The following is a 56,879-nucleotide window of genomic DNA, read 5'->3' as shown; positions in this document are numbered from 1 at the left end:
GTGGTTAAAAGGTCAAGTCATTAAAGATCACATCACTAATCCCAATATCATCGTTGGCGATTACAGCTATTACTCGGGCTTCTATCATCAAAAAAGCTTCGAAGAGCAAGCGGTACGCTACTTGTTGGGTGACCCCGTCACACTTCAAGAATGGCAAAGTAGAGAACCCGATAGCATCGACAAATTAATCGTTGGCAAGTTTTGTTCCATCGCTTCTGGAGCCACCTTCATGATGGCAGGAAACCAAGGTCATCGCATTGACTGGATTTCGACCTTCCCCTTCTCTCCTGAAGAATTTGGAGAAGGCGTACAAGACGGTTTCGAGCGTGCCGGAGACACAGTGGTGGGAAATGATGTTTGGATTGGCGGTGAGGCGATGATCATGCCCGGAGTAAACATCGGCGATGGAGCCGTCATCGGAGCACGCGCCGTAGTGACGAAAGACGTGCAACCTTATTCTGTGGTGGTTGGAAACAACCAAGTCGTACGTCAACGATTCAGCGATAAAGAGATTGAAACTCTACTCAATATCCAATGGTGGAACTGGCCAATAGAACACATTAAACAAGCAATGAAAGTAATGTGTAGCAGCCAAGTGGGTGCGCTTGCGGACTACTATCAAGAGCACATTGTCGATTTATAGATAAAAAAAGCCCACACATATTGTTGCGACGTGTGGGCTCAGTGAGTAAGAAAGCTTAAACCGCAGCGACGTCCTCTTCTTCCAAGTTCGCCGAGACTTTAATTTCGTATTGATTGAAACGGAACGAACAACCGCCATGAGTGCGCTTTGTCGTTACTTGTTCGTCGCCAAACTGCACCGTCACGCGAGTGAAGACACGCTCTTTGGCTTCGACAATATTTTCTTCTAACGCGACTTCAAAGTCATGTTCCGTTTGTTCTAGCTTTTGCTTTATCGCTTCAAGCTGCTCGTTGTTTTGTGTTTTCATCACGTCAATCTGAGCTTGTTCTTCGTCGGTACGTTCGGCTTTAGGACGTTTCTTAAATTCGAGCTCTTTACGAATCACATCCATCGTGCCTTCTTGAGCGCGTTTGTATTGATCTTTGAGCTCTGCTAATCGCTCCTTAAATGCAGAATAGCGCGCGAACGCTTCTACCTTAGTGGCGGTGTCGCCTTCTACGCCCAATTGTAAGCACACCACTTTGTCACCGACTTTTGCATCTCCGCCGCTGAGCGTACCGTTCCTACCGTTCGCATCCAGCACCGTCAGATTGCGCCCACAAACAATATCGTTATTCATGCTGTGCACCGCCAACTCAATATCTTCGCCAGCTTGCAAATCACAATATTGGGCGTAGCTGGCACGAATCGAACCTTTGGCTTTGACGTGACAACTCTTTGGCTGGCCATCACTCACGGTGTGGCCAATGATCCCTTTACCAACTTGAATGTCGTCTTGCGCTTGTACTTCAGCCGATTCAATGAAGCCGCCTACAGTAATAGAGCCCGTCGCTTTAACAATCATTCCGGATTCGATGTTGCCACCGATAATCACATTCCCTTTGAATTTCACGTGGCCTGTATTCACGCCAACGCTATTGAGGCAGAGTGCGTTATCAACTTCGATGGTTTTGTCTTTAATCAGAGGCGTACCGGATACCGATGCAATCAATAGGTTTGGGTCTTGCTTGCTTATCTCAGTGCCTTTGCCCGGCTTCATTGGGCTGTCTTTTCCGGCTTGCGGAGGAATCACTCGCCCTTGAACAGTAAAGCCAGGCGTGCCTTTGGTCGCAGGCGTGCGGCGCATCACCTCATCGCCTACGTCAACCGCGATAGTTTCACCGAGGTTACGTAAATCAATTTTGTCGCTAGCAGATTGGCCGTCTTTGGGTTTGAGGATGCGTTTGGTGATGTCTTTAACAAGAGGAGTAAAAAGAGCGTCTTTGCCTTTGATAGGTTGCTTACCAACCGCTACAGGTTGAGAAAAAGTTTCGCCGGGTTTGAGCTGAGTGCTGACAACCAACACTTTCTTCAAAGCCAGTTTGTTGATGCCTTTCGAAACTCGCGCTTGAGCAAGGGCTTGAACAATCTCGGGGCCACGTAAACCTCGGCCTCCGTACGCGCCGACAACGTTCATGCTGGCGAGCATGTCATTATTCGATAATTCGACCTCAACTTGCGCGTTGCGTTTTTCCGCAATGACGATGCCTTCGTAAGCTTCGGCTTTACGTTCTTTGGCGCAGTTAATGAACCTAACGACTTCCCCCTCAACAACAAACATCCTTTCAGCGTTCATTGCGACGAGCTGCTCGTTTAATTCATTTTGATTTAGCTCACCACCGAGGTCCACTTCTCCCGGAAGACGGGCTATCACCTTGGTCTTATCTTCAGATAACTCAAGACACAGCTTCCACATACCCTTACCACTTTGCTTCCCATCAACACTTTCAGTCTAACCAAATCCGTTTTCTGAACAAACCTCGCATTTCTTATTATAGGGCTCACGTCACTAAAGAAAGTAATCCATCAATAACGGTTAAACAGCATATTAAGAGAAAACTCGATTTAACCTAAAGCTCAATCAAAATACACGCTGAAACAAAAAGGAGCTGGATTTACAGTGTAAAATCAGCTCCCAATAATTTCATTTACAGTGTAAATTTCCCTTTATTGTTTACAGTGTAAATCGCTCCAAATGTGTCTTACTTCGTCCCTTAACTGCTGCTCAACTTGCCTTCTTCCAGGTAAACCAAATTGCTGAGCACATTCAGTCCAACTACGGTTAAGAAAAAGCTTACTAATCATCAAGTCGGAAACAGAGTTCAAACCTAAATTAAGTAACCACTGTTGAAGCCACACAGACACAGACTCATAACTGTTACCACCATCAGCATAACATTCAATTAGTAATAACTTAGCGGGATGAAGTGGACTCATTCCCAAAGGTTGCGGCAATAGAGCTCGAAAAATAGGGGCTTCTAATTTTGGATAGACGTCAGCCACATTGTTAGACAACATTTCTTCAAATAGCGCCTGAGATTGGTCGACCCAAGCCGTCTGTTGGGAATCACAAGGTTTGACCATCAAGACTGAATAACAACCGCTAGCAGCATCGCGCATTGACCCTAAGCGAATTGTACGGAAGTTCGATTGTCGCCAGAAATAGAGCAACTCTTCCGTCGCACCAAAACTCGTGGATAAGTAGGCAATGTGTTTAGCAGCCATTTGCTCAAGTTGCTGCAGAATTTTTTGACCAATGCCTTTGCCTTGCAATGCTGGATGAACCGCAATTCTCATGACTCGCAGCGTCGATAGATTCGCGACATTCGGGAATCCTAGGTGGTTTGCAATCGTAATTGGGGCTAAGTGTCCTTTAGGACGACGCTTACCAAGCTGGATTTCTTCAATCAATTCATCGTCAAGGCCCCCCTCTTCGACCGCTAATATCACCCCCACAACCGCATTATCTTGCTTAGCAAAATAGAGCTGACTGTTGTCGTCTTGCAAAAGGTGAATCAAATCATTCGGCGAGGTCTGATAATGAGCATTCACCAAAAGAGCGAAGCACTCACGCAGCAAACTAGGCTGCGATATCAAATTGTTCTTATCGGCTTTAGAAAGGGAAATTGAGTCGACCTGTTTAAGTTGATGGTGCGTTAACTCCGCATCCAACAAAAACGCGTCATAGAGCCATGATTCAAGCGCATCATTCATGCTCCAGCGGATGGGCTGTGTCATGTGCCATGTTTTCATTCCCGAACGCTGTTTCTGAAGCCAATCAACAAATTTAATCGTAAAGCCCCGGCCACAACCTTCATAACCATGAACAGTCGTAGAAAAAACGAGTCGATGATAATGTTCGGTAATGCTTTTGAGCATAGGAACTGGAATTGCAGCCGCTTCATCGACAAGTAACAAATCACATTCAGGTCTGCTCGATAGAAGTTCGTCAGGAGCAATGAATTGAATGGCTCCCTGCCCTGATTCTAATCTGTCCTTCTTAATGCGCTGTGCGTTAGGGAGTAAACGTAAAGCATGTTGGTAAACAGGCTCAACGGCTTTTATAGATGGTGCCGTAATTAAGATTCTAAGTGGCTTCTGCTGTAATAAGTTCGCACACGCAATGCCGAGGGCACTTGTTTTTCCGCGCCCACGATCAGCGGTCAAAATTAACGGTCGCTTTCGATGTCCTGTCACCACCTTTTCAATTAGAGAAATGGCATGTTCTTGTTCCGTGTAGTGGCTTTCTTTTTCTGCTTGCTTGATGTCTGGAGCCGTTGGCAATGGTTTGTCTTGCTCAATAACAACGAGCTTCTCCCACTGTTTGTGCATCCATTGCTGAGCAAAATTCGCATTTTGTCGCAGCTCAGTAATGACAATAAGAAAACCGCCGCCAACCAATGAGCCAAGCGCGGCGGTAAAACTATTGGCGTCAAAGCCATTTCGAGCATCAAACAATAGAACGTCACACTCTCTGCCTAGCAACATGTGTCCTTGTTTAGACGAAACACTGGATACGTTTTTCAAACCAAAATCACCAACAGAAAACCAACGTTGATGGCGCTGCGTTTTATGGAACTCTGACATCAACGCATTTTGCCAAGAAGCCTCGCCTTGAATGACAACACCAATCCTTTGGAAAGATTGGTGAGCTTGATGTTGAAGTGATGAAAGGAAATCAGATTGTGTCTGCATTTTGTCTATCCAACGTTGAACTGACGTAATGGTATCACATCTTTAATTTGACGCTTCTCAGATATAAAAAAACCGCCCGGAGGCGGTTGATTCAATCATCATTTGTTATTGCAGTTTGGTTTGTACAAACGCAAGAATCTCTTCCATTAAGCTGTCGTCAACTTTCTTCAAGTTCAACGCCAGGCTGCTACCTTTTCGGCTATAGCTTGCTCGACCTTTAACTAAGTCGACTTTTTCCGTCTTCTTACCAGGTTTTGCTGGTGCAAGTTCAGTAATCCAATTTTCGATGCTTTCCGTGACTTCTTTTGTCAGACGAGCAACGCCTTGAGCTGTGCTTCGCTGCCATAAAAACCCTTCGCTAGAGCGACATTTATCTAACAGCTCTTGCTGCTGCTCTGGCGTTAGCGTTGAAAACTGTTTGTGCAGTTTCACGATTGTTGGGCGACCGAGATCGCCAACATTCGGATACGCTTGAAGCAGTTCTAACGGTAATGCTGCGGCTTTTAAAGCGCCACTTACCAACGCTTCACTGCACTGGAACATTTTTGCCAATGCTTTCTGATCCTCAGCTTCACCACTATCAAGCTTAGCCTGCATCTCTTTACCTTTTTCGTATAAAGAGAGCGGTTTGTGAGCATTTGCCACATCAGACAAAAACTTAGCATGGTCAGTATTGATGTTGTCAGCAACATAAACCAAAAAATCTTGTTCAGCGAGGATACAAGACATGCGACGACGGCTACCATCTAAAACTTCAATCTTGCCATCTTCAGTTCTACGACCCACCGCTGGATATTGTTGGCCACGCTCTTTGAGTGTGACTAAAACATCAGATAAAGCATGTTCGTTTAAGAACGATTGCTCACGAGCGTTATCAACAAATACTGTTGTTTCTGTCGCAACTTTATTTGCAGGAATACGCACAAGTTCAAACTGAACAATATTTTCACCTGCAACTGCTAGTTCAATCGTTTGAGCTTTCTCTTTTGCCGCAGTTTGCGCCTCTTGCGGAGTCACAACACGACGCTTATTCGTTTTGCCAAATAATTTCGCGTTTAATTCAGACGTTTTCAAAGCCATTTACTTATTACCCCTGATTCAATGACGGCCAATTAGAGTGCAGCACACGCTCTAATTCCAGTGCGCTTTTATGAACAGCGTCTTGCGCGGTAGCTAGTGTCTTCTTACCGCCTTCAAAATCGCTTACTGTCAGATCAAATACTGTGCTGTAGGTATCGGCACAGGTTTCAAACGCACGGCTACGAGGAATAGTAGCCATCATAACTTGGTCACCTAGAAGATAGTTCATTTCAGTTAAAACAGAAACTTGCTTCTTATTGTCGTCCTCAAACATGGTTGGCATCAAGCGAACAAACTCAAGACCATTCCAGTCCTCCGGGAACATTTCATATACCGTAGGCAAATGCTGGAAGAAGTTTACTGTTGAAGCCCAGTCCAGACGCTTAGCCGCACAAGGAATGAGCAAGGCATTTGATGCATACATCGCATTCCATACTAATGGGTCAACGTGTGGACCGGTATCAATCATAATGATATCGAAGTCATCAGCAATTTTATCAATCAGTTGCTCTTTCAGCAGACGGACGATATCGAGTGATGGGTCTTCAGATAGCGTTTGCCATGCTTCCGCATTAAACATCGCGTCTTCTGGAAACGCTGAAATCGACTTTAAGTTCGGATATTGCGTTGGCAGCAATACGTTTTTACGTAAAAATTCACTGTCAATTTCCACACCATCAGGCACGTTACCCAACATAATGTCTACCGCAGAATAGATATTATCATGCTCTGCCATGCTGATTTGCGGGTTGAGGAATAAACGTAGCGAGCCTTGTGGGTCTAAGTCGATTAAACAAATACGGTATCGTTTATCCAAATTTAGCGCTAAACATGCCGCTAAATGAACCGCGGTCATTGATTTACCTGTACCGCCCTTTTGGTTCTGCACATTAATAATCCAAGGTTTGTTACCTGAATTCTTTTTACGCTCATGAAATTTAGGCACTTCAGCCGCATCCATGAGCATGTGTGCTTCTTCTAACGTAATTGAATAATGATTCGCGTTGTTTTTAGTAAATTGATGCCCAGCGGCTTCCATTTTACCAATCGCGTCGTCGAGCTTACGGCGAGTTAGACCAGAACGGGTTTCCATCATCGCTTTCGACATTGGTGGGAAGTAGTTATCGCTTCGCTCTTCTAAAACAATTTCAATACGGTCAGCTTGAACCTGCTGAGTCAGCTCCGCTAACTCAAGAAGGTTTTCAATCGTTTTTTCTCTTTTCATGCCAAATTCCGTTGGAAGGATTTATAACTGCAATTGTACAGCAGTAAAGACCAAAAACAACAAAAAGGTGCACGAACATTTTGAATTACCATCACATAAAAAAACACCCAAATCGACGCTTTTATGATTTATGGTCAAAAAGATAACTATTTTTAATCAAATAATCTTCTCATAAGTGGACACCTAAACTTAAAAATAAAAAGTGTTACAGCGTCACTCATTTACAATGTAAATCAATTTTCTACCGGAACGATTATAATCTTAAGCTAAATTACGGATTATGTTAGACCAACCTAATTTAAACGAAAAATAGTAAGTAATATCGGAACAATAAAGACCTGAACACCTTGATCATGTCTCCGAGCAAAATAGGGCAGTTCCAGCGAAACATCTATGGAAGTATGATCAAGGTATACTTATGATCATGCTTCCGTGTTAATAAACAAATCCGAAAGCATGATCATGGAAAAATTGAGCAGAGTACGGTGTAAACACGCAAATAAAATAAGATCCATTAGTCGGAAATATGATCAAGCCTTAAAATCTCTCGGAAGCATGAGTTTTCTTCTCTGATTTACGGTTGAGTGCAGACAGAATGGGGGATTGAGCAGAAATTGACGGTATAGAAGCCGGAACAATGAAATTGCTCAAGTTGCTATGATAAATCACACTCTCATGATCATGCTTCCTGTAAATAAGCAGAGACTAGGATTTACTTCTAAATATGAGCGACTTGAATGTATTTTAATCAGATGAGTCATATCTCATCAATATGGACGCCAGAACGATAGATATATTGGCTCTTGATCATCGATCCGAGTATAAATAACATCACCAATGCACAATATAATCATCGTGAAGATCATTATTAAATACTGCATCTGTGGATAACCTGTAAAAACATCATGATCATCGTTTCAAGACTCTTTTGATCATCTTTTCATAACCTTAATGATCATGCTTACGAATAAATATGATCATGCTTTCAGGTTATTGTTGATCATACTTTCAGACTTCTTATGATCATAGTTCCGAAATAAATGGAAATAATAGTCTTATAGAACAAAAGCTTAGCGAAAAATTTCAAGCCAGATCATTAGATCATATAATCAATTAAGATCAGATTAATCAAAAAGATCAGTTATTTAAAAAACAATCTTTTTTCTTTATTTATGATCTGTTTTTCTTTATTCTTCGGAACCATAGCACAACTACGGCTAGTGTGATCTGGATCTAAAATGACGGCTGATGAAAAAATTCTGATTAAAGCACCGAGAAGCCACAAAGATGGCCATCTTTTTGAGGTACATGAATCCTCTGCGGATTGGGTAGAGCAGTACCAACATTTCAAAGGGGTGACCAAAAGCATCTTAGAGTTGCTTAATCTGATCTCATTACGAGGCTTCAGCAGCAAGGATGGTTTGGTTTCAACCACAGAGATTGTGGAAGCAACAGATGGGCAACTCACACGTGCAGCCTTGCAACAACGTTTGCGCGCGGCAGTAAATATTGGTTTATTTACTCAAACTCCAGTGCGTTTTGAAGAGGGACTTGCTGGTAAAACGATGCTACATAAATTTGTGAATCCCAATCAGCTTATATCTGTGTTGGGAGCAACAAGTCTTGTTACCGACAAAGTTCGCCAGAACGAAAAACAAAAACGTTCGAAAGCATTGGCTCAGACTCAAGTAAACAAACGTTTGTTGAATGAGCACGGGTTAAACACACCTCCCACGATGAAAGATGAAGCCGATCAATTTGTTGTATCTCCAACAAATTGGGCTGGGATCATTGACCAAGCACTTGCGCCACCAAGAACTCGAAAAAGTTATCAGAAATCCATGGTGTCGATCTCTGGCACAAAAGCCGTTATTGAGACGCGATCATCCAAAAATATCATGACTGTGGATGATCTCATGACCCTGTTCGCTCTCTTCACGTTAACGGTTCAGTATCATGATCATCACAAAGATCAGTATCAGCTTGATGCTGCTCACGTACCAAACAAAACGCCGCTATACATCACTGATATTTTGTCGCTCAGAGGCAAAAAAGACAGTGGCCCAGCTCGTGATTCCATTCGCGATAGCATTGATCGCATTGAATTCACTGATTTTCAGCTCCATGAACTTACTGGACGTTGGCTAAGTGAAAACATGCCAGAGGGCTTCAAAAGTGATCGTTTTCGTTTTCTTGCTCGAACCATCACAGCCTCTGAAGAGGCACCAGTGGAGGGAAGCGATGGTGAAATTCGTATCAAGCCAAACTTATATATTTTAGTTTGGGAACCTTCGTTTTATGAAGAGCTGTTAACGCGCGATTATTTCTTCTTGTTCCCACCAGAAATCCTGAAACAGCATACGTTGGTGTTCCAGCTGTATTCGTTTTTCCGTAGCCGTATGGTGCGCCGACACACAGATTGCATGCTGTTGAGCGAGTTAAATCAGAAGCTTGCACGTAACATTGAATGGCGTCGGTTCTCAATGGATCTGATCCGTGAGCTGAAACGCTTGTCAGACGGCAAAGGGACAGACGATCTTTTTGTGGTGAACTTATGGGGCTATCACTTAACGATCGAAACTATGATCGAGAATGATAAAGTGATGGATTACCAGATCGACATCAAATGTGACGTCGAAGAGGTGCTGCGTTACTCACGTGCTCGTACAACCAACGCAGGCAAGCGCAACATGGCGCCTACGCTGCCAAACCCGCTTCGTAATGAGATGGTAACCCGACAGCAGCTTGAGGAGCTCTCAGGCATCATAGACGGCGAATTTGAGCCCATTCAACGCAAAGCACCGTCTCCAAGAGGAAATTTAGGGCGACGCGTGAAGCAAAGAAAACATTTGGTAGAGATCAATGCTGATGAGATCACCATTACTCTATCTAAATATACCTCACCAGAGGCTCTAGAACGCAGTATAACGGCTTTATCTGCGATGACAGGGCACTCGTATGCCTCAATCAAAGAAGAGTGCTCAGATTACATAGAGAAGCTCGATTGGCTAAGGGTAGGGGATGAGCCGATTCCTTATGAGACATTAAGTAAAACCGTCGAGCTGTTTAACACCCAGAACGATGTCAAGCATCTTACCATCGAGCGCTTGATTGCGGGGTTAGCGGTGCGTCGGAAAGTTTGTCGTCAAATCTTCGATGGTCACATGGATGAAATGGTATTTCGTGCCTTGGATGAAATGGCGATTTAAAAATGTCGCTTGATGTGTATCAAGCTATAGGTGTGATGTATCGGTTTGAAATGTAACAATGTCTTTCGATGATAAAAAACAGACTTAACTCTTACAAACCACTGACATTAGAAGCCAAGCCTAATACTACTATTTATCCCGAATAGACAACCTTTTGTCCTTTCTGATGATTAATAGATTGGCTCATATTGTTACATTCATTCTGAATAGACTTCGCGAGTTTCTCCTCAGGAAACTCGCTTTTTTTTACCTAAAATTCCGCTAATTAAGCCTTGATCATTTTTCCGGACTAATGAGGCAAACCTTGATCATGCTTCTTAGGTTCATTCCAATGTAATGAACGCATCAACGCAACATGTGATTCGATTAAGCTATGGGCTTGTTCCTGCCACTTGTTTTGATCACACTGCTGATTACAAAACTCTAACGCCACAACGGTGAGATGCTGAAGTCGTCTCAAACACCAATCTTTGATCAGAATATCAGTCGAGACTTGGCATGCTGCTTGTTCAAGCTTTGCACTCGTATAAAGCAAAGTTTGATATGCTTTCTGAGGGTCTTGGTACCTTGCATGTTGAAACACGCGTAAACATCCATCCAACCAGCAAGCAATCGCTTTACTTTGAAGATCACTCAATTCGGGTCCAAACACGTCATCAGGCACCTGATATAAGATCGTTTCCAATTTTTCTACTTGATCATGTTTCCGCTGTTCGTACCACATGGCGATTTGATCTTGCCAAGTACTCAAATCCATTACGCTGCCTCAGTCCATTGTTTTACATAGTGATTTGGTCCTATTTGATCAAATTCGTCGACAATTATGCTGCTACGTTGACGAATTTCATCGGCATCTATCGAATAGTTTGGTTCATTTTTCACTAAGTTACCAAAAGGTAAGTCAGGATCAGGAACGGCAGAAATCAACAGCTTAGTATAAGGATGCTGCGGATTCTTAAGTATTGAATGCGTGTCGCCCCATTCAACGATTTGCCCTTTGTACATTACTGCGGTTTCTTCCGCGATGTAGTGCGCAGTCGCCAGATCATGAGTGATGTATAAAAAACCAATTCCCAGTTCTTGCTTCATTCGTTGCATTAAATTCAACACTCCCAAGCGAATAGAAACATCCAGCATAGACGTAGGCTCATCCGCAAGAATGATTTGCGAACCTACCGCTAAAGCCCTTGCTAAGTTTACTCGCTGACGTTGCCCACCACTGAGTTCGTGAGGGAACTTATTCAATGTCTCTTCAGGTAGTTCCACCAGCTTTAGGAGCTCTTCCAAGCGGGCTGGGATGTCGCGCTCGTTTTTGACTTGTTTATGAATTTTTAAAGGACGTGTTAGGTGATGGCGAATGGTATGAGTTGGATTGAGAGAGCCAAACGGATCTTGAAACACCATTTGTACTTTACTGCGATATTCTTGTAGAGCCGATCGTGACGTGATCTCATTTATGTCAGTGCCATTGAAAAGGATCTCGCCTTCCGTTGCAGGATAGACTTTGGTTATTAAGCGAGCGCAAGTACTCTTACCGCAGCCTGACTCTCCAACCAAAGCCAAGGTTTTTCCTGCGTACAGATCAAAAGTCACTCCTTGAAGCGCACGAAAGGTTTCCTCTTTCGCTAAACCACCGCCCACTTTGAATTCTTTAATCACATTTTTCATTTGGATGATAGGTTGACTCATGGTTACGCTCCTTGTAACTCTGGTTGTTTGTGGACGTCATGGATGTTTGGGAAAGAAGCCCATAGCTTTTGCGTGTAAGGGTGTTGAGGATGATTGCGTATATCGTATGCTCGATTGACTTCGACGATTTCTCCGTGACGCATGATTGCAATTCGATCACATAGTTGGCTCATGAGTGCCAGGTCATGAGTGATAAAGAGGACTGAAAAACCGAACTCATCTCTAAGCTGATAAATTTGCTGTAAAATTTCTCGCTGTACCACTACATCTAATGCTGTTGTGGGTTCATCCATAATGATCAGTTTTGGATTTAGAGACAAAGCAATGGCTATCACCAACCGCTGACGCATTCCTCCTGAAAATTGGTGAGGATATTCTGCTAAGCGTTCTCGAGGAATATTGACCAAGTCCAACAACTTTTCTGCTCTATCTTTTGCTTGAGCGTTAGTGAGGCCTTGATGGTGTCGTAACACATCTGCAAATTGCTCTTGTATCGTTAAGACAGGGTTGAGTGAGTTCATCGCGCTCTGGAACACCATGGCGATTTCACTCCACCTTAGAGCGGTCAGTTCAGAGTCTGAGATACTAAGGATATCTTTGCCATCAAACCATATTTTACCGCCAGAAATGAACGCTGGCGGCTTATGAAGACGATTTATTGAGAATGCAATTGTGCTTTTACCACATCCAGATTCACCGGCAAGACCAAATACTTCGCCTTTGCCGATATCAAAGCTGACGGACTTTACCGCATTAAAATCACCATTATCAGTGATGTAATCGACGCACAAATCTCGGATCTGGATGACCGGGTCATTGTGGTATGCATGACTTAAGTTAATACCATCCATATAAACACCTTACCAATCTAAAAGATAATTATTATCATTATCAGGTGTGGCGGTTTTTAGAAAGTATCAAACTATGAATCAGTGAAGTGACTCGAAAGTTAGGTGAAACAGGAAGTGGTGTAATGCGTCGTTGATAAAACTAAAGAAGAGCAGAATTGAGAGCTAGATCAGCACACTTTTCGTAGGGGGAATTACTCAAATTTAATCGTAAATTTGTCCCTTGGCAAAACTTAAATGATGAATCTATTAAGGAGTTAACGAAAGGGCGGGAGGGGTCACATTTCCCTACAGTTTTTCTTACCACCTTGTTCCGGTTTTGCTATAGATTACGCATCGAAAACATGGTGTGTTCGGAGGAAATATGTCCATTAATTCTATCGACCATGACGAGATGACCAACATCGCTCACAAATGGGAATTACCTGATGAGGAAACCGTTGTGAAGCCAGAGAAAACAGTGAAATCAGCAGAAGCCAGAAGACGCATTGAAGCGTTACGTGAGATCCGTGAAAGTGGGTTGACCATTGAAGAAGCAAGGGAGCTTGGCTTGATACACTGATCGCCTCAGGTTGGTTTAGCAACCCATAGGGTAGTCGACGGACTGCCCTTTTTATTTTTTCACTCTATTACTCTCTTATTCAAACTCTCCATTTATCTGTCTTGCGCCTCAAAAGCACGAGTTTCACACTCACGTCCCGTCCCGAAGAAGTTTGACAATCTGACCTTGTGTTACTAGATATATCAGTAGCGATATGCTTTTTGTTGATTATCGCAACCACAAAGCAAGGAGCGCAAGTATGGTTGATCAAATCCTTTTTTATGAGCCCGATGAGCCCCACGGTTTTCTCTCAAATTTTTGCCATGCCCCAGTCAATATCTCCTCCCAAACTTGGCCCACCAGCGAACATTATTACCAAGCCCAAAAGTTTCTCGATGCTCAGTTGCAAAGTAAAATTCAGCACGCAAGCACCCCTGATGAAGCGTTTGCTTTAAGCCGTAAATACGAACACTTTGTCAGAAGCGATTGGGACGATATAAAGTTGGCTGTTATGGCTTTCATCGTTAGGGAAAAGTTTCTACAAAATCCACCATTAGCGCAGCAATTAATGAGAACGGGTAACGCTTGCCTAACAGAGCATTCTCATAAAGATGCCTTTTGGGGAGACGGGGGAGATGGTAAAGGAGAAAATCATCTAGGAGAGATTCTGATGAATGTTCGAGCAGAGCTGAGACATGTTGAGCCTTACAATCTCGTGAAGTTTATCGATAAAGCCAAATTGCCCACCCAGTGGGGCACATTTATGATGTACGGCTTTATTGAAGCCGCGACAAATAAAGAGCATCTTGCTCTGGTCTATGGCGAGCCAACAAAAAGTGCAGCACCACTTATTCGGTTGCATTCGGAGTGTCTTACCGGAGATGCTCTATTTAGCACGCGTTGTGACTGTGGTTTTCAGCTTAATAGAGCGCTACAAAACATCGTCAAAGAGGGATGTGGCGTGCTGCTTTATTTACGTCAAGAAGGGCGTGGAATCGGCTTGATTAATAAAATTCGTGCCTATCACTTACAAGATGATGGCGCAGATACCGTGGAAGCAAATGAGCGTTTAGGTTTTGCCGCTGATATGCGTGATTACGCGTTCTGTAAAGGAATGCTAGAGCATTTGGGGATTGACGCTGTGCGTCTAATGACGAATAACCCACGCAAGCTCGCCGCCTTAAAAGCGGTTGATATTAACGTCATTGAACGAGTGCCATTACAAGAAGGGAATAACCCAAGTAATCAACATTACCTGCAAACCAAGGCGAGTAAATTGGGGCACATGTTTGATCCTAAGTTTGTTAACCACACTAAGTAAGTTCTACAGATTTCTCAGAAACAAAAACGCCAACGTATCATCGTTGGCGTTTTTGTTAATGAGTTGATTCATTGATACTTTTGAATGATTTCATCAATTTCCCCTGAGGTTTTTAATTCAACGAGTCGTGTATTGATGTAATTTTGAGTTTCTGGTTGCATTTGAGGTGAAAAAGCCAGGTAGATTGAGTAGTCAGGAATAACCGAGCTGAAAGGCTGTATCTGAAAATTCTCTAACGGCAAATTGAGTCGCTTTAAGTTGTAAAGGACTCGGGATTCCATCTCGACAAAAGCTGTATCTCCAGGGGTTCGGCTTATCACTCGGTATGCGGCGTTGTAGTCTTTCACACGCATTTCATTGACACTGCCATTTTCAAAGAACGGTGTTAAATTTGGATAATCAAACCCTAGCAGTAATACAATAGAACGACCATGCATGGTATCCATGTTTTTGAATTCTAAAGGCTTCTCGCTACTCGACACCAGTACATGTTTTACAGTGTAAATGGGCTCCTCAGATAAATTTTCCGACTGCACCTTGCCCCAGTTCGGGCTGCCATAAGTTAACCAGTTTGGCTCAGCGCCTTCTTCCAATATGGAAATCATACGTTTAAATGGATAAGTATGATAATTCACTTGGTAATCCGACTCCGCGAAGATAGCGCTGACGATATCGGTCACAATTCCGGAGTGCATTTGTCCCTGTTGTTCAATTTGAAATGGTCGAGCTTGTTCAGCAATGACGTAATAGTTCACTTGATTTGCGGTCACATGAGAACTTACAACAATTAAGCTAAAAGCCAATCTAAGTAGAAGTCTTTTCATCGTATCCTCGATTATTATTTGTGCGTAGCTATATTTAGAGTAGCGCAAGTTTATCGGAGCGGTTTCATATGGATGAAAAAGAGCGATCTCAACGTCGTTTTAGTATCGGCAACCAACTTATGTTGGCGGTATTAACGTTGAGTTTAATCTTTACGGTCATCATTTCTACAGTGAGCTTATATCGAGTTTTTCACGAAGATTTAGCCCATTTAGATGTTGAATTAAAGCAGGTTGAGTCTAGCTATTTATCGAGCTTTTCTGCGAGTTTGTGGGTAGAGGATAGGGAGCTGTTGTTGACACAAGCTCAAGGTGCAATGCGTATGCCCTCGGTGGACTACTTACGTATTGCTAGTGAAGACGAAGTTATCATTGAATTAGGTTCGGCGCTTTCTGAGGATGTTGTCGAGAGAAGCTGGCCGATGCAGTATCGGGTCGGCGATAAAACGTATGATCTCGCGATATTAACGGTTCAATCGGATCTTAGCGCGATATATGAAGATCTTTGGCAGCAGTTCTTTTTTCTACTTACGACAGAAGCGATCAAAATTCTTGTCCTCATCATTGGTGTTCTTTGGGTGGCGTTTCGCTTGTTGGTCAATCCGTTACAATTGCTGTCTGGTGCGGTGAGCGATTTTCGTGGCGGTACAGTGCCGAGTAAAGTGACTCTCCCTAAACGATGGTGCTTTGATGAAGTGAGTGTTTTGGCAGAGAAATACAACCGAAGTGTTGAGAAAGTGAAAGAGCACCAGACTGAGTTAGAGGCTGAACGCGATAGGGCAGAAGTCGCTAATCGTAAAAAAAGTGAGTTTCTCGCCACTATGAGTCATGAGATCCGCACACCGATGAATGGCATTATTGGTGTGTCGTCGTTGCTCAATGACACCGACCTCGATCCCCAGCAAAAAGAGTTTGTAGAGATCATTGACAGTTCTTCTCACTCACTAATGACGATCATCGACGACATTTTGGACTTCTCTAAAGTTGAAGCTGGCAAAGTAGAGCTAGAATACACGAGCTATGATCTTCGCGAGCTACTTGACGATGTCATCAGTTTACATAGTGTCAAAGCCAAGCAGAAAAACTTACAGCTGCTCAGCGATATTGATCCTCACTTGCCAACGGAAGTGCAAGGTGATGCCACACGATTGAAACAAGTTCTGAACAATTTGTTGAGCAACGCGATTAAATTTACCGAGCGCGGCCATGTGAAGCTTCTTGTAGCGTTATCTCGACTTGATGGAGAGACCGCTCTTATCCGGTTTCGAGTTGTGGATTCTGGGATTGGTATTGCGAAAGAGCACCAACAAGCAATCTTCGAACGCTTCCAACAAGCTGATGGTAGTACCACCAGAAAGTATGGTGGGACAGGGCTTGGTTTGGCGATAGCTGCACAGTTGGTTAACTTGATGGGAGGGGAAATACAACTAACAAGTGAGCTTGGGCTGGGAAGCTGTTTTGAATTTTCGATTCCTGTTGCTGTAATAAATGCGCAATCGACCTATACCGACCAACTTAATGTATTAGATTTCCCGAAAGCGGAAGACAACGAAATCAGCCCTCAAGATAACGATAAACCTTGGGTATTGGTTGTTGAAGATACCATCGTCAATCAGAAGGTAGTTCGCATCATGTTAGAAAAACTGGGTGTGCGAGTGAGTGTCGCCAACCATGGCGAAGAAGCATTGCAGCTGTGTGATCAGCAGCCTTTCGATTTGATTTTTATGGACTGCCAAATGCCTGTGATGGATGGGTTTATTGCTACGGAGCGAATTCGAAAAATGGGAGAGTGGGGGAAACACGTTCCAATTATTGCGCTAAGTGCCAATGTCATTAAAGAGGATCAGCGACATTGCTTCGATGTTGGGATGAACGAGTTCGTGGCTAAACCCGTTACCAAGAATCGATTACAACAAATATTCGAACAGCATTTACCAAAAGCACTGAAAATCAGCGCGGTGCCAAAATAGTTAACTTGAAATCGATCAAGTTAAGTGCGTTTCTATTCTGTAATTGTAACTCTGTGTGATATAGTGCCCGGCTAGTATTTAAAGTACCTTGAGGCTGTGAATGTCGTTTAATCTATCCCTATTGCCGCCTGACGAAAAAAACAAAATCGAACTGGATAAGCAGGCGTCGTTTTTGGTTTGGAAGCTCAGAGAGGCCAAATCTGGTCCTGAAGCAATAGAAGAACAGTTGTCCAAGATTAACGATGCTGATGAAAAGGCGTTTTTCCAGCAATCGGTCGAAAAGTACAAACGAGTAATGGGTGTCGCTTAACGCGAACCGTGGCAATGGTTCAATCCAATGCGACGAATGAGGTAACCTCCCTATTCCTTTGCTAAGCGAAATTGAAAAGGTTTCGCTTTTTGCTAAAATCCTTCGCATTAAATTTGAATTTAGAGAGACATCCCGATGGGAAGAAGTTTTGAAGTGCGCAAAGCCTCTATGGCGAAAACTGCAGGCGCGAAAATTAAAGTTTATTCCAAATACGGTAAAGAAATTTACATGTGCGCGAAAAACGGTGGTGGTGATCCAGACATGAACTTGTCTTTGAAACACCTGATCGCAAAAGCGAAAAAAGACCAAGTTCCTGCGCACGTTATCGATAAAGCGATCGACAAAGCGAACGGTGGCGGTGGTGAAGACTACACTCCAGCACGTTACGAAGGCTTCGGCCCTGGCGGTACTAGCGTTATCGTTGACTGTCTAACAGACAACGGCAACCGTACTTTCCAAGATGTACGCCAATGCTTTGTGAAAGTCGGTGCGAAAATTGGTGTTGAGGGCTCGGTTTCTCACATGTTCGATCACCAAGCGGTATTCCAGTTCAAAGGCGACGATGATGAAATCATCCTAGAAACGCTAATGATGGAAGACGTAGACGTTACTGACGTTGAGCTAGAAGACGGTGTTATCACTGTATTCGCACCTCACACAGAATTCTTCAAAACAAAAACTGCGCTTAACGGTGCATTCCCAGATCTAACGATCGATGTTGAAGAAATCACATTCGTTCCGCAAACTCATACGCCTGTATCGGGTGAAGATGCTGAGAAATTCCAGAAATTCCTAGATCTTCTAGATGACTGTGATGATGTTCAGCAGGTTTACCACAACGCAGAGCTGTAATTAATTCGCTCATATCGTTGTAAAAAGGCTTCCTTAGGGAAGCCTTTTTTGATCGCTTTTTCTCAAGCAACGCTATGCGTTACGATATTTGGAATAACACAGCGACATGATTACACCAAAACAGATACCTTGAGTTAGCATCGCCGTGCCGCCATAGCTAAAGAAGGGAAGTGGGCTACCCATTACTGGCAACAAGCCACTCACCATGCCCGTATTGATAAAAGCATACAGAAAAAAGCTCATCGCTAATGCGCCACTTACCAGCCGACTAAAAAAGTGGTCAGACTGACATGCAAGCAACATAACGCGTGCAGTAATAAACAAGTACAATGCGAGTAAGACTAAACTGCCAACAAAGCCCCATTCTTCCGCATAGGTCGAAAAAATAAAGTCCGTATGACTTTCTGGAATAAAGCCAAGTGTTCCCTGCGTTGCATTCATCCAACCTTTGCCTTTCATACCGCCTGAGCCAATCGCAATCAAAGATTGGATGATTTGGTAGCCCGAACCCAGTGGATCGGACTCAGGGTGCAAGAACTGTGTTACACGGCTCTTTTGATAGGTTTCCATAACGAAGAACCATAAAATAGGTGCTAACGTTAAAATGCTCGCAATAAACCCGCATATTATTTTCCAGCTCATGCCAGCCAAAAACAAAACGAACAATGCATAAATGACGGTAAAAACTGCACCGTCTAAATCCGGTTGTAGCGCGATTAACCCGGCAGGAATCATTGTAATAAGTAAGCAAAACGCAATTTTCCGACTGTCTGGTCGACCTCCTTCAATATGCAGCATCCAGGCGATCATGATTGGAATGGAAAGTTTGATTAGCTCAGACGGTTGAAAGCGGAAGAAGCCGATATCGAGCCAACGTTGAGAGCCATTGGTGCTATCACCAAATAAAGCGACAGCAAGTAGCAGAGCAACCGCAATAATGTAGAGATATGGAGCTGAGCGCTGATAGCTGGACGCTGGAATCGAGGACATGACCAAGATACAAACTAATGTCAGTCCGCAGCGCGCCAAATGTTTGAAGAGCATCGCCTCATTAAAGCTACTGGCACTCCAGAGAGTGAGCGAACTTAACAGCATGATCGGAATGATCGCCATTAGCAGTGGCAAATCAACTCTTGGGAAATAACGCTTATTCATTTTCAACGACCTAATAACGCACCTATTTTGAGTGCGAAAACAACTAAAACTCGAAGAGTTCAAACTATTCCGATGCTAAGAATCTCGATTTCGAAACAACAGACACCATGCAAAGGTGTGTAAGAAAGGAGAGTGCGACACTGTCTGTTATGGGTAGCTGTGGGATGGATAAATACACTAGCCTCAGATTTTAAGCCAGTGCTTTTATTGTGACTGCCGTAAAAATGTAGAGTTACGAATGAGCGGAATTGTATTTTCTGTTTAAGTGAATGTCATTCATCCTCTCTCAATACCATTCACTCTGCATAACTGCCATTGGTCGCATGCAAAAGCAGCGTGCGATCTTCTCCCTTAATCTGAAACCATCAAATCACGTTCAACTAAGGACAGTACATGATGGTTTCTCAATCTCGCTCAATCAAAGCTCTTAAACTGGCAAGTACGTTTATCGCCGCATTTGCACTTAGCAGCAATCTGGCTCTGGCTAACCCAAGCGAGCGCACACTCAGTCAATTCAACCAAGCAGCACAGGGTGACTCTGGCTTAGTTGATACTGTTTATGGCGAACTATCCAAACAACTCGAAGAGCAGGGCGCAACGCCGGTGACCTTGGTTTACTTGGGCAGTGCGGAGACGTTGCAAGGTCGTGAGGCGTTTATGCCTTGGAACAAGATGAAGTTCACCGAGCGCGGTCTTGCCACAATCCAAAAAGGCTTGGATTTAATGGCGAATCAGCCAGTACCACTGCAAGAGCAACAACGCTTACAAGGCTTGCCGGAATACCAGCTAGCTACCGCCATGGCAGCTACTACGTTTACCTCTCTGCCTGACATGTTCAATCACTTTGAGCGTGGCTACGAGCTGTACCTTTCTCTGCTCGATGAACCGAGTTTTAGCCAACAACCTTTCGCGGCAACGTCTTGGATTTATCGCTACGCCATTGAAGCTGCATTGCGTGCTGAAGATGTTCAACAAGCCAAAATATGGTTAGCGCAAATGGAGCAGTTAGGTGATAGCAATCTAGAAACGCAAACCGCGAAAGCGTTGCTAGCCAAGTATTAGGGAGGCGTCATGATCGTTTTTAATCAACTTAGCCGCGATTACGCCCTTGGTAGCCAAACCGTGCGTGCATTGCGAGACGTGTCTGGTGAAGTGTTTGCCGGCGAAATGGTGGCATTATGCGGGCCGTCTGGCTCAGGCAAAAGCACCTTACTTAATGTGCTTGGCATGCTGGATACTCAATACCAAGGTCAGGTGACATTTGCAGGCAGCCCATACCCAACCGGACAAATGCAGGCGGCGAAAATGCGCCGTGAAAAGCTTGGCTTTGTGTTCCAAAAATTCAATCTTGTGCCTGTGATGACAGCGTTGGAGAACGTGGCGTATCCGCTGCATCTCAACGGTTTTTCAAAAGCGGAACAAACCGAGCTCGCCACACAAATGCTAGAGCACGTTGGCTTGGGCGAGTTTATTCATCATATGCCCGATAACTTGTCGGGCGGTCAGCAGCAGCGTGTGGCAATTGCACGCGCCTTAGTGCACAAACCAGCACTGGTGATTGCTGATGAGCCAACCGCAAGTCTTGATAGCCAAACTGCCAACAAGGTCATCGACATTATGAAAGGGCTCGGACACGAGCTAGGCACCACTTTTATTGTCGCCACACACGACCCTCGTATGGCATCCCGTTGTGACCGCACCATTGAGTTGGTGGATGGCAAAATCACCCAAACGCACGCAAGTGTGGAGGAGGTTTCATGGGCAAGCTAATTCCAGTTTCCGTTCGCCTTGCTTGGTTGAACCTGCAACGCAATCGCCGTCGCAGTTTGTTGTCGATGCTGATCATTGCCATTGCCGTGTTTGCGTTAACCAGTGCGGGCGGTTTTGGTCTATACACCTACGACAGTTTGAAAGAGTCGACAGCGCGTGACACGGGGCATCTGACGTTAACCACGCCGGGTTATTTCGCTAAAGAAGAAGAGATGCCGCTGAGTAACGGGTTAACTCATGCCGACGACATCACCAAGCAATTGATTGGGTTGAATGAAGTGCGAGGCGTGCAGCCACGAGTTGAGTTCAGCGGTTTGATTTCCAACGGCAACAAGTCATCGATCTTTATCGGCATTGGTGTTAACGAGCGCGAATTCGATATGAAAGGACCGTTTTTGGATGTGCGCGAAGGGCAGACGTTGTCCAACATTCATGCATCGCGTTATGACTCAACAGAGCCAGAAGTGATGCTTGGCGTTGATTTGGCGAACAACCTAAGCGTGCACGTTGGCGATTGGATTACCTTGCTGGCGACCACAACCGACGGTGCATTGAATGCGTATGACTTCAAAGTTCGTGGCATCTATTCAACCGGCGTGCCTGAGCTTGATAAACGCCAGTTGTACGTGCACATCAACAGCGCGCAATCGCTGCTCGGTTCAGACAAAGTCAGTGCGTTATCTGTCTTCCTATTCGATACCAGTTTAACTAACCAAGTCGAGCAACAAGTGGCTTCGGTTTTGAGTAAGCAAAAGCAGAACTTTGGTGACCAAGATATTGAGATTACGCCTTGGCAAGAACGTGCGTTCTTCTACCTCAAAGTGAAAGATTTGTACGACCGTATCTTCGGCATCATGGGCGCAGTAATGGCGTTGGTGGTCTTTGTTGCGCTGTTCAACACCATGACCATGTCGGTCACCGAGCGTACACGTGAAATCGGCACCTTGTCAGCACTTGGTAGCTACCCTCGCGAAATCATTGCTGGGTTCTTGCGCGAAGCAGGGTTGCTTGCGGTTATTGGCAGCTTAATTGGCGCTTTGTTTACTGGGTTAGTTACCGTCTTACTGATGGTCGTGGATGTGCAAATGCCGCCACCGCCAGGACGCACAGAAGGTTACCCATTAACGATTTACTTCTCTTGGGAGCTAGTAGCTATAGCAGGATTTGCAGTATTGATGATTTGTTTGGTTGCGGCGTTTTTCTCGGCACGCAAAGGGGTGAACAAGCCAATTACGGAGGCACTGATTTATGTTTAATTTCAAATCACTATTACCAATTGCATTGCTGACGGTAACTGGCGTTGCAAGCATGAATGTCAGTGCGAATGAAACAGCACTAGATGCACAGCAAGTTGCGCAATTGATTGAAAAAGCCGACAGCTACCGCTTGCAAGATGATTCCTCCAAAGTGGTGTCACTGGTGCGCTTATATCAAGACCAAGAGTTAGATAAAACCCGTCTTTACCACGTGTACACGCGTCCAAATCGTGAATCGCTGGTGGTGTTCAAATCGGCGGTTGAAGCAGGGCAAAAGATGCTGATGATGGGCGACAACTACTGGCTGCAAATGCCAAAGAGCCGCCGTCCGATTCGCATTACGCCAATGCAGAAGCTGCTTGGTGAAGCGTCTATCGGCGACATCTCAACCCTGACGTGGAGTCAAGATTATCAAGGTGAATGGAAAGCGACAGAAACCGTTTCGGTGAACGGAGAGAGTGTTGCGGCTTATCACCTTGCCTTAACCGCGAAAACCAAAGGGGCAAGCTATCAGAAGATCGATTTGTGGTTGTCTGAGCAAGATGCGTTTCCAATTAAAGCTGATCTTTACTTGCGCTCTGGCAAACTCGCCAAGCAAGCGCAATACGGACGTGCAAGCGATAACGGTGAAGACTACGTCAGTGAGATGACCTTGCTTGATAGCATTCAGCCGAGCAAAAAGACCGTTATCGAGTATCAAGAAATCGTGCCTTGGCAGCTGGATAACAAGTTCTACAACCCAAGTTATTTGCCAAAAGCTAACACGACTCAGCTTTAGTCTGAGCTTCGTAAATAGAACCATAAAAACGAGCAAGGAAGTCACATGAAACCGCACCAGCCTAACCTTAACAAAAGCACCAGTTTGTTGATTGCTGCGTCGTTGTGTGTGGGCGCAGCAGCCCCAGTTTTTGCCAATGATGAGCTGAGTTTTGAGTGGGATTGGGCTGTCAGCTACGAAACTGCCAAGCAGCGTGATAGCGCATTTATGCAAGCGCAGGGCAGTTCTCGTGATTCACTTAATGCACTGTTGGATGTACAGGTGAATTATCACAACTTCAGTGGCTTGTTTGCTCTGTACAGCCAAGGTTTGTACCTCAATCAACAAGGAAAGAGTGATTGGTGGAGTGAAGCTGATAACCAATTGCTGATTCGAGAGCTGGCTTGGCTAGGGGAGTGGCAAGTCGGTGATACCACTCTTGATGTGAGCTTAGGTAAGTTGCGCGTGGATTGGGGCGTGGGTTATGGCTACCGACCTTTGGATCTGTTTAAGCCTTATCGACAAAATCCTGTTGGCATAGTCGCAGAAGAGGGTGCGGGTGTGTTTTCACTCTCTCGCTACGATATGGCAGGCGAGTGGACGGTGATTGCAACGGATTCAAGCTGGGGGCAACAAGACCAGAGTGCTCTTGATCAAGCCGCAGAGCAGCAAGGTGTTGGTATTCGTCGTTATGCACTGGTGGGTGACACCGAGTATCAACTTATTGGTTATTACGATGATGTGCGCCGAGGTTTACTCGGAGCCAGTGCCATTGCCGTGTGGGATGAATCCATCGCTATGCACGGTTCCATGCTGTGGCAAAACCAAAGTGTCGGCTATCAGTTTCAGCAGGATGATCTTTACCAACCCGTTTCGGTTGAGGAGCTGGGCAGCGCATTCCAAGCCTTAATTGGGTTGAATTGGGCAAACCAAGCCGGGCACAACGTGATTGCTGAATATTGGTACGACAGCCGTGCATGGTCGAAAAGCGAATGGCAACAAGCAATAGAGCGTGGCGAATTACTCTCTCAGATCCCTGATCCTAACAACTCTCTGTTGGCTAGCAGCGCTCTACTTGCGACAAGCTACGCCCAAGGGTTTCAGCATGCCAATATCGTTCAGCATAACGTAATGTTGCACTGGAGTTGGGATTTGGAAGCATGGGCTGCATGGAACGGCAAAGCGGATATGGGCTGGCTAAGTGATGTAACCCCCACGTTGGATGTGATGCTGTCGCCACAAGATGGTGGTGTGATTGTCACGCAGTGGCTTAACTACCAATGGATTGATACTGGCGATCAAAGTGTAGAAGTGGAAGTTGCCGCACGCTTTTTAACCGGAGACGACCAATCTGCTTACGCACAAATCAATGATAAGCATATGATTGTATTTAACATCAAAGGGAAATTCTAAATGTGTTCAGCAAAATCAGTGGTGAAAAGTGGATGGCCGCGTAGCTTATTAGTGACCACGGCATTTTGTCTCTTTATCGCAGCAATGACGCTCTCGGTTTGGGGCGGTCCATTTTACATTCATGTAGCGGTTAGCTTTGGATTTGGCTATTCGGCTATCTTCTTCTCATGGTTGATTGACCGTTTGTTTCCAACCATCCCGCGTATGATAGAAGTGGTGTGTTCGCTTGTTGCCTGTTTATTGTTTGGGGTGATTAATGCGCAATTTTGGCTCGGAGAGTATTTTGGTATCTCCGATATGATCCCTGTTGGCTTAATGGGATTACTGTTTAGCGGTATGTGTTATTTCTATTTTTACTCGCGTGAGAAAGAGGCGGTTGCTCAACGAGAGTTGGAAGCCATCAAGCGCGAGAAAGCAGAGCAAGATCGTGCGCTGTTGCTGAGTCAGCTTAAGCAGATGCAAAGCCAGATTGAACCGCATTTCTTATTCAATACCTTGGCAAATATCAGTGCGCTCATGTCGCAAGATGTCGATAAAGCCAAGCTAATGCTAGAACAGTTAACCGCGCTGCTGCGTGCGACGCTCAAAAGCTCACGCGAAGAACACACCACCATAGACAATGAAACGGCGTTACTTGAGGCTTACTTAGGCATCCAACAAACTCGTTTGGGTGATCGACTCAGTTACAAGATTGAGGTGGAAGAAGGGCTAGGCAGAACCGAATTACCGCCGATGATGCTCCAACCTTTAATCGAAAACGCCATCATCCATGGTATTGAGCCGAAGCGAGAAGGCGGCGAAATCAGTTTGCTCATCAAGCGTGAACGACAGAACTTGAAGATTGAAGTCAGAGACACGGGTGTTGGCTTGAATCATGTTAGTGGGCACATGGGCTCTGGCGTCGGTTTAAGTAACCTCAAGCAGCGAGTTGAAGCTTTGTTCGCAGGGCAAGGAGAGGTTTCTATCAGTGAGTCTGCTCAGGGTGGTGTTTGTGTTCGCCTGAGTTGGCCAATGGAATCGTAATCAAGGAAGAAAGGAATGAATACAGGGTTTACTGCCATTATTGCTGATGATGAACCGCTATTGAGGCATCATCTTGATAAAAGCCTAGCTGAAGTGTGGCCAGAGCTAGAGGTGATAGCCAAAGTCGCCGATGGTGAACAAGCGTTGCAAGCCATTGAGCAAAGCCAACCTGATATTGCGTTTCTCGATATTCGTATGCCAGTTTTGGATGGTATGACCTTAGCGCAAAAACTCAATCAACTCGCCAATCCACCTTTGATTGTGTTTGTCACCGCGTACGATGATTACGCCATCAAAGCTTTTGAGCAAAATGCTGCCGATTATTTGCTTAAGCCTATCTCGGATGAGCGCCTTCTGACGACGTGTGAAAGAGTGAAAGCACGCCTTGCCAAGCGAGAGCAAGAAAGCAGTAATGTGCAGATGAGCAGCCTATTGGAGCAGTTGCAGCAATTATCCGCGCCACAAACGCCGCAATATCTTCAGTGGATCAAAGCGACGCAAGGGGAAGATATTCATCTGATTGCCACGTCTGATGTGTTGTATTTCAAAGCGGAAGAAAAATACGTTTCTGTGTATGCCCAACAAGGACAGGGTAAAGTGCAGGAGTATTTGATTCGCACATCGTTGAAAGAGTTGATAGGGCAGCTTAACCCAGAACAGTTCTGGCAAGTACACCGTTCAAGCGTGGTGCAAGTGTGCAAAATTAACAAAGTAAACAAAGACTTTGCTGGCAGAATGTTTGTTCACGTTGGAGAGAACAAGCTCCCGGTGAGCCGTGCATCTCAAAGTTTGTTCAAAGGGATGTAATCGCTAGAACTGCTCACTTTTTACACTGTAAACTCGCTGCTCATTTTTTCAGCAATAAAAACAAAAAGCGCCTAGGTCATAAGACATTAGGCGCTTTCTTCGTTTTATAGCGACGATTTCTCCGAAGAGGCGAATGGGTTTATTCGCTGATCGTCACTTTCTCGATAATGATTGGATCGCATGGCACATCATCGTGACCAAGCTTAGAGGTCGTTTTCACTTTCGCGATGCGATTTACGACATCCATACCCGCGGTCACTTTACCAAACACGGCGTAGCCCCAGCCTAGGTTGGTGGTTGCGGTGTGGTCTAGGAAATTATTGTCTTCCAAGTTAATGAAGAACTGTGCCGTTGCAGAGTGCGGTGCATCGGTACGCGCCATTGCGATAGTGCCAACAAGGTTCTTTAGACCACGGTTTGCTTCATTCGCGATCGGTGCGCGCGTTGGCTTTTCTGCCATGTCTTCGGTGTGACCGCCACCTTGGATCATAAAGCCATCGATAACGCGGTGGAAAATGGTGCCGTTGTAGAAGCCATCTTCACAGTATTTTTTGAAGTTCTTTGAGCTAACTGGCGCTCGTTCTAGGTTCAGTTCAATCTCGATGTCACCGAAATTGGTGGTCATAATAATCATCTGGTTTGCCCTTGTAGGTGCTAAGTTGGCGGCATTATAGCTAAGTCGTATGAGGATAGCAGAAATAAAAACAGCGACTTTTTGGCGCCGCTGTTTGCATGGTGAATGGGTGAGGAAAGCGTTAAACCGTAAAGCGACCGACCAAGTCGTACAGCTCGTTAGCTTTGTGGTTAAGGTTGCCACTGCCTGCGCGGTTTTGGTTGGCAAGGTGCGCCGATTGGCTGCTTTGTTGAGAGATGACTTCGATGCGTTGTGAAATCTCTTGCCCAACTTGGCTTTGCTCTTCGGTTGCCGTTGCGATAAGCGTGTTCATGTCCATGATGTTAGCAATTGCGGCTTGGATTTCTTGCAGTGCGGCAGAGGCAGCTCGTGCTTCCTCAACCGTTGCTTCACCACGCGCTTGGCTTGAACCCATGGCTTTCACTGCCGCATCCGAGCCAGACTTCAACTGCTCAATCATTTGGTGAATTTCGCCTGTGCTGTCTTGAGTGCGACTCGCCAGTTTACGGACCTCATCGGCAACGACTGCGAAGCCGCGACCTTGTTCGCCTGCACGGGCTGCTTCAATGGCTGCGTTCAGTGCCAATAGGTTGGTTTGCTCGGCGATGTCTTGAATCACTTCTAGCGAAGAAGAAATGTTCTGTACATCGCTCTCTAAACGAGAAATCACCGTGCTGGCTTCCGACACCTCTAGCGCGAGTGCTTCGACAGAGTTCGCTGCCGAATCAACAATGTGTTTTGCTTGTTGCGAGTTTTCATCGGCGTCTCTGGCTGATTGTGCTGCTTGGTTAGCGTTGTTTGAAATCTCGTGCGCCGTTGCTGTCATCTCGGTCATTGCCGCTGCGACTTGTTCGGTCTCTTCACGTTGACCAGAAGCTAATTCATCCACTTGCGATGCACGCTGTGACATCTCGTTGGTCTCTGAAACCACTTCTTGTCCTACGTGGCTAACGCTCTTAATGATGCCTTGCAGGCTTTCAACGAAGATATTGAAGTTACGGCTAAGTTGGGTGAACTCCGGCACGCTCGATTCTTCCATGCGCGCGGTTAAATCTGCATCGCCTTGCGCGAAAGAGTGAATTGAAGCATCAAACTGCTCAATAGGTTTCATGATGCTGCGGTTAACAAATACGGCAAAGACTGCAACTATTGCTGTTATCGAGGCACAAAACAGGGCTATCGCAGTTAGTGTGGTGTTGAGATCTTCGTGTGCTGCTTTTTCCATGTCTGCCACAATGGCGTCGATATCGTCAGTGTAGAAGCCCGTACCCAACATCAAGTCCCATTCAGGAATAAAGACTGAGTAGCTGAGTTTCGGTAGTGCTTCACTCTGACCGAGTTTCGGGAAGTAATAAGTCGTGAACTCACCAGTTTTGGCATTTTTTAGCAAATCCTGAATCAGGTAATTGCCTTTCTTGTCCTGCAAGTTATAGAAGTTTTCCCCGATGCCTTTGGTGTTTTTACCCACCACGACGCGAACGCCTTTTGAATCATAACCAAAGATGTAGCCGGATTGACCAAACTCTAGTTGTTTCAAAATAGGCAGAGCCTCTTCCAGTGGGGCATTTTGTGCGAGTAGCGGCTCGACAGCGGAACGCGCCATTTGTACGTAACTTTTGAGTTCGGCTTTTTTCATCTCCATCATTCGACTTCGAGTTTGCTCAATCTCGTGCTCGTTGTAGGCCGTGGTTTGTACGTAGGTGAACCACATCATGCCTATTGCCATAGTTAGAATTGGAATTATTGAAAGGATATATAGTCGTTTTCTGATCGTCAGATTCATAGAGACGTCCTTCTCTCGGCGCAGCGTTACAAGTGACAAGCTGAATAAGCTTGCCTGATAAAAGTGTTAATACTTATTGTTGTAATGCTTAGAGATTAACCGAGTTACTCAATCAGAAGTACTGGAAATTTGTAAATCTAGACGAAGGTCGTAGCATTTTTAAGCGGGATCACAATTAACGTGAACACGACCCACTATTGCAACGAGAAGTCCCCGTTAACCAATATGAGACGCGATACCTATTCTTTGCGAATTTCAGGTAAAGCCAGTCAGCAACAGGTTTAACGAGGCGCCAACGCAGTGGAGCGTAGAGCCAACCGCGACCAACTAATTGCCACGCACGATGAGTCACGTCCAACCCAAGCAGAAGCTCCCCCTTTTCGTTGAGGGCGTGCAAAATGGTGTTGGCTTGTTCAGGATCGATCTGAGGATAATCTGCGAATGCATCACTATAGATATCGACGGTTTTGATTTGCTGCTTGGCATCGCGTTGTTTTAGCGCCTTCATCTCTTTGGCACAAAGCGGGCAGGTTCCGTCATAAAATATGGTGAGTTTTGTCATTGCGGTTTTCTTGTTTGAGATTTTCTAATCGCTTTTACGTGGCGAATTTTCTTTTGGTTCATTGTTTTGCAAGTAATGCAGCCAATTGTCGCGAATGTTGCCGTAATTGAATTGGCAGAACTCTTTGCGATCACGCAGGTAGTCTTTTTCTACTTCATCGAGTAAGGCTTTGTATTGCTCAGGATCACTACCGTACACCAGACATAACGTTGAAAAGTAACGCTGCAAATCAAAGCTGTGTTCGTCAATGTACTCGCCAAAATCGTAGTAGTCCGGTCTGTCGTCGGATTCGAATGCGAACATGTCGGCGGCGCTAATGGCCATATCTGCGCCATCTTCTAGGAAGTCAATCATTAAAATGGTGGCAAAATTATCGACCGCATCTTCTTCTTTTCCGAGAACAGGGATGCTTTGATCTTCGATGTAAGCATGCCCAGCTTCATGAAGTAAAGTGTGCAATAACGTATCTAGCGCCCCTGTTTTTGGGGATTTTCCGAAGCGTTCTTCATACTGATTATTGGAGAAGTAATTGAGCGACTCCAAATAAAAAGTGTAAGGAACGTATATTGTGTGTGTATCAGGATCATACATTGGACCATCTTCTCCGCCGTAAACCAGCGTGAGAGCTTTATCAAATGGAAAGTAGACCTGAGATAGCTCAACAAAGATGGTGTTTACATCGCTGCTTTGAATCGATTGTTGGGCGATTTTTTCATGAGTTGTCTCTACGGGAGAATATTGAATACGAATGCTTTCAGCTGCTGTAGCTGATGAGACGACGCTGAGTAATAGCGCAGGGCAAAGCGAATGAATGTTCATGTGGGACTCTTGTTATTGAATAACTTGTATAAAAAATTATACATGTTTTTGCCTGATGCATAGTTGGGGTTGTACTCATCAGCCAAAGTCGGGGCATCGGTCTCGAAAAGCAATCATGATAACATCGCATATTTCGGCGGCTTGGTTCTCTAGGGCGTTTATCAAGACCTCTTGGATAAGAACGGCGGTGAAGTTATTGGCTATGCATCGTTTTCTAAGAAGCTTACTGAGTAACTGTGCTTCGATCTTTATCTGTGAAAATGATAATAGGCAGTTAATCATTGCAAGGTTTAACCATGGGGTTGGTGAATGTCACTGAATTGAAGAAAATTATCAGCGATATGTTATAATCCTGCTCCGTTGTGACGAAAACGTTTGTTGCAGCCTGAGAGTTTCCTTGGATTCGGCTCGTTTATACACCATGAGCCAGAGTTGAAAAGCTACGACAGGAACAGGCAAACCCAATTGTTTTGAACGCGCTCTCGGCGTTTAGCGGTTACAACGGGAAGGAACTTTGTTTGATAGTAATTGACACATTCTGTTTAAGTAAGGGAGCCCGAAGTGGTTCAGAAAGTGTCACCCAGAATTTACTCACAACACAACACCCCAAGCGATAACGCACAGGTATTGCGAGGGGCCATTTGAAGGAGCTGTATCAGCTCCTTTCACATTTAAGGGCTTGCTAACAGCGTAAAAACTGACACATCGCTTAAGGAGCGCCCCTTAAACTAGCCTAAGGCGCATCTACACCAACTTTTTGAGTATTTTCGAAACAATAAAGCGAGAAAATTTGCTATTGAACGAAGGTTAAACTAACACTCATTCATTACGGAGAATGAAGAGAACAATAATAAGAGGCGATATGAATCATTTAATATCTGTAGGTGCACTGGAGTCCTTCTTGGTCGCAATCAGTGTGCTTTTCCTGGGGCATTTTATTAATGCTAAGCTACCGATTTTAAAGAAATTCAACATACCTGAGCCGATTGTAGGTGGTCTTATTGTAGCCTGCATGATTACTGCTCTTCATTTCAACGGCATCGACTTAGAATTCGACTTGCCATTACAAAATACGTTTATGTTAATGTTTTTTGCGACAGTTGGTTTGGCCGCAAATTACACTCAGTTGATGAAAGGAGGTGCGCAGGTTTTTATCTTCTTAGCTGTCGCATCGTTTTACATCATCATACAAAACGGCGTTGGCGTTTCACTTGCGGCGGCGCTCGGTTTAGATCCTTTGATGGGGTTAATTGCTGGCTCGATTACTCTGTCAGGTGGTCATGGTACAGGTGCTGCGTGGTCACAAACCTTTCAAGACGTGTATGGATTGGATAACGTCTTAGAAATTGCAATGGCATCAGCGACTTTTGGTTTGATCATCGGCGGTATCATTGGTAGCCCTGTAGCGCAGCGTCTGGTGGAAAAGAACAACATAGAGTCTGAGTATGGTCGTGGTGGTCGAGATGCCAAAACTCACGAGAAATTCCCGGAGTTGGTGACTTACAATGAATACGAAGAAGATAAAGTAACGGCGAAAAAAGTGGTGGAGAAACTCTTCTTCCTACTGATCTGTGTTACTGGGGCCAAGTATGTCGAGCAATGGGTAAGCACGTATGAAATCTCATGGCTGATGATTCCAGACTTCGTATATGCGCTATTCATTGGTGTGATCATTACGAATTTCTTGGAAGTGACCAAGATTCGTAAGTTAGATGCCGAAACGGTCGATATGTTAGGTACGGTATCGCTATCTCTGTTCTTAGCGATGGCTCTGATGAGCTTGAAGTTATGGAATATCTTCGATCTAGCGATTCCATTCTTGGTTATTTTAGCTGTGCAGTCTGTCGTCTTAGCTATCTTTACGTACTATGTTACGTTCAAAGTGATGGGAAGCAACTACGATGCTGCGGTTATTGCAGGGGGGCACTGCGGTTTTGGCTTGGGTGCAACCCCAACAGCCGTAATGAACATGGGTTCAATCGTTAACCGATTTGGCCCGTCGCCACAAGCATTTATGGTGGTGCCAATTGTGGGCGCTTTCTTTATCGACATCGTCAACTTAATTATCTTGCAAGGCTACATTTCATTCCTTGGTTAAAGTTAAGTGGATGAGCTCCTAGAGGCGAAATAAAAACGGTCACAACACAGGTTGTGACCGTTTTTTTATGGCTCGATTTTGGCCGTTTATCGGACGACGGATTATTGAATGGTTCGGCTGAACTTGAGGCTAGCTGTCCAACCAAGAATACCAATGAAGGCGTAAATGCCAACGTTTAACCAACCCGCTTGAGGAATGGTATTGAATGGGTTTGGTGTAATAATGGCGTGCAGCGGAAGGTAAAGCACTTCGGAGAAAAAGTGATCTAGCCCGTAGTAACCAAAAAGTGCGATAGGCATCCAACGTAGCGCATAAATGGCGATAAACAAAATGACTAGTGGTGAGTTCACTTTTTGTGAAATAGCCATCGCAGTTAATGCCAGCGGTAACAGCAGAATACCGGCGAACAACATTCTGATTAAAAACTCTCCCCAATGCAGCAGCACGTAACCTAACGAGGCTTGGCGGTACAATAAAGCCAATTGGTGATCAGTAGAGATGTTCAGCAACCACAACATTAAATTTGCAGCGAGTACGAGCACCGAGCAGACGAGCGGAATCACCAATAAGCCAAACCCTAGCTTCACTAAATGGGTTTTTATGTCACTGACAGGCATACTGCGCCAAAACATAATGCTGCCTTCCGCCCGTTCTTTGCGTAGCGTTCTTGGGAAGTACTGAACGGCTAACAAGATAGACAGCAGCCCTGCTCCTCCGGTAATCAACATATTGACGTCATCACCAAGCTCTCTGTGAATGTCACTGACATCGCCACCAAAGCTCATTTGGAAAAACATATTGTGTTGTAGAGTATCGTTACTCATTAAACTCACAAAGAGAATAACTCCACACGCCAACACAAACAGTGGAATACGTAAAACAAGAGGGTTTTCTAACCACTCTTTTTGCAACATCGCGACAACTGAACGCATTACGCTGCCTCCTTCTGCAATGCTAAAAATAGATCCGCTAACTTCACCCCATGGATGGAACCCATTGTTTCTGCTTGTTGGGCATACTGGGCTTTGAGTAACCATTTCGTTGAACCGAGGCCTTTTTGTGACGAGAGTGGGTTCATCGCTTCAATTTGTGTGCGGTGCTCGTCGTTGGCTTCAAGAATGAAATAGTCTTCACTGATACTGTCCATCGAGGTTTGCAGAACGGGGCGACCATGCTTAAGAATCAGAACATCTGTCAGCAAGTGCTCAATCTCTGATACTTCATGACTGGCGATGATCAACACGCGCTCGCCGTCGTGAAACCATTCCAATAAGTGACGATAAAACGTCTCGCGATACACGAGATCTAACCCGAGTGTCGGTTCATCCAATATGAGGATTTGGGTGTTGGTCGCGATCACAATCGCGAGGTGTAATTGCACCTTCATCCCTTTGGATAAAGATTTGATGCGCGCACGAGGTTTGATGTCCGTTTGACGAAGTAGCGTATCTGCTTGGGCGCGATTGAACCCTGGATGCACGCCCTCGGTATAGTTAAGCAGTTGAGCAACGGTCATCCAATCTGGCAGAACGTTGACATCCGAGATGTAGGATAAGCTCTGCATTATCTTGTCGCGTTGCATAATAGGTTCAAATCCGTTGATACGAATAGTGCCCTGATATTCATGTGCACCGAGTAGGGCATTAATAAGCGTTGATTTACCTGCGCCATTATGGCCGAGTAAGCCAAGTACTTGTCCTGCATGTAGGTCGAAACTCACTTCATGCAGTGCTTCTCCTTGTTGCTGATATTGCTTGGAGACGTTGTTTACACTGACTAATGCGCTCATTGGTCACCTTTCAAGTGTGGTTTTAGTTGTTGAATGAATTCGTCGAGTGACATATCCAGACGCTGTATTGTGTCGGCTATCTGCGGAATTTGTTGCTGAAGAAAACGTGCCTTCTCGTCTGCGAGTAATTTGAGCTTTGCTCCTGAAGCGACAAACATACCTTGACCGCGTTTTTTCTCCACTAGCCCGTCATCAACAAGCAATTGATAGCCTTTCATAACGGTGAGGTGGTTAATTTTCATATCTGCAGAGATGCTACGGACGGAGGGCAGAGCATCGCCTTCTTGCCAGACACCTTGCAGTATTTGCTGCGTGATCTGGTCTGCCAACTGTCGAAATATCGGTTGGCGATCATGCCAATTAGTCATGAGTGAATCTCTTGGTTGAGATGGTGTTATATATATGTATAACACCTAGTGCGTTAGAGAGAAAGTAATAATTTAAAACCTAGTGTATCCGCCTGTCTTATTCGCTCTAAATATCCACCTATGTGGTCGTTGTTTTGAGGTTTTGTTTTATATGGAAATTAATTGCTTCTCATAAGTTGAGAAGTGTTGTTTTTCTCTTCCCATCAATACACTTATCGCCTGTTCTAAATGAATATTCTCACTGAATGATAATTAGCATAATTTTAGGTCTGCCTATTTCTTACTTGATGAGAATCAATGGTCAAAGAGGCCTAGAAAACAAAAGTTTCGAGAGGCAATCTGACTGGCTTAGGCACCTATCTCACGTTGAGCGCGTGCTCAATGAATGAGAAAGAGTAGAGTAAAGAGGTCTCATGAATCAGGTAATATCTATCGGCCCACAGGAGTCGTTCCTCGTCGCAATTTGCGTGTTGTTTTTAGGGCAGTTCATCAATACCAAGTTACCAACCTTAAAAAAATTTAATATTCCAGAGCCAATTGTTGGTGGTCTAGTGGTCGCTTGCGTCATCACGACGATGCACTTAAACGGTGTGGATGTTTCCTTTGATTTACCACTGCAAAACGTCTTTATGCTGATGTTTTTTGCAACCGTTGGCTTAGCGGCAAATTACACCCAACTGATTAAAGGCGGTGCGAAGGTTTTCATCTTCCTAGTTGTGGCATCGGTCTACATTCTTATCCAAAATGCGGTCGGCGTGTCCTTAGCAACAGCGTTGGGGTTAGATCCACTCATGGGGTTGATCGCCGGATCCATTACGCTTTCTGGCGGACATGGAACGGGAGCTGCGTGGTCGCAAACTTTTCAAGAAATGTATGGTTTGCATAATGTTCTAGAGGTGGCAATGGCTTCTGCTACATTTGGCTTGGTGATGGGCGGGATTATTGGCAGCCCTGTTGCACAAAAGCTACTAAACAAACACAACTTGGAATCGGAATACGGACGCACCAATCAAAGTCATCAGAGTTTCCCTGAACTGGTGACGTACAACGAACATGAGGAAGATCGTGTCACAGCGAAAAGAGTCGTTGAAAGCTTGTCCATCATTCTACTTTGCGTGACAGGCGCGAAGTATCTCGAGAGTTGGGTAAGCAGTTTTGACATCAAGTGGTTAATGATTCCCGATTTTGTTTATGCGCTGTTTATTGGTGTTGTTATCACTAACATCATGGAAGTGACGAAGGCGCGCAAGGTTGATTTAGAAACCGTTGATATTCTTGGCACGGTTGCACTATCTCTATTTCTTGCCATGGCCTTGATGAGTTTGAAATTGTGGAATATTTTCGATCTTGCGATCCCATTCCTTATTATTCTTGCTATTCAGTCGGCAGTGTTGGCGATGTTCACTTACTACGTAACATTCCGCATGATGGGAGGCAACTACGATGCGGCGGTGATCGCTAGCGGACACTGCGGTTTTGGGTTAGGTGCTACACCGACTGCGGTCATGAATATGGGTTCCATCGTGAGTCGATATGGTCCATCACCACAAGCATTTATGGTGGTTCCAATTGTCGGTGCATTCTTCATCGACATTGTGAATTTAGTGATTTTGCAAGGATGCATCGCTTTTATTAAATAACATTCGCTTTTTTACCGAAATAACAAAGCCAGCACCTATACGCTGGCTTTGCTATTTGTAACACGAAATCTTGTTTGCCTGACTTCAAGCCGTGAAATCAATGCGTTACTATGACGACATAGTGTTCAATTTTGCAGCAGCATGAGGTACCCACATGTCTGAAAAAATATCGACGTCGGCATTAGCGAAAATGCGCAAGGTAGAAGCTAAGCTGCTGTTTGCCGATCTCAAACGTGCAGGCTACATCGTTCGCCAAGATGAAAAGTGGATTTTGACCGAAGAAGGGGCAAAGTTTGGCGGTGAGTATGTGGATCACCCTAAATTTGGCCAGTTCATCGTCTGGCCGACCAACTTACATATTGAGCTGACTCCCAGCTCAGGGAAAACATTGAGCGCTACACAACTGGGTGAAAAGCTGAAATTGAATGCGAAGCGTATGAACCAGCTTTTGAGTGAACTGGGTTGGTTGACCAAATCCGAAGAGGGATGGAGTGTCACAGAAGCTGGTGTGCGCGCTGGTGGGCAGCAAAGAACCGATAAAGAAACACAAAATACCTTTGTCGTATGGCACGATGTGGTGCTGCGTAACAAGCGTCTTAAGCAGTCTGTCATTGAGTTTTTAGGGCAAGACGCGGAGTCACATTCTACGGATAAATCGTACTCAAGCTTTCGCCAAAAATTTGAAGCCAAGCACCGAACATTAGATGGGCATTACGTACGCTCTAAGGGTGAGTTGCTCATTGACAACTGGCTGTACTTGGCTGGTGTAGTGCACGCTTATGAGCGTCAGCTGCCGATTGACCAAGATGTCACTAGCGATTTTTACTTACCAGGCGGTAAAGTCTATTTGCAATTTTGGGGAAGTGACGATGGGGAGATGGCTCAGGCCGACCGTGAGACCATTCGTACTGTTTATGAGCAGCATCATTTCAATCTTATCGAAGTCGAACCGAGTGAACTAGACAAGTTGGATGAAGTGCTTCCTAAGCGTCTTCGTCAGTTTGGTATTAAAGCTTATTGACGACTTAAGCCCGCTGTTCAGATAAGAAAAAACCCGTGTTCAACACGGGTTTTGTATTTTTAGTGTGTTTCTAGGCTGCCATCCTATGGGTTAAAAGCCTTTGATGTTTTCTGCTTCTAGCTCAGAGAAGTACTTCACTGTCTTCACTTTCAGTTCTTGTTGAGCTGGTTCGTCGCATACGATCACCGCTTTAGGGTGAAGTTGAAGAGCAGAAACTGTCCATAGGTGGTTTACACAACCTTCCACGGCTGCTTCAAGTGCCTGAGCTTTGTTATGACCAGTGACCAAGATCATCACTTCTTCTGAGTCTAGAAGCGTACCAACACCGATAGTCAGCGCGTATTTAGGCACTTGGTTGATATCGCCGTCAAAGAAGCGAGAGTTCGCAATGCGAGTGTCTTCAGTGAGGGTCTTGATGCGAGTACGAGAAGAAAGAGATGACGCTGGCTCGTTGAACGCGATGTGACCGTCGTTACCCACGCCGCCCATGAACAGGTTGATCTTGCCGTAAGACTTAATTTTGTCTTCGTAACGCTTACATTCTGCGTCGTGATCGTCTGTGTTACCGTTCAGTAGGTTGATATTTTCTTCTTGAATATCAATGTGATTAAAGAAGTTGTTGTACATGAACGAGCGGTAAGATTCTGGGTGATCCGCAGGGATGCCAATGTACTCATCCATGTTAAAAGTCACGACGTTTTTGAAGCTGACTTCGCCGGCTTGGTAAAGCTCGATTAGGGCTTTGTAGGTTGCTAGAGGAGTGCCACCAGTTGGTAGACCCAGAACGAATGGACGCTCAGCAGTAGGTTTAAAGTCGTTGATACGCTTAGCGATATGCGCAGCTGCCCACTTACCTACTTGTGCTGCTCGAGTTAACGGGATAAGTCTCATTTTGTGCCCCTAGTTATTGGAATTGACGATGTACTGAAACATTAATTCGCATTATAAAATAAGTAATGGCGAACTGCTATTGTTTTAGGTCAAAATTTTGCTTTTTCTTTAACCAATGTTGGTTTTGTCGACGATTTTTATATCTAAATGCTTTTATAAGACGATTTTTTACAAAGAAATTGCATTATGAAACTGACGAATCAATAGATAAAATTTATGATCTAAATTAAGTTCTGCCTTCGCACTTAACCTTGTTTTTTAACAACCTACAGAGTGCGAAATCGCACACGAACTTCAAATATTATGGGTTAGATATGGCATGGCGCTCATTCTTTAACCATAATTGAAATGTGTAAACCAGTGAGGAATTCGGTATGAAAAATGAGTTAGATCCGAGCAAAGTACTACAGGCTTACGAATGTGTGATGAACAACGGTACACCAACCGAATTTGGTAAAATGTATGAAGGTGTAGAAGCGTTTTCTGACTACGATGGGTACAACGTTTTCTTGAGAGGAAATGGTGTTGAGCTAAAAATTGGCTTCCACAACACCTATCACTTGGAATATGACCAAGAGCATTTGAAAGAGAGCTTTCTGAAAAAGATTGCGACGCTCGCCAAGTAAACGGTCATCACCCAAATATTAAAAAAGCCCTTGGGAGAATGCCCCCTTGGGCTTTAGGAGAAGAAATGAGCTTGTCTTGCTCGCTCAGTAAAGTCAAACGAGCTTTCGCCTACTGCTAGAAAAAGGCGAGAACTAGGTAGGTTATTGGTTATTAATCGTCTTCAACCAAACTCTCTTCAATGTATTCTTCTGTGGCGTCAGGCTTGTTACGACCATTTAGCGTATGGAAGCGCTTGCGACCACGAGCAAGTTGGGTGTACTTTAGCCATGTACGCTCAAGTTTTGTTTTTGCTTTGCCCGGGTTTTCTAACACCTTGATGAAGTGTTTCTCTTCGCTGTTTTCAGGTGTTAATTCGCCTGACTCTAAGCCAAGCATTGTATCCCCATAAATTGTTAGGATTTCCTCTTCTGAAAGAGTAAAATCGCCAGACTTTGCAAAGCCGCGTGGGAATTTTACGTTATCGTAAAAACGTTTTTTGCCATGACGGAATTCAGTGTCAGACATGTCAACAGCCTCTGTAACCGTTATTGATGAATGTAGTGAACTTACGGCGAAAATTAGGCTTAAATCTAACAAAAGAAAAACAAAACTTTTTTGTCGTCATGATTTTAATTAGTTGTTAATCTGGTTTTATATTAACCAGGAGATGGTTTATGGATGTAAAAGTCTTTCGAACATTTTTAGAGCTGGCAAGAGTTCGTCACTTCGGACGTGCTGCTGAGAACCTTTATATTACCCAAGCCGCTGTGAGCGCACGTATCAAACAATTGGAAAGTTACTTCGATACGCAATTGTTTATTCGTGATCGAAATAACATAAAGTTGACCTCTGCAGGTGAGCGCTTAATCAGCTATGCCGAGGTAATGGTCACTACATTGCAACAAGCGAAGCTAGAATTATCGCTTGAAGATGGCAAAGCGCTGCAACTAACGTTAGGTGGCACGCCAAACATTTGGGACGCTTATTTACAGAATTGTTTAAGTGTCGTCACAGATTCGTTTGGTGGTTATGGCTTCATGGCAGAAGTGATGGGACGTGAGATGCTCAGTCGTAGCTTGCTAGAGCGCACGTTAGATATGGCATTTGCGTTCGATCAGATCAAAGCTGATGAGCTTAACTGTAAAAAAGTGGCAGATGTTGTTCTCGTTCTGGTATCAACTGAGAAAGATTCTTTAGACACCGTTTTCGAAAACAAATATGTGTACGTTGACTGGGGGACGCGTTTCTCCTCAGAGCATTCTGAGCGTCACCCTAAGATTCCGGCTCCATATTTACGCACTTCAACAGCGCGTATCGCATTGGACTTTATTTTAGAGAAGGGTGGAGCCGCGTACTTACCAATCTCTCTCGTGGAGCCATTTATCGCTAATGGGCAGCTTCACAAGGTGTCTGGAGTAGAAGATTGGTGTCGCCCTATCTATTTGAGCTATCGTAAAGCTAGCTCGTCTGTAGACGCGATTAAGCAAGTGGAAGAAATTGTCAAAGAGATCGATCCACTGACCGCTTACAGTTTTCAGCAAATTGGTTCTGGCACTTCCGACGAATAGCGTTGAATGAAAAGTCAGAAAAACGAAAAAGCCGCCTTGAGAAATCAAGGCGGCTTTGTTTTTATCTCGATGAATCGATAGTTATGGTAAGTCAAACAACAGGGCTGTTGTGCTTTCGTTTGATGTATTGCGCAAAACAACCTTACTCTGGTGTTCAACCTTCGCGCCGTCGCCAGCCGTCAAAGTGGTATTGTCGACACTAAGGCTCCCAGTCACTTGATGGATGAATAGATTTCGGCCCGACTCAATCTCAAAGTTTAGTTCGCTACTTGGTTCAAGAATTAACTGATGCAAAGTCGCATCTTGCTTAATAAGTAGCGTGCCGTTTTCTCCAGTTGGAGTTGCGATAGTCGTTAACCCAGGATTGCGACCAAAATCTTTTTGCTGATAACCTGGTTTGGTTCCAAATGTGTTCGGTTGAATCCAAATCTGTAGAAACCGCAGCGTATCTTGGTTCGATGCATTGTACTCACTGTGGTAAATCCCTTTCCCTGCCGACATGAGTTGGAATTCACCTGCAGGTAGTGTTTTGACGTTACCTTCACTGTCTTTGTGTGCGATAACACCTTCCAACACATAGCTGATGATCTCCATATCACGGTGGCCATGTGTATCAAAACCCGCGCCAGGCTTGACTACATCGTCATTAATGACTCTCAGCTCAGAAAAGCCCATATGTTGAGGATCGTAGTAGCTACCAAAAGAAAACGTATGTTTGCTATCAAGCCAGCCAAAGTTTGCTCGACCTCGGTCTGCTGCATGTCTTACCGTAATCATAAGGCCTCCTTAAGAGAGCTTTTTGTTTAAAAAGTTATCTAACGCTGCTTTACCTGCGCCAGAGAACGCCAGAGAAACGCTCGCTGCCAGTAATGCCAAGCCAAACTCGTAACCGTTGTTTGCCATGAACAGGCCATTCTCAAAGTGGACAGAGAATATCGCTACCACCATCGTGAACGCCAAAGCAACCGCTGCTGGTCGAGTTAGCAGACCAAGTAAAATGAACAAGCCGCCAAAGAACTCTGCGCTGCCCGCAAGTAACGCCATGAGTACGCCAGGACCTAAACCGATAGATGCCATCCACTGACCTGTGCCTTCTAGGCCGTAGCCACCAAACCAGCCAAATAGTTTTTGTGCGCCGTGCGCCATAAAGATAATGCCGATTGGAACGCGAAGTGATAGTGCGCTGTAACCTGCGTTTGATGTGGTAATTTTCTGTAATAGTGCTTTCATGATTCTGTCCTCTGACTCTTTTCAATGAGTGGGAAGCGTGTGCTCCCGTGCTGTTGAGAACAGTTTAGGTAGAGGCGAGCATAAAAATAACGGGAGGATTTTGATAAACTCGTTCTAAAAAATTGAATGATTGGTTTTTATTTATTTAAATCAATGTCTTGATTTTTATATTCGGGTGTTTATTTGCCGATTATTGTCTGTTTTAAATCAAGGTCTGTCATTATTTTCGATAAACATTTTTGCTGTTAAACAAAAAAAAGAGCACATGTACTGTGCTCTATTGCTTTCGCTTTTAACAAGGGAGAAAGGTGTGTTAAAGAAAACCGTCAGAGGTTCATTAAGCTCTCTAATGACTCCTCTACATTGTTGTAGTGATAAGTTCGAATATTACGTCCATCCGTCGCATTAATCTGAATTTCTGAGATCTCGTTATCTGAGTCTCTTTCGATAATTCCAATAGAATGATCTACGGATTTACTGGTAATAACCTTTTGGTTTCTTAATACAATTACGCAAGTATGTAAGTCCATGCCAATTCCCTTTAGCCGACGTTGTTGTGATGTTCTGGATCTAACTTTAGTGTACAAAAGCGCTAATGCCAATAAATCTCAATATTGAGTTCCGAAAGTGGCTAATTGTGGGCGCTTAAGCAAGCTACAATAACACTATATTGAACGATGCCTATGAACAATAAATGACAAAAGGCATGAGCAAGGAAAGCACTATGTTTATTCACCCCTATACCTCACTGACCTTCGAGCAGTGTCACAAGGCGCGAGTCGCGCGAGACAGTCGTTTTGATGGGCGATTTTATGTGGCGGTAAAAACAACGGGAATCTTTTGTCGTCCGATTTGCCCGGCAAATTTGCCTAAAGAAGAAAATGTTGAGTATTTCGCTGATAAGACGCAAGCCCTTCAAGCAGGGTACCGTCCGTGTTTACGCTGTCGACCTGACAGCGCGCCTGGATCTTGGGCATGGAAAGGTGTCGAGACGACCTTTCAACGAGCGATTTCGTTAATTGATAGAGGGGAGTTGCATCACCATTCGGTGTCTGAGTTGGCTGAGCGTGTTGGGATTTCTGACCGTTACTTACGTATGTTGTTTGAGCAGTATCTAGGTATGTCACCCAAGCAGTATGCGCAATATCAGCAACTAATGTTCGCCAAACAGTTGCTTCACTCCAGCTCTATGTCGGTCACCGACGTGGGGTTTGCGTCAGGTTTTAACAGTACGCGCCGCTTTAACGATGCTTTTCAAAAGTTTCTCAAACTAACGCCTTCTCAAGTACGCCGTAAAGAGTTTGATGGTGCGGGTTGCAATCGAATTGCCTTACCTTATCGAGGTGAGTTGAATTGGTCGCACATGTTGGACTTCTATCGTTTACGAGCGGTTGAGGGGGTCGAGCAGGTGAGGGATGAGAGTTATCAGCGCAACGTTTTTTTGGATAACAGCAAAGCCTGGTTTAAAGCGACAAAAGGTGAAGGATACTTAGAACTGGCGTTTGAAATTGAAGACGTAACGAAGCTGCAAAACTTGGTGTCTGACATTCGTCGTATGTTCGATCTTGACGCTGATATTTGTACTGTTGAGCAGCATTTGGAGTATGTCGCGCCTGGGCTCGTGTCGAGTAAAGGTATTCGTATTCCTGGTGTATGGAATGCATGGGAAGCAGGGGTTAGAGCGATTTTAGGCCAGCAGGTGTCGGTTAAAGCTGCGATTGGTCAACTTAACTTATTGGTGGCCACACTTAGTGGAGAGTCAGAAAAACGTTTTTTCCCGACTCCCAGTGATATTGCGAACGCCGACGTGAGCTTTTTGCGCATGCCGCAAAGCCGTAAAGAGACGCTAGTGCGCTTCGCCCAGTTTATGCAGGACAACTCAGAAGCTGACCCCCAGCACTGGCTAGCTTTGAAAGGCATTGGACCTTGGACCGTCAGTTATGCTCAACTGCGAGGGCAATCTCAACCCGATTGCTTTCTAGATAAAGACTTAGTGGTGAAAAAGGCGATGCAGCGTTACCCATCACTGAATACGCACACTGCGGCCCCTTGGGGAAGCTACGCGACGTTTCACTTATGGAATCAATCATGAAAACATTTTATACCGAAATGCCGAGTCCACTAGGAACGGTGACTATCCAATCGAACGCTGAGGGCTTACTTGGCATTTGGTTTGAAACATGCACCACTAAGCCGAGTGAGCTGGGGGTGCGAGACGAGCAGCATCCGGTCTTGCGCCAAGCTGTCACCCAACTGGATGAATACTTTGCTGGTCTGCGCAACGAATTCGACTTGCCCCTTGCAGCGACAGGCACTGATTTTCAAAATCAAGTTTGGCAGGCACTAACGACCATTCCATATGGGGAAACGTGGAGCTATCAAGATCTCGCGAATGCGATAGGTAACCCTAAAGCTGTGCGTGCTGTTGGGTTAGCAAATGGGAAGAATCCGATTTCTATCGTGGTGCCTTGTCATCGCGTTATTGGCAAAAGCGGAAAACTGACTGGGTATGCAGGTGGAGTGGAGCGCAAGCAACGTTTGCTCGCGTTGGAGCAAGGTACACCGCTTTAAGTGAGGCGATTCTCATATTGGGATTAAGCGTGCTACACAGGGGGAACGATAGTGTAGAGTTTCATATTCGTTATACGAACAGAAAAAGGACAATAAGGACATGCCTTTCAAAACGGATTTTGATGCCTTCATGAGTGAGTGTTGGCAGCATCACGAGGAAAATCCCGAACAAATTTATGCTCAGTTAGAAACGGCTCTGAGCGAGGTGGAAGATGTTACCCAAATCGAGCGAATATTCGCATTGATGCTGCATACCGCTATTGGGCATCTCCAGTGCCCAGAACAGTTTCTTACTTGTTTAGAGCACTTTGATGAACGCAAGGTTGCCGAGAGTTTGGCATTTCAACGCAGTATTGCCGTTGCGCGCTATTTCGTAGATGGCACTGACAATATGGAATTATTGGAAGAGCAAGAGCAACGCCGAGTTTACGCTTTGATTTCGAATGAACTTTCTGCACTTGTTCAGCTTGAACTGGCGAGTCAATGGTTGGTGAAGGCAGCGTTAGGAATGACGCCGAACGATGCAGAAGGGCCATTAGCGCGCGCTATCGCGATCACTGCAAACAACTTAGCATGTCAGTACGAAGCGCTGGCTGAGCGCACGTGCATGGAAAAATCGAAGATGTTAGAAGCAGCAACACTCGCGCTAGACTATTGGAAAGTGGCAGGGGGTTGGATGCAAGAAGAGCGCGCAGAGTATCGCTTAACGATGAGCTTGCTTAAAGCGGATAAACCGCAAGAAGCCAAAGTGCATGCTGAGCGCTGTGAGGCTATTTGTCAGCAAAATGGTAGCGACGCGTTTGAGCTGTTCCACGCACATGACTTGTTGATGCAAGTACACTTCCATCTTAGCCAGAAATATAAAGCTAAATTGGATGAAGAGATGCAGCAGCACTGCAAAACGAGCTCGTTGACGTGATCTTAGCGTTGAATGAAAAAAGCCCCGAGCGACTGGTTGGGGGCTTTAGGGTTGTTGACTATGCAGCGATGATTATGCTGCTTGCGCTTTTGCTTGGTATCGTCCTGGTTTATGGTTCATCGCCAAAATCAAGTTTGTTGCGATGGCACCTAGAACAGATAGAGCGATAAGGTGCACATCTACAATGAACAGTGACATCACCACGATGGCACAATCTAACGCCATTTGAACTTTACCCGCTCGAACTCCAAAACGTTCCTGAAGGTACAACGCAAGAATGTTAAAGCCACCCAAACTCATTTTGTGACGGAAAATTACCAACATACCGATTCCAATCAGCCCACCACCCAAAAGTGCCGCATAGAAAGGTTCGATTCGTGAAATCTCAATCACATGATGCAGATGATCGACCGCAAAAGAGACAATCGAAACCGCAATAAAGGTATTGATAGTGAAGCGCCAACCCATGCGCATCACAGATAAAATATAAAAAGGGAGGTTAAGAGCGAAAAATATCTGACCAAAACTGAAGTCACTCACTTTGGTTAGGAAGATCGCCAAACCAGCCGTACCACCAGTGAGCAATCCTACTTTGCTAAAAAATATCACCCCAAGTGACACCAACGCACTGCCGAGCGTCAGAGCCAAGAGGTTCTCTCTTAGGCTATGATCTTTGTCCATAAATTAATTTCCTTGGTTTAAAAACCGCGCCGGAGACAACACGTCTCACGGACGCGATAGACAGTCGCCAAAATAGCAACTAACAAATCGGCCAATAAAATGTCGCGAAAAGTGATGGATGTCGAGTTTTTGGACGAGATTATGATGATATTAACCTGTTTAACATAATGTACACAGATAGAAAAACAACAAGGAAAAGTTATGATTAAGAAAGTTGGCAACACCCAAATCAACACATTACATCGACTGAGTTGTCACTGTGGAAAAGTTGAGTTGGAACTGGCGTTACCCAATGGTATTGAGAAACCGAGACGGTGTGACTGTTCTATGTGTCGACGTCGTGGCGCGATTGTCGCGTCTGTACCTTTGAACGGTATTCGTATTGTGCAAGGCGAAGACGTCTTGAAGCAGTATCAATTTAATACACACACTGCGAAGCACTTTTTCTGTGGCGAGTGCGGAATTTATACGCACCATCAGCGTCGTTCTGACCCGAGTGAGTATGGCTATAATGTCGGCTGCTTAGAGGGCGTCAACCCATATGAGTTGGGAGCGATTGAAGTGATGGATGGCGTTAACCATCCATCCGACCGCTAGGTTGTGTTGCAAGTTAAGCACCTGATTGTCGGTGCTTTTAAGTAAATAAACCGCTATTCATCCACAAGTGTACCGCAATACTGGCGGCATAACCCAAGGCGATGACGGGAGCCCACTTTAAGTGGCCAAAGAAGGTGTATTGCCCACGCGCGGCTCCCATTAAAGCGACGCCTGCCGCGGATCCGATGGAAAGCAAACTGCCCCCGACACCTGCGGTTAATGTGACCAGTAGCCAGTTGCCCATCGACATGTTTGGTTCCATGGTCAGTACAGCAAACATAACCGGAATGTTATCGACGATTGCAGATAGGACACCAACCATTACGTTTGCCCAGACTGGGTTCCATTGCGTGTACATGACGTTTGAAACCAGTTCGAGGTAGCCAAGTAAACTTAAACCGCCAACACACATCACAACACCATAGAAGAACAACAAGGTGTCCCATTCGGCTCGAGACACACGATGAAACACATCAAACGGAACCACTGAGCCTAAGCGCTTCAATGCCTGATCATCGCCATTGGCAATTGCCATAGCTGCTTTTTTTGCGAGTGAGTGTTTGAGAGTTTGGCGCAAAAAATATCCGAAAAACTGTAAGTACGCCAAGCCCATCATCATGCCCATAACGGGTGGGAAGTGCAGCACAGCATGGAAAGAGACCGCAGTGGCAATAGTCAGAATGAATAATGCGACAATACGCCTTGCCCCGCGTTTTAGCTCAACGTGTTGGTGAATCGTATTCGGTTTTGTGTTTGGAACAAACAGTGACATCAAAAACGCGGGAACCAAGTAGTTCACCAATGACGGTACAAACAACGGAATGAACTCAGCAAAGCTGACATGACCGGCTTGCCACACCATCAGGGTTGTAATATCCCCAAATGGGCTGAATGCACCGCCAGCGTTGGCTGCGATAACAATGTTGATACAAGCAAGATTGACGAACTTAGGATTATCACCAGAGACTTTCATCACTACAGCGCACATCAATAGGGCCGTAGTTAAGTTATCGGCAATCGGTGAAATGACAAAAGCGAGAAACCCCGTCAGCCAGAACAACTTTTTGAATCCAAAACCTTTACCGACCATCCACGCTTGTAAGGCGTCGAAGAGTTTGCGTTCTTCCATTGCGTTGATGTAGGTCATCGCCACGAGCAAAAACAGCAGCAACTCGGCATATTCCAACAAGTTGTGTTCTAGTGCGGATTTGGCGATTTCAGGCTGGTTGTGTTGAGCAAAGGTGTAGCCAATCAGAATCCAAATTAATCCTGCAGCGAGCAGCACTGGCTTGGATTTTCTCATTTTCAGATACTCTTCCAACATAACCAGTATGTAAGCGATCGAAAAGATAATCAGAGCCGCGTAACCGACACCAGAATTAACAAGGTTCAGTTCATTGGTTGATGCAGCAAAGGTGGCGCTAGAGAACAACAAACAGCAGAAAGCCACAATTGGATAGATTGGCATAGACATTTCTCCTTTGTCTGGTTGGAGAAATATTAGCCACAAATGAATGAGTTAGTTGTGAGAGAGCTCGAATTAACAGTAGGAGTTAGGAAATGATAGTGTGCGCCACTATTTTCTGAGTGACGCAATGCTTGCTGCGCCGAATAAAACCGCAGCGGCATATAAACCGTAAGTTAACCAGTGACTAATCTCTAAAAAAGGAACGAGTCCTTGACCTACCCACATACAGCCTCCGTTTAATGAGCAATGTTGTAATAGTCGAGCCAATTTAAAGGAAATGAACAATGTTTTTTGTGAGTGAAAGCAAATTCTGAAGGATTAGAAAGTCAAAAATGGGTCAGTGAGAGAGAAATCTCATTTTTAACTGGCTAGCTCTAACCCTTTTGAGTTAAAGCTAGCTATATCTAGAGCTGAATGCATTTAGCGTAGGAGCCATTTTTTCAACGGTGAAGTGTCAATTGCTTTCACAAGCAGTATGGTTGCAACAATCGTTGCAGGATAAATAAACACATCTTTCGCGAGGTGTTGCAGCCCGATAAATCCAGCGACATTCATCATGACAATTATGATAAGCAGATGGCTAACATATATCCCTAACACGCTAGGAGATAGTTTGAAGATCCAAGGCATGTCGCCAAAATGAGGGTGAGCCAAAAGCCACATAAAGACACCTACAGCCCAGATAACGGTACCGAATAGGAAGTCGTGCGAGTTGAAAGCGATGTCATGTTGCATCAGCCAGTAAGCTTCACCAAAATGCAGTGCCATGCCAAGAATAATGCATCGAACCGTATTGTTTCGCGACCACCGCCACTGCGCTTCTCGTGCGAAATAACCCAGAACAACGAGCAACGTGCTGAAAAAAGGCCCATTACGAGTAAAGAAAGGCGCTGGCAGGTCGGTAATGGTCACGTAACTGCCAGCAAAGACCCCGTATATGTATAGCAATACTGCAGTTGGCAGTATCAGTTGCACCATATTGATATGCACGAGAAAGGCAATTAACGCTACGGCAATGACCAGAGCCGGAATAAACCACAGATGAACGAGTCCGCCTTCGATGAGTGAATTGATCGGGGGTGACATTAAGTACCCCCAATAACCTTGCCTTTCGGCGAGATACCCAGCCTCAGCGACCGTCTGCCATTGGAATGGCATCAGTAAACTGATCATGCTCCAAATGAGCCAAACCTTCATTAACGGTTTGGCGTAGTTCTTAAGAGTATCGATAGGTGAATGACTCAACTTCGGCTGGATTAGATAACCCGAGATGAGAAAGAATAGCGGAACAGCAAAACGAGCCAGTTGGTTGAGCATATAGCCAACCCATGGTATCCCATTCCACTGCCAGTACGTCAGTGCCATCTGGCAATGCAAACCCACAATCGCAAGCATCGCAATGATACGTGCAAACTCTAAGCTGGCTATTTTTTGTTTCTTTGCCATTACATTGTTTACCTAAATAAAAAACTTAGGTGAAAATAGCAGGTTGTTGTTGAAGTAATACGTGAAAAAGTCAACAGACTTGCGCTTACATTGAAGCTGTTTCGAAAATTAAGACTTACTTCAAACTTCTTAATTATTAACCTATTAACGCAATCAATACCTGATTCGTGAGTCGAAAATAGCACTGAATAATGGTTAGACCAGTTAACTCTAGATTGCAAAAAAGAACGATCGTGCTAAAAATAAGATTATGCAAAAAGGAAAAGTGACAAAAGAGTTTATTCTGCAGCGGGCTTTTGAGATCGCCAGCGAAGACGGATTAGAAAGTCTTACGATTGGAGAGTTAGCCAAGCAATGCGGTATGTCGAAAAGTGGTCTGTTTGCCCACTTTAATTCGAAGTTGAATTTACAGCTATCGGTGCTTGATCACGCCAATAAAGTGTTCGCTGATCGGGTTATTGAGCCTGCTCGAGAACTCGGGGATGGCAATATCGAGCGTAAAATTCGAGGGTTGCTCGACTCTTGGATGACTTGGAATCACGCATTCCAAGGAAGTTGTATGTTTCTTGACGCTTGGAATGATACGGCAGATAAAGATTGCCCGCTTCAGGCCGGACTGCGTAAATCCATAGACACTTGGCTGAGTTATTTGGAGATCCAAATAGCGAAAGGCAAAGAGAAGCAAGAATTTGCAGCAGACTTAGATACACGCCAAGCAACGTTTGATTTGTACGGTCTCTATTTGAGTGCGCATGTTTTTTACTCAATTAAAGGTGAGCAAGAAAGCTTGCGTCTGTTTTGGCAAGGGATCGACAACTTATTTTCTCGCTGGAAAGACTAATATCGGTTAATCGCTTCCCAGATTCGTAGACATAAAATCACAAGAGCGGCTGAGTTCGCTCTTTCTTATCAGCATAAAAAGCACGACCGTTCTATTTTGTGCAAAGCTGATAGTTAAGGACATGATTATGAGTGAAAAAATTTACTTTAATACATCGCAACGTTTCAGTATTAAGCGCAGTTTGGTGAACATTAGTACTCGGTTACACCATACACTGGCCCCGTCACATGCAAAGAAGACCGCGCGCAAGCTTCTTCTGACACCTGCTCGTACGCAACCTAAAAATATTGAACCTCAAGGGCTTATCAAAGGTGAAATTAAAGGGCATGCAGGCATCATCAAAACCTATACTTTGGGCTCTGGACCTATTTGGGTGCTAACTCATGGTTGGTCTGGAACGGCAAGTCAGTTTTATCCACTGATGGAACATATTGCGTCGAAAGGGTTTACTGCTTTGGCGTACGATCATCCGGCACATGGTGAGAGTGAGGGGCAGTATGGGCACATTCCGGGGTTTGTCAGAGGATTAGAAGATGTGTTGGATACGGTCGAGGATATTGTTGGCCTAGTTGGGCACAGCATGGGCACCGCTTCTGCTCTTGAGTGTAGGCACAGTAAATTAGAAAACAAGCCTTTGCTGCTTATTGCTCCGGTATTAAATTACGTAGAGAACTTATTCGGTAGCATTGCACGCTCCGGTTACTCGATGAAGCTTTTTAATGCTGTGGTTTCAGAAGTTGAAGACCAATTTGGTTATCCGTTACAGTCCATTGATCCGATGAAGCGTTTGTCTGAGCGTCCGTCTCACACCATTATTATTCACGATGAGCAAGACAAGTTCACCAAATACAGTGTCTCGGCAAAAGCGGCTGAAGAGATTAAAAACGTTGAGTTAGTGACAACACAAGGTCAGGGGCATGGTCGAGTGATGAAGTGTGGGCAAGTCTTCAGTAGTTTTGACCGTTTGCTCGATAGTGCTTGGTAACCCTTACTTTTACTGATTGACTCGCTCCGTTTTGCGCTAATTCGATTTGAAAGTAACACCTCAGATTTTTTCGTCTCTGGTGTTGCTCTCCTCGTTAAGAGGTTAAATCCAAAAAGGACAGCCGAAGCTGTCCTTTGTTTATTTAGCAGAACGTCTGCAAGGCTGAAATTAGTTACAGTTAGCTACGCCAACTTCTTTCCAAACGCCCCATTCGCCAGATTGGCTAGGATCGTCACCCTGAGTCCACCATTTCGCTTCCCACGTTTTACCTGCGTGAGTCACTTGGTTACCACCTGTGTACACTGCGCTCGCATCCCATGCGTTGTCACAAGTACCAGGGTTCGGATCGGTTGTGTGCTGTGCAACAACCACTGTCGCGCTTGCCGATGAAGAAGCTTTACCGTCGCTCACACTTACAGTGAAGCTTAAGCTTGTGTCTTGCGGGTATTCCGCAGCAGTGAACGTGACTTTAGAGCCTTCAACCGTTGCATTCAGACCTTGAGGTAGAGTCCAGTTGAATGTCAGGGTATCGTTGTCTGCATCGCTAGACGCAGCTGCATCTACAACCACAACGTCACCAGCGTTTGCTGTTGCTGGAGCAACAACTTGCGCTACTGGTGCGTTGTTCACTGGGTCAACAACACCTGCTGGTTTCACTGTTACTACAACGAGGTCAGATGCCGTTGCACCTTCGTTATCAGTCACCGTCAGCTTGAAAGTTAATTGCTCTTCAACAGTAACTTCTGCTGCATCAAAGCTTGCTTTCGCTGTGTTTGCACCTGTTAGTACCACTGCTGTGCCAGATACTTGTTCCCAAGCGTAGCTTGCGATGGTGCCGTCAGAGTCTTTTGACAGGCTGCCATCTAGAACCACATTTGCAGGACCTGTTACCGATTGATCTGCGCCAGCTGCGGCTGTTGGTTTACGGTTTGGTTGAGGAACCACACCACCAGCCATACCTTCGTGCATCGCGTTTAGAATGTCACCGTTATCCGCGTCAATTTCCCAAGAGAATAGACCAGCAAGACCAAGAGACTTCGCGTAGCTACCTTTTGCTAGCACTGAACGGTGGTCATCAAATGTGATCAACTCGCCCGTAGTACGGTTCCATACCCATGGTGCTTCTGCTTGTGCATCGTAGCCGTACTCGAAGCCGTTAATACCAGTGTTGTTTGCACCTAGCATGAATGACTTAATGCCTTTGTAGTCAATTACGCCATCTTCCCAAACACCTTGCGCTGTGCTGCCCTTCAGTTTACCTGTAGCAGTACCTGTCATTGGGTCGTTTGGATCGGTTAGCGTATCTGGAGTTACGCCTTCCCAGCCACGACCGTACATTGCTGTACCAAGTACTAGCTTGTTCGCAGGAACGCCTTGAGCAAGAAGAAGTTGGATGCCGTTATCTGCTGTGTAAGCAGGACCTTTGTACGGTTCGCCGTTCTCATCAACGCCACTACCGTCACACTGACCAGGACGCATGAATGAACCACAGTAAAGCGCAGTCTGGTGACCAGGAACGTTGTTCCAGCCGCCGTAGAAGTCGTAAGTCATTGCGAAGATGTAATCCATGTACTGAACCGCATCTGCGTAGTCTACGTCTTCAATCTTGTCGTAACCGACACCGATAGCGGACGTTAGCTCGTAAGTACGGCCTGTCTCAGCTTCTAATTCATCAAGCATTACGCGCAGTTCACGCATCAGTGCGATGTATGCTGGGCCATCGTTTACAGGGTCGCCCTTATCGGCTGCTGCACCGCCGCCGCCAGGGAATTCCCAGTCGATATCAACACCATCGTAGAATTTCCAAGTTTTCAGGAACTTCTTAACTGATGCGACGAATGTGTCTCGGTTTTTCTTGTCCACGAAATCGAAGAATGGGTCAGACAGTGTCCAACCACCGATCGATGGGATGATTTTTAGATCAGGGTTACGTTGTTTCAATGCCATTAGCATTGCGTAGTTACCCTTGATAGGCGTGCTGTATTCATGACCAGCTTGTGGGAAGCTCTTCTGATAAGCAGCCCAAGGGTCATGGATAACGACTTCATAATCAGGCACACCTGTACAAGCAGTTTGTAGCGCGTTGAAACTGTTGCCGCCAACAGACTTCACAGACTCATTTGGGCCACAAATTGGGATAAAACCGTAAAGGATGTGAGTCAAGTTGTCGACCGGCATATTATCGACTGTGTAGTCACGGCCATAGATGCCCCATTCAACAAAATACGTACCCATCACGACGCTTGGATCGGTATTGTAGGTTTTGTTGTTTGGATCAACATTCATCGTTAGTGGCTTCAGGTGAGAACCATCGGTATCTGCAATTGTGATTTCAGCTGGTGCGCTTTTCGCACAACCTGTCGCATCACATGCTTCGATTTCCATTTGGTATAAGCCACCTTGGCCGTATTCAAACGAAGCTGTCGTTTGGCTACCAGTGATAGGGCCGCTTGCTACTTTTACACCATCAAAATAGACGTTGTAAGTGTCACCAGGTGTGCCACTCCACTGGTTAAATTTAACAGTAATCTTCGCTTGCTCATGGTATTTCACCATGTCGTAGTAGCCTGACGTGGTTTCCATCGCGAGTTCAATTTTAGAAAACTGAAGGTTGTTGGAACCGTACATATCGATACTTGGTGCGGTTGGAGCCGCAACTGCAGCGCCTGATAGCGCTAAAGCAACTCCAGCTGCACATAGGTTAAATCGAATCATAACTTCTCTCTCAATCCTTGGATTCATGTTCTACCTAGAACATAGGCTGCTCTTGCACCAGATAAGATGATTGGATTTACTCCACGTGCAAAAGCATCACACTCAGCATTTCAGAGAGTTTTTTTTCGTCAAAAAAAATTAAGACGGTTTTCGAGGCACTTGAGAGAACTTAACTAAAACTCGCACTCTGTTACACAGAAAGTGTCAGACTGAGTCAATAATTTATAAAATCTCAGCAGAAACTAAAATTATTGTTTACTCAGTAACGAGTTAGTTAAATGCGATGAAGGCCTTATTTTGTTGTTTATTAAGGTTTTGTTTCATTGATATAGAAAGAGAATTGAAAGGAAAAATAGCCGTGAAGACGTATTAGTCACGGCTGAAGTGTTCACTCAACGCGGCGCGACGTTTAGAGGCTGCACCGGTTTCTGAGCCCTGAACGGTATGCTCAAATCCTTTACGAATGAATCGCTGATCTGGAATAAGAGGCTCAATACGGCGTATTTGAGGTGAAAGATGAGAGCCCGAGATCTGATACGCTGTCTTTCCTAATCCGGTATTCAACGTGATGACCTTGCCATCGAATTCAAATTCCGTCGTAATAAGTCGATGGTTTCGGTATACCCCATCTTCAGTGAAAACGAGACGTTCTGTTTGGTAGGGTGGCGCGCCAATCTCAATCCATTCGCCGTACACCTTTTCCGGATCAATGTGGTCTTGATAGGAGAGGTGGATTTGATAGCCAAAAAACGTCAACAGACCCATCCCGAAGCAGACAAATGTACTCTTGAGGATTTTGGATTGGTGGCGAGCCAAAAATGAAAGTTTTGGTTCTTGTCGTGCTTTTCGCCTTCGGCGAGTCGAGTCCGTCATAGATCTAATTTTCTCCACTTTTTTAACATGGTGGAAACCTTCCTTTTTAAAAACAAACAATCCCGCCATTGAGACGACGAAACTATGATCTAATGTCCACTTTTACATTCAGATACACATCTTATTGATGGTTTTGTTGTTTGCTCACATTCATTACTTCGCAGGTTTTCTTGCTCGGTTTAGGTCGCCTGATTAATCCTCGCGAAAAAAGGTTCTCGCTCAGTAGCAAAGGATGTGCGTTATTACGTTGAGTTTAATGGCTTTCAAAGCTTGAGTAACGGAAAGAAACAAGGTAAAAAAGAGCGGACTTTTGATAAGGAAACCAATAATGAATATTAAGGAAAATAGCTATTTTGCTGGTAGTGTAAAATCACTAGGCTTTAACCAGAAAGATCAGGATGTTAGCGTTGGTGTGATGCTTCCTGGTGAGTACACGTTTGGTACTCAAGCACCAGAGCGTATGACGGTTGTAAAAGGTGCGCTTGTGGTCAAGCGTGTTGGCGAGAGCGATTGGACGACTTATCAAAGTGGTGAGTTTTTTGAAGTGGAAGGTAATTCTTCATTTGAGCTTCAAGTGAAAGAAGCGACTGCGTATTTATGTGAGTACTTCTAGCGTTCATTTGTTGCTCGTCATAAAACCACCTTCGGGTGGTTTTTTCGTCTATGTGCTTCACTTATAACGCATCTTTTTGGTTATTTGGGTATATACTTAATAAAAATGTACCCATCGACCAGGGAGGAAGTGATGGCAGTACAACGCAAGCATTCTGATCTCCCTCCTCGTTACGAGGACAAAGATCTCACCAATGAGCAAAGACAGCGCTTTACCGAAGTTGCCAACGCCGCTCATAAGAGACGTGAATTTTATCGACGTGCTCTAGGAAAGAGCTTAATGGGCAAAATGAAGGGCCGTGCGTTTAAAGATCACCCCACTCGTCAGCAAGACAAGCCGAACAGAACGTTGCAAGTAGTGTGGTTAATCGTATTCCTCGTTGTGGGGCTTTGGGTGATGCATGTGTTCGCTTAGTCATTAGCAAGCTTCTGGTACCGCTGGTGCATCAGATGTTGACTGTTCCTCCGTATTGCAGTGCTCATAAAAGGCGTACTGGTTTTTACCAGTATGTTTAGCTGCGTACATTGCTTTATCTGCACATCGAGTCAATTCAGACAAATCCTTTGCATCTTGCTTATAGATAGCAGCACCTACACTCATCGTTAACTCGTTAATCATATCGTAGCTTCGGTAACCTGTCGGAAACAGATTCAAGATCCGTTTTAGGATGCTGTCGAGGTCATCTTTACTTTTTACATCGTAAAGCATGATTACAAACTCGTCGCCCGCAAATCGAGCGATGGAGTAGTCGTGTTTATCGGTTTTTCTGTCTTTGTTGCGAATGTTATTTTTTAATCGAGTTGCGAAGGCTTGAAGTACTTGGTCACCAATATCGTGCCCGTAGGTGTCGTTGATGTGCTTGAAGTTATCGATATCGAGAAAGACCAATGCGGTGATGCTGTCATCAGATGAGTGCTTGATTTCATCGAGCTTTGCGCGCGCCCAAGTCTCAAAGCTCCAGCGATTGGCAAGCCCAGTGAGCTGGTCAAAATATGCTAACTCCTCAATCCCCTCACGATACAGTGTTTGAATGTAATTGAGGACTTTCGTGTAGTAATACGAGAACGTGTGACACACAAACGCGGTCGCTATCAGGGTCAGCATCAATCTCCGCTCTATGATTTCTGTGGCTGCTGGCAGTCGATCTAAAAAAGCGACCCCAAAAAAGATCAGTAAAATGTAGGTGCCACTGAACAACAGACCGACCTTAAACTCATTAATTAATACCAGAGTGGCGACAATAGGATATAGCCATAACATTTTGCCTGACGGAGCGTCGTTATACAGAAGTAACAATAACCCTTCGAACATTAAGACAGCACTTAGCCATAAGTCGGCGTATTGATGGTGCCGCTGGACTTTTATTACATAACTGATTGCTAAGCATGCCAAGGCACACAAAGCATGGAAAAAGCTTAAACCCCAGTTATTCTCAAGTGATTGAGCAATGGAACCAT

54 protein-coding genes (2 of these 54 running past the window's edge) are annotated in these 56,879 nt (G+C 44.9%); 27 read left to right on the top strand and 27 right to left on the bottom strand.

What is annotated here, in order from left to right; all coding sequences use genetic code 11:
- Positions 1–643 carry the 3' portion of a type C chloramphenicol O-acetyltransferase gene (catC, locus tag R7E51_RS06395; RefSeq protein WP_017821876.1) on the top strand. The gene continues 17 nt to the left of window position 1, outside the view, so the window shows 643 of its 660 coding nt (coding positions 18–660); its start codon lies off the left edge, out of view; it ends in the stop codon at positions 641–643.
- Between the two features lie 55 nt (positions 644–698).
- On the opposite strand, the gene R7E51_RS06390 is transcribed toward catC, so the two are convergent.
- The 4 genes from R7E51_RS06390 to R7E51_RS06375 form a co-directional block, all read right to left on the bottom strand.
- Positions 699–2,378: a DUF342 domain-containing protein gene (locus R7E51_RS06390; RefSeq protein ID WP_017821875.1), complete on the bottom strand. Its 1,680-nt coding sequence runs from the start codon at positions 2,376–2,378 to the stop codon at positions 699–701.
- Between the two features lie 251 nt (positions 2,379–2,629).
- On the bottom strand, positions 2,630–4,657 hold the full coding sequence (locus tag R7E51_RS06385; protein WP_017821874.1) for a tRNA(Met) cytidine acetyltransferase TmcA: 2,028 nt from the start codon (positions 4,655–4,657) through the stop codon (positions 2,630–2,632).
- 105 nt (positions 4,658–4,762) lie between these two features.
- Positions 4,763–5,737, bottom strand: a complete 975-nt coding sequence (locus tag R7E51_RS06380; RefSeq protein ID WP_005374504.1) for a ParB/RepB/Spo0J family partition protein — start codon at positions 5,735–5,737, stop codon at positions 4,763–4,765.
- A 7-nt stretch (positions 5,738–5,744) separates the two neighbouring features.
- Positions 5,745–6,962, bottom strand: a complete 1,218-nt coding sequence (locus R7E51_RS06375; RefSeq protein WP_005374503.1) for an AAA family ATPase — start codon at positions 6,960–6,962, stop codon at positions 5,745–5,747.
- Positions 6,963–8,200: 1,238 nt separating this feature from the next.
- On the opposite strand from R7E51_RS06375, the gene R7E51_RS06370 reads away from it, so the two are divergent.
- Complete coding sequence (locus tag R7E51_RS06370; RefSeq protein WP_005374502.1) at positions 8,201–10,171, top strand: replication initiator protein RctB domain-containing protein; 1,971 nt, start codon at positions 8,201–8,203, stop codon at positions 10,169–10,171.
- A gap of 289 nt (positions 10,172–10,460) precedes the next feature.
- On the opposite strand, the gene R7E51_RS06365 is transcribed toward R7E51_RS06370, so the two are convergent.
- From R7E51_RS06365 to R7E51_RS06355, 3 genes are read right to left on the bottom strand one after another with little or no spacing between them, the layout of a single operon-like run.
- Positions 10,461–10,928 carry a hypothetical protein gene (locus R7E51_RS06365; protein ID WP_005374501.1) on the bottom strand — a complete coding sequence of 156 codons (468 nt, stop codon included), beginning with the start codon at positions 10,926–10,928 and terminating at the stop codon, positions 10,461–10,463.
- On the bottom strand, positions 10,928–11,860 hold the full coding sequence (locus tag R7E51_RS06360) for an ATP-binding cassette domain-containing protein (protein ID WP_017821873.1): 933 nt from the start codon (positions 11,858–11,860) through the stop codon (positions 10,928–10,930). The genes R7E51_RS06365 and R7E51_RS06360 overlap by 1 nt, the downstream gene beginning before the upstream one ends.
- 2 nt (positions 11,861–11,862) lie before the next feature.
- Positions 11,863–12,711, bottom strand: a complete 849-nt coding sequence (locus R7E51_RS06355; protein ID WP_005374497.1) for an ABC transporter ATP-binding protein — start codon at positions 12,709–12,711, stop codon at positions 11,863–11,865.
- 361 nt (positions 12,712–13,072) lie between these two features.
- Between R7E51_RS06355 and R7E51_RS06350 the strand changes: the two genes are divergently transcribed.
- On the top strand, positions 13,073–13,270 hold the full coding sequence (locus R7E51_RS06350) for a PA3496 family putative envelope integrity protein (RefSeq protein ID WP_005374493.1): 198 nt from the start codon (positions 13,073–13,075) through the stop codon (positions 13,268–13,270).
- A gap of 238 nt (positions 13,271–13,508) precedes the next feature.
- Positions 13,509–14,570, top strand: a complete 1,062-nt coding sequence (ribA, locus tag R7E51_RS06345; protein ID WP_017635221.1) for a GTP cyclohydrolase II — start codon at positions 13,509–13,511, stop codon at positions 14,568–14,570.
- A 68-nt stretch (positions 14,571–14,638) separates the two neighbouring features.
- Here ribA and R7E51_RS06340 read toward each other — a convergent pair whose 3' ends face one another.
- Positions 14,639–15,394: a substrate-binding periplasmic protein gene (locus R7E51_RS06340; protein WP_005383196.1), complete on the bottom strand. Its 756-nt coding sequence runs from the start codon at positions 15,392–15,394 to the stop codon at positions 14,639–14,641.
- 68 nt (positions 15,395–15,462) lie between these two features.
- Between R7E51_RS06340 and R7E51_RS06335 the strand changes: the two genes are divergently transcribed.
- The 3 genes from R7E51_RS06335 (at position 15,463) to R7E51_RS06325 (ending at position 18,523) form a co-directional block, all read left to right on the top strand.
- Entirely contained in the window at positions 15,463–17,361 is a 1,899-nt protein-coding gene (locus R7E51_RS06335) for an ATP-binding protein (protein WP_017821058.1), read from the top strand.
- Between the two features lie 100 nt (positions 17,362–17,461).
- Positions 17,462–17,671, top strand: coding sequence for a DUF3283 family protein (locus R7E51_RS06330; RefSeq protein ID WP_005374484.1), 210 nt, complete (start codon positions 17,462–17,464; stop codon positions 17,669–17,671).
- 135 nt (positions 17,672–17,806) lie between these two features.
- A complete protein-coding gene (locus R7E51_RS06325; protein WP_005374482.1) occupies positions 17,807–18,523 on the top strand; it encodes a YebC/PmpR family DNA-binding transcriptional regulator in 717 nt (238 codons plus the stop codon).
- 72 nt (positions 18,524–18,595) lie between these two features.
- Here R7E51_RS06325 and rodA read toward each other — a convergent pair whose 3' ends face one another.
- Positions 18,596–19,678 (bottom strand): rod shape-determining protein RodA, encoded by a 1,083-nt coding sequence (gene rodA, locus R7E51_RS06320; protein ID WP_017821057.1) that lies wholly within the window; start codon positions 19,676–19,678, stop codon positions 18,596–18,598.
- Positions 19,679–20,071: 393 nt separating this feature from the next.
- Between rodA and R7E51_RS06315 the strand changes: the two genes are divergently transcribed.
- The 7 genes from R7E51_RS06315 to R7E51_RS06285 are packed head-to-tail and all read left to right on the top strand — an operon-like array spanning position 20,072 to position 26,704.
- A complete protein-coding gene (locus tag R7E51_RS06315) occupies positions 20,072–20,740 on the top strand; it encodes a hypothetical protein (RefSeq protein ID WP_005383200.1) in 669 nt (222 codons plus the stop codon).
- Positions 20,741–20,749: 9 nt separating this feature from the next.
- Entirely contained in the window at positions 20,750–21,448 is a 699-nt protein-coding gene (locus tag R7E51_RS06310) for an ABC transporter ATP-binding protein (RefSeq protein ID WP_005374479.1), read from the top strand.
- Positions 21,436–22,704, top strand: a complete 1,269-nt coding sequence (locus R7E51_RS06305) for an ABC transporter permease (RefSeq protein ID WP_017821056.1) — start codon at positions 21,436–21,438, stop codon at positions 22,702–22,704. The genes R7E51_RS06310 and R7E51_RS06305 overlap by 13 nt, the downstream gene beginning before the upstream one ends.
- On the top strand, positions 22,697–23,482 hold the full coding sequence (locus R7E51_RS06300; protein ID WP_017821055.1) for an outer membrane lipoprotein-sorting protein: 786 nt from the start codon (positions 22,697–22,699) through the stop codon (positions 23,480–23,482). The genes R7E51_RS06305 and R7E51_RS06300 overlap by 8 nt, the downstream gene beginning before the upstream one ends.
- Positions 23,483–23,527: 45 nt before the next feature.
- Entirely contained in the window at positions 23,528–24,874 is a 1,347-nt protein-coding gene (locus R7E51_RS06295; RefSeq protein WP_017821054.1) for a hypothetical protein, read from the top strand.
- Complete coding sequence (locus R7E51_RS06290; RefSeq protein WP_017821053.1) at positions 24,875–25,897, top strand: sensor histidine kinase; 1,023 nt, start codon at positions 24,875–24,877, stop codon at positions 25,895–25,897. It begins immediately after the preceding gene.
- Positions 25,898–25,912: 15 nt separating this feature from the next.
- A complete protein-coding gene (locus tag R7E51_RS06285) occupies positions 25,913–26,704 on the top strand; it encodes a LytR/AlgR family response regulator transcription factor (protein WP_017821052.1) in 792 nt (263 codons plus the stop codon).
- A gap of 139 nt (positions 26,705–26,843) precedes the next feature.
- Here the strand turns inward: R7E51_RS06285 and R7E51_RS06280 are convergent, their stop codons facing one another.
- The 4 genes from R7E51_RS06280 to R7E51_RS06265 form a co-directional block, all read right to left on the bottom strand.
- A complete protein-coding gene (locus tag R7E51_RS06280) occupies positions 26,844–27,338 on the bottom strand; it encodes a peptidylprolyl isomerase (RefSeq protein WP_017821051.1) in 495 nt (164 codons plus the stop codon).
- Positions 27,339–27,459: 121 nt separating this feature from the next.
- Positions 27,460–29,121, bottom strand: a complete 1,662-nt coding sequence (locus R7E51_RS06275) for a methyl-accepting chemotaxis protein (protein ID WP_021707578.1) — start codon at positions 29,119–29,121, stop codon at positions 27,460–27,462.
- 175 nt (positions 29,122–29,296) lie between these two features.
- On the bottom strand, positions 29,297–29,683 hold the full coding sequence (locus R7E51_RS06270) for a thiol-disulfide oxidoreductase DCC family protein (protein WP_031780806.1): 387 nt from the start codon (positions 29,681–29,683) through the stop codon (positions 29,297–29,299).
- A gap of 24 nt (positions 29,684–29,707) precedes the next feature.
- Complete coding sequence (locus R7E51_RS06265) at positions 29,708–30,502, bottom strand: DUF4344 domain-containing metallopeptidase (protein WP_005374451.1); 795 nt, start codon at positions 30,500–30,502, stop codon at positions 29,708–29,710.
- Between the two features lie 862 nt (positions 30,503–31,364).
- Here R7E51_RS06265 and gltS (R7E51_RS06260) point away from each other — a divergent pair.
- On the top strand, positions 31,365–32,600 hold the full coding sequence (gltS, locus tag R7E51_RS06260; protein ID WP_064354443.1) for a sodium/glutamate symporter: 1,236 nt from the start codon (positions 31,365–31,367) through the stop codon (positions 32,598–32,600).
- 101 nt (positions 32,601–32,701) lie between these two features.
- On the opposite strand, the gene R7E51_RS06255 is transcribed toward gltS (R7E51_RS06260), so the two are convergent.
- The 3 genes from R7E51_RS06255 to R7E51_RS06245 are packed head-to-tail and all read right to left on the bottom strand — an operon-like array spanning position 32,702 to position 34,757.
- Complete coding sequence (locus R7E51_RS06255) at positions 32,702–33,532, bottom strand: membrane protein (protein WP_017633815.1); 831 nt, start codon at positions 33,530–33,532, stop codon at positions 32,702–32,704.
- Positions 33,532–34,389, bottom strand: coding sequence for an ABC transporter ATP-binding protein (locus R7E51_RS06250; RefSeq protein WP_005383221.1), 858 nt, complete (start codon positions 34,387–34,389; stop codon positions 33,532–33,534). Before R7E51_RS06250 ends, R7E51_RS06255 begins: the two co-directional genes overlap by 1 nt.
- Complete coding sequence (locus tag R7E51_RS06245) at positions 34,386–34,757, bottom strand: GntR family transcriptional regulator (protein ID WP_005374444.1); 372 nt, start codon at positions 34,755–34,757, stop codon at positions 34,386–34,388. Before R7E51_RS06245 ends, R7E51_RS06250 begins: the two co-directional genes overlap by 4 nt.
- 413 nt (positions 34,758–35,170) lie before the next feature.
- Here R7E51_RS06245 and gltS (R7E51_RS06240) point away from each other — a divergent pair, with 413 nt between their 5' ends.
- On the top strand, positions 35,171–36,397 hold the full coding sequence (gltS, locus tag R7E51_RS06240; protein ID WP_025768732.1) for a sodium/glutamate symporter: 1,227 nt from the start codon (positions 35,171–35,173) through the stop codon (positions 36,395–36,397).
- 154 nt (positions 36,398–36,551) lie between these two features.
- Positions 36,552–37,418 carry a hypothetical protein gene (locus R7E51_RS06235; RefSeq protein ID WP_005374442.1) on the top strand — a complete coding sequence of 289 codons (867 nt, stop codon included), beginning with the start codon at positions 36,552–36,554 and terminating at the stop codon, positions 37,416–37,418.
- A gap of 90 nt (positions 37,419–37,508) precedes the next feature.
- On the opposite strand, the gene nagB is transcribed toward R7E51_RS06235, so the two are convergent.
- On the bottom strand, positions 37,509–38,309 hold the full coding sequence (nagB, locus tag R7E51_RS06230; protein WP_005374441.1) for a glucosamine-6-phosphate deaminase: 801 nt from the start codon (positions 38,307–38,309) through the stop codon (positions 37,509–37,511).
- A gap of 374 nt (positions 38,310–38,683) precedes the next feature.
- On the opposite strand from nagB, the gene R7E51_RS06225 reads away from it, so the two are divergent.
- On the top strand, positions 38,684–38,935 hold the full coding sequence (locus R7E51_RS06225; protein ID WP_005374440.1) for a DUF3081 domain-containing protein: 252 nt from the start codon (positions 38,684–38,686) through the stop codon (positions 38,933–38,935).
- Between the two features lie 151 nt (positions 38,936–39,086).
- On the opposite strand, the gene R7E51_RS06220 is transcribed toward R7E51_RS06225, so the two are convergent.
- Positions 39,087–39,440: a DUF413 domain-containing protein gene (locus R7E51_RS06220; RefSeq protein ID WP_005374439.1), complete on the bottom strand. Its 354-nt coding sequence runs from the start codon at positions 39,438–39,440 to the stop codon at positions 39,087–39,089.
- A gap of 149 nt (positions 39,441–39,589) precedes the next feature.
- Between R7E51_RS06220 and R7E51_RS06215 the strand changes: the two genes are divergently transcribed.
- Positions 39,590–40,483: a LysR family transcriptional regulator gene (locus R7E51_RS06215; RefSeq protein ID WP_005374436.1), complete on the top strand. Its 894-nt coding sequence runs from the start codon at positions 39,590–39,592 to the stop codon at positions 40,481–40,483.
- Between the two features lie 81 nt (positions 40,484–40,564).
- On the opposite strand, the gene R7E51_RS06210 is transcribed toward R7E51_RS06215, so the two are convergent.
- The 3 genes from R7E51_RS06210 to R7E51_RS06200 form a co-directional block, all read right to left on the bottom strand.
- On the bottom strand, positions 40,565–41,260 hold the full coding sequence (locus R7E51_RS06210; protein ID WP_017821043.1) for a pirin family protein: 696 nt from the start codon (positions 41,258–41,260) through the stop codon (positions 40,565–40,567).
- A 9-nt stretch (positions 41,261–41,269) separates the two neighbouring features.
- Positions 41,270–41,713 carry a DoxX family protein gene (locus R7E51_RS06205; protein WP_005374434.1) on the bottom strand — a complete coding sequence of 148 codons (444 nt, stop codon included), beginning with the start codon at positions 41,711–41,713 and terminating at the stop codon, positions 41,270–41,272.
- Positions 41,714–42,039: 326 nt separating this feature from the next.
- Positions 42,040–42,243, bottom strand: a complete 204-nt coding sequence (locus R7E51_RS06200; protein ID WP_017633816.1) for a hypothetical protein — start codon at positions 42,241–42,243, stop codon at positions 42,040–42,042.
- Positions 42,244–42,437: 194 nt separating this feature from the next.
- Between R7E51_RS06200 and R7E51_RS06195 the strand changes: the two genes are divergently transcribed.
- The 3 genes from R7E51_RS06195 (at position 42,438) to R7E51_RS06185 (ending at position 45,203) form a co-directional block, all read left to right on the top strand.
- Complete coding sequence (locus R7E51_RS06195) at positions 42,438–43,805, top strand: AlkA N-terminal domain-containing protein (protein ID WP_206957603.1); 1,368 nt, start codon at positions 42,438–42,440, stop codon at positions 43,803–43,805.
- Complete coding sequence (locus R7E51_RS06190) at positions 43,802–44,284, top strand: methylated-DNA--[protein]-cysteine S-methyltransferase (RefSeq protein WP_005374431.1); 483 nt, start codon at positions 43,802–43,804, stop codon at positions 44,282–44,284. Before R7E51_RS06195 ends, R7E51_RS06190 begins: the two co-directional genes overlap by 4 nt.
- A gap of 100 nt (positions 44,285–44,384) precedes the next feature.
- Positions 44,385–45,203 (top strand): hypothetical protein, encoded by an 819-nt coding sequence (locus R7E51_RS06185; protein WP_206957602.1) that lies wholly within the window; start codon positions 44,385–44,387, stop codon positions 45,201–45,203.
- A 72-nt stretch (positions 45,204–45,275) separates the two neighbouring features.
- On the opposite strand, the gene R7E51_RS06180 is transcribed toward R7E51_RS06185, so the two are convergent.
- Complete coding sequence (locus tag R7E51_RS06180) at positions 45,276–45,884, bottom strand: YitT family protein (protein WP_005374427.1); 609 nt, start codon at positions 45,882–45,884, stop codon at positions 45,276–45,278.
- 201 nt (positions 45,885–46,085) lie between these two features.
- Between R7E51_RS06180 and R7E51_RS06175 the strand changes: the two genes are divergently transcribed.
- Positions 46,086–46,481, top strand: a complete 396-nt coding sequence (locus R7E51_RS06175) for a GFA family protein (RefSeq protein WP_017821038.1) — start codon at positions 46,086–46,088, stop codon at positions 46,479–46,481.
- 37 nt (positions 46,482–46,518) lie between these two features.
- Here the strand turns inward: R7E51_RS06175 and nhaD are convergent, their stop codons facing one another.
- Both nhaD and R7E51_RS06165 read right to left on the bottom strand, forming a co-directional pair.
- Entirely contained in the window at positions 46,519–47,949 is a 1,431-nt protein-coding gene (nhaD, locus tag R7E51_RS06170) for a sodium:proton antiporter NhaD (protein ID WP_206957601.1), read from the bottom strand.
- Between the two features lie 420 nt (positions 47,950–48,369).
- On the bottom strand, positions 48,370–49,395 hold the full coding sequence (locus tag R7E51_RS06165) for an acyltransferase (RefSeq protein WP_206957600.1): 1,026 nt from the start codon (positions 49,393–49,395) through the stop codon (positions 48,370–48,372).
- 250 nt (positions 49,396–49,645) lie between these two features.
- Between R7E51_RS06165 and R7E51_RS06160 the strand changes: the two genes are divergently transcribed.
- Both R7E51_RS06160 and R7E51_RS06155 read left to right on the top strand, forming a co-directional pair.
- Positions 49,646–50,236: a TetR/AcrR family transcriptional regulator gene (locus R7E51_RS06160; protein WP_086047588.1), complete on the top strand. Its 591-nt coding sequence runs from the start codon at positions 49,646–49,648 to the stop codon at positions 50,234–50,236.
- Positions 50,237–50,363: 127 nt separating this feature from the next.
- Positions 50,364–51,221: an alpha/beta hydrolase gene (locus tag R7E51_RS06155; RefSeq protein ID WP_086047587.1), complete on the top strand. Its 858-nt coding sequence runs from the start codon at positions 50,364–50,366 to the stop codon at positions 51,219–51,221.
- 168 nt (positions 51,222–51,389) lie between these two features.
- Here R7E51_RS06155 and R7E51_RS06150 read toward each other — a convergent pair whose 3' ends face one another.
- Both R7E51_RS06150 and R7E51_RS06145 read right to left on the bottom strand, forming a co-directional pair.
- Positions 51,390–53,936: a glycosyl hydrolase family 18 protein gene (locus tag R7E51_RS06150; RefSeq protein WP_191116167.1), complete on the bottom strand. Its 2,547-nt coding sequence runs from the start codon at positions 53,934–53,936 to the stop codon at positions 51,390–51,392.
- A 369-nt stretch (positions 53,937–54,305) separates the two neighbouring features.
- A complete protein-coding gene (locus tag R7E51_RS06145; RefSeq protein WP_005374408.1) occupies positions 54,306–54,809 on the bottom strand; it encodes a DUF2850 domain-containing protein in 504 nt (167 codons plus the stop codon).
- A 328-nt stretch (positions 54,810–55,137) separates the two neighbouring features.
- Here R7E51_RS06145 and ppnP point away from each other — a divergent pair, with 328 nt between their 5' ends.
- Together ppnP and R7E51_RS06135 are read left to right on the top strand one after the other, a co-directional pair.
- Positions 55,138–55,422 (top strand): pyrimidine/purine nucleoside phosphorylase, encoded by a 285-nt coding sequence (gene ppnP / locus R7E51_RS06140; protein WP_005383244.1) that lies wholly within the window; start codon positions 55,138–55,140, stop codon positions 55,420–55,422.
- A gap of 132 nt (positions 55,423–55,554) precedes the next feature.
- Complete coding sequence (locus R7E51_RS06135) at positions 55,555–55,836, top strand: hypothetical protein (protein ID WP_005374405.1); 282 nt, start codon at positions 55,555–55,557, stop codon at positions 55,834–55,836.
- Between the two features lie 3 nt (positions 55,837–55,839).
- Here R7E51_RS06135 and R7E51_RS06130 read toward each other — a convergent pair whose 3' ends face one another.
- Positions 55,840–56,879, bottom strand: the 3' portion of a protein-coding gene (locus R7E51_RS06130; RefSeq protein ID WP_206957599.1) for a GGDEF domain-containing protein. 109 nt of this gene lie beyond the right edge of the window; 1,040 of the gene's 1,149 nt are visible here — the last part of the coding sequence; its start codon lies off the right edge, out of view; its stop codon occupies positions 55,840–55,842.

Origin of the sequence: Vibrio sp. Vb1166 (genome assembly GCF_033338695.1) — a bacterium.
Lineage (GTDB): Bacteria > Pseudomonadota > Gammaproteobacteria > Enterobacterales > Vibrionaceae > Vibrio > Vibrio alginolyticus.
The sequence above is the reverse complement of the archived record's forward strand: the minus strand, read 5'-3'. Positions and strand labels throughout refer to the sequence as shown.

Bases quoted from the DNA above. Each gene is read 5' to 3' on its own strand.
- R7E51_RS06390 (WP_017821875.1), bottom strand. From the start codon at position 2,378: ATGTGGAAGCTGTGTCTTGAGTTATCTGAAGATAAGACCAAGGTGATA.
- R7E51_RS06385 (WP_017821874.1), bottom strand. From the start codon at position 4,657: ATGCAGACACAATCTGATTTCCTTTCATCACTTCAACATCAAGCTCAC.
- R7E51_RS06380 (WP_005374504.1), bottom strand. From the start codon at position 5,737: ATGGCTTTGAAAACGTCTGAATTAAACGCGAAATTATTTGGCAAAACG.
- R7E51_RS06375 (WP_005374503.1), bottom strand. From the start codon at position 6,962: ATGAAAAGAGAAAAAACGATTGAAAACCTTCTTGAGTTAGCGGAGCTG.
- R7E51_RS06370 (WP_005374502.1), top strand. From the start codon at position 8,201: ATGACGGCTGATGAAAAAATTCTGATTAAAGCACCGAGAAGCCACAAA.
- R7E51_RS06365 (WP_005374501.1), bottom strand. From the start codon at position 10,928: ATGGATTTGAGTACTTGGCAAGATCAAATCGCCATGTGGTACGAACAG.
- R7E51_RS06360 (WP_017821873.1), bottom strand. From the start codon at position 11,860: ATGAGTCAACCTATCATCCAAATGAAAAATGTGATTAAAGAATTCAAA.
- R7E51_RS06355 (WP_005374497.1), bottom strand. From the start codon at position 12,711: ATGGATGGTATTAACTTAAGTCATGCATACCACAATGACCCGGTCATC.
- R7E51_RS06350 (WP_005374493.1), top strand. From the start codon at position 13,073: ATGTCCATTAATTCTATCGACCATGACGAGATGACCAACATCGCTCAC.
- ribA (WP_017635221.1), top strand. From the start codon at position 13,509: ATGGTTGATCAAATCCTTTTTTATGAGCCCGATGAGCCCCACGGTTTT.
- R7E51_RS06340 (WP_005383196.1), bottom strand. From the start codon at position 15,394: ATGAAAAGACTTCTACTTAGATTGGCTTTTAGCTTAATTGTTGTAAGT.
- R7E51_RS06335 (WP_017821058.1), top strand. From the start codon at position 15,463: ATGGATGAAAAAGAGCGATCTCAACGTCGTTTTAGTATCGGCAACCAA.
- R7E51_RS06330 (WP_005374484.1), top strand. From the start codon at position 17,462: ATGTCGTTTAATCTATCCCTATTGCCGCCTGACGAAAAAAACAAAATC.
- R7E51_RS06325 (WP_005374482.1), top strand. From the start codon at position 17,807: ATGGGAAGAAGTTTTGAAGTGCGCAAAGCCTCTATGGCGAAAACTGCA.
- rodA (WP_017821057.1), bottom strand. From the start codon at position 19,678: ATGAATAAGCGTTATTTCCCAAGAGTTGATTTGCCACTGCTAATGGCG.
- R7E51_RS06315 (WP_005383200.1), top strand. From the start codon at position 20,072: ATGATGGTTTCTCAATCTCGCTCAATCAAAGCTCTTAAACTGGCAAGT.
- R7E51_RS06310 (WP_005374479.1), top strand. From the start codon at position 20,750: ATGATCGTTTTTAATCAACTTAGCCGCGATTACGCCCTTGGTAGCCAA.
- R7E51_RS06305 (WP_017821056.1), top strand. From the start codon at position 21,436: ATGGGCAAGCTAATTCCAGTTTCCGTTCGCCTTGCTTGGTTGAACCTG.
- R7E51_RS06300 (WP_017821055.1), top strand. From the start codon at position 22,697: ATGTTTAATTTCAAATCACTATTACCAATTGCATTGCTGACGGTAACT.
- R7E51_RS06295 (WP_017821054.1), top strand. From the start codon at position 23,528: ATGAAACCGCACCAGCCTAACCTTAACAAAAGCACCAGTTTGTTGATT.
- R7E51_RS06290 (WP_017821053.1), top strand. From the start codon at position 24,875: ATGTGTTCAGCAAAATCAGTGGTGAAAAGTGGATGGCCGCGTAGCTTA.
- R7E51_RS06285 (WP_017821052.1), top strand. From the start codon at position 25,913: ATGAATACAGGGTTTACTGCCATTATTGCTGATGATGAACCGCTATTG.
- R7E51_RS06280 (WP_017821051.1), bottom strand. From the start codon at position 27,338: ATGATTATTATGACCACCAATTTCGGTGACATCGAGATTGAACTGAAC.
- R7E51_RS06275 (WP_021707578.1), bottom strand. From the start codon at position 29,121: ATGAATCTGACGATCAGAAAACGACTATATATCCTTTCAATAATTCCA.
- R7E51_RS06270 (WP_031780806.1), bottom strand. From the start codon at position 29,683: ATGACAAAACTCACCATATTTTATGACGGAACCTGCCCGCTTTGTGCC.
- R7E51_RS06265 (WP_005374451.1), bottom strand. From the start codon at position 30,502: ATGAACATTCATTCGCTTTGCCCTGCGCTATTACTCAGCGTCGTCTCA.
- gltS (WP_064354443.1), top strand. From the start codon at position 31,365: ATGAATCATTTAATATCTGTAGGTGCACTGGAGTCCTTCTTGGTCGCA.
- R7E51_RS06255 (WP_017633815.1), bottom strand. From the start codon at position 33,532: ATGCGTTCAGTTGTCGCGATGTTGCAAAAAGAGTGGTTAGAAAACCCT.
- R7E51_RS06250 (WP_005383221.1), bottom strand. From the start codon at position 34,389: ATGAGCGCATTAGTCAGTGTAAACAACGTCTCCAAGCAATATCAGCAA.
- R7E51_RS06245 (WP_005374444.1), bottom strand. From the start codon at position 34,757: ATGACTAATTGGCATGATCGCCAACCGATATTTCGACAGTTGGCAGAC.
- gltS (WP_025768732.1), top strand. From the start codon at position 35,171: ATGAATCAGGTAATATCTATCGGCCCACAGGAGTCGTTCCTCGTCGCA.
- R7E51_RS06235 (WP_005374442.1), top strand. From the start codon at position 36,552: ATGTCTGAAAAAATATCGACGTCGGCATTAGCGAAAATGCGCAAGGTA.
- nagB (WP_005374441.1), bottom strand. From the start codon at position 38,309: ATGAGACTTATCCCGTTAACTCGAGCAGCACAAGTAGGTAAGTGGGCA.
- R7E51_RS06225 (WP_005374440.1), top strand. From the start codon at position 38,684: ATGAAAAATGAGTTAGATCCGAGCAAAGTACTACAGGCTTACGAATGT.
- R7E51_RS06220 (WP_005374439.1), bottom strand. From the start codon at position 39,440: ATGTCTGACACTGAATTCCGTCATGGCAAAAAACGTTTTTACGATAAC.
- R7E51_RS06215 (WP_005374436.1), top strand. From the start codon at position 39,590: ATGGATGTAAAAGTCTTTCGAACATTTTTAGAGCTGGCAAGAGTTCGT.
- R7E51_RS06210 (WP_017821043.1), bottom strand. From the start codon at position 41,260: ATGATTACGGTAAGACATGCAGCAGACCGAGGTCGAGCAAACTTTGGC.
- R7E51_RS06205 (WP_005374434.1), bottom strand. From the start codon at position 41,713: ATGAAAGCACTATTACAGAAAATTACCACATCAAACGCAGGTTACAGC.
- R7E51_RS06200 (WP_017633816.1), bottom strand. From the start codon at position 42,243: ATGGACTTACATACTTGCGTAATTGTATTAAGAAACCAAAAGGTTATT.
- R7E51_RS06195 (WP_206957603.1), top strand. From the start codon at position 42,438: ATGTTTATTCACCCCTATACCTCACTGACCTTCGAGCAGTGTCACAAG.
- R7E51_RS06190 (WP_005374431.1), top strand. From the start codon at position 43,802: ATGAAAACATTTTATACCGAAATGCCGAGTCCACTAGGAACGGTGACT.
- R7E51_RS06185 (WP_206957602.1), top strand. From the start codon at position 44,385: ATGCCTTTCAAAACGGATTTTGATGCCTTCATGAGTGAGTGTTGGCAG.
- R7E51_RS06180 (WP_005374427.1), bottom strand. From the start codon at position 45,884: ATGGACAAAGATCATAGCCTAAGAGAGAACCTCTTGGCTCTGACGCTC.
- R7E51_RS06175 (WP_017821038.1), top strand. From the start codon at position 46,086: ATGATTAAGAAAGTTGGCAACACCCAAATCAACACATTACATCGACTG.
- nhaD (WP_206957601.1), bottom strand. From the start codon at position 47,949: ATGCCAATCTATCCAATTGTGGCTTTCTGCTGTTTGTTGTTCTCTAGC.
- R7E51_RS06165 (WP_206957600.1), bottom strand. From the start codon at position 49,395: ATGGCAAAGAAACAAAAAATAGCCAGCTTAGAGTTTGCACGTATCATT.
- R7E51_RS06160 (WP_086047588.1), top strand. From the start codon at position 49,646: ATGCAAAAAGGAAAAGTGACAAAAGAGTTTATTCTGCAGCGGGCTTTT.
- R7E51_RS06155 (WP_086047587.1), top strand. From the start codon at position 50,364: ATGAGTGAAAAAATTTACTTTAATACATCGCAACGTTTCAGTATTAAG.
- R7E51_RS06150 (WP_191116167.1), bottom strand. From the start codon at position 53,936: ATGATTCGATTTAACCTATGTGCAGCTGGAGTTGCTTTAGCGCTATCA.
- R7E51_RS06145 (WP_005374408.1), bottom strand. From the start codon at position 54,809: ATGACGGACTCGACTCGCCGAAGGCGAAAAGCACGACAAGAACCAAAA.
- ppnP (WP_005383244.1), top strand. From the start codon at position 55,138: ATGAATATTAAGGAAAATAGCTATTTTGCTGGTAGTGTAAAATCACTA.
- R7E51_RS06135 (WP_005374405.1), top strand. From the start codon at position 55,555: ATGGCAGTACAACGCAAGCATTCTGATCTCCCTCCTCGTTACGAGGAC.